The organism is Archangium sp. (genome assembly GCF_057119385.1).
Genome location: NZ_DBNGVP010000093.1, coordinates 1 through 56,970, shown reverse-complemented (window position 1 = coordinate 56,970; position 56,970 = coordinate 1). Strand labels below are relative to the sequence as shown.

Below are 56,970 nucleotides of genomic sequence, written 5' to 3'. Positions count from 1 at the left end.
GCAAGCGCAGATCCGGCGTCTGGGTAGCCTCGAGCGCCGCGATCAACTCCTCGAAGCGGAACAGGTACACATCCTCCGCCGCGCCGAGCGCCCCGCGTTGGACCAGGAGCGCCCCGGCCTCGCGCACCGTGTCGCGCACGAGCTCCAGCACGCGGACGAGCAGGTACTTGGGGTGCTCGCGCAGCCCCATGCCCGTGCGGGTCACCCTCACCCACCGGCGCGCCAGCCTCGAGCGCAGCCATCCGGTCAGCCCGCCGCGCGAGGCGGCGATCACGCGCTCACCCGCCGCATCCGCCCTGGCGGCCAGTGCCGCATGGTGGGCCCGGTGCTCGCCCGGGGCGCGGTTCGCGGAGGCCGGCCCGAGCCCTCCGACGATGGCCGCGATGAGCGGCGCGGGCGCGTCCTTGTAGCGGGGCCGGGACAGATCCACCTCGCCGGGCCCCCGCATGCCATAGCGCTCGAGGAAGGCCCGCCACGCATCGAGGAACGCGGGCCCCCCTTCCACGTCGCGCGCCGCGGCCAGGGCCTCGGTGGCGGGACGGCTTCGCAGCAGCTCGGCCAGGGCCGGATACGGACGGACCCGATCCGTCAGATCGCCCACGGCCAGATCCATCTCGGTGGTGATGTTGCCGGGCAGGCCCCGCTCCAGCGCGGACAGGTCCTCCGCCGTGCCGCCGATCAGACCCCACTGGTTCAGCCGGTGGAGGAGCCGGTTCCCGAGGATCCCCACGGCGATGTTCGGGGCCACGACGAGGATGACCTCGGAGAAGAGCTCCGAGAGTGCACGCCGTGCCTCGCGCAGCCGCGCCGCGCCCGGGGCCGCCGCCGCGAGCCGGGTGCGCACTCCGGCGACCCGCGACTCGATGAAGGACTCCACCCCGGGCTGGAGCCGGGCGGGATCCACGGCGAACAACCGGGCCAGCACCCGGGCCAGGATGGGCACGGCGAAGCGTCCCACGGACCTCAGCGAGGCCCTGTCACCATTCACGCCGCGCTGGAAGGCCGGCCGGCCCGCCAACGTCTCCAGGCCCTGGCCCACGTTCTCGTAGACGTGACCGAGAATGCCCACGAACACGCGCCGCAGGATGGGATGGCGCAACAGGGGCGTGATGTCCAGGAAGAGCCGGCTGCCCGCGACGGTGGCGATCCGTGCCTCGCCGGGTGCGTCCCCAGGGCCCGGCGCCCCCCTGTCGAACGGAAGCAGCAACCGCCACACCTGCAGGGCGAGCGGCGGCATCGCGTCCGTCATCATCTGCACGTGGCCGAAGCTGGCGTAGGCGTGCAGGCCCTCGTCGCGGGGCGCGGGATCGGGCAACGGGTACAGGCTCGTGATGGGCCGCGCCTGCACCACGTAGAGCCGCCCGCCCTCGATGCACCACTCGATGTCCTGCGGCTTGCCGTAGTGCGCTTCGATCCGCGCGCCCATCGCGACCAGTTCCCGCAGGGCCGCGTCGTCGAGCGCCCGGGCCTGACGGACGTTGTCGGGCAGCCGCTCCTCCCAGGTGCCGCCCTCGGGCCTGGGGCGGATGGCCAGGGCCTTGTCTCCCACCCGGACCTCCAGCAGCGCGCCCGTGGCCTTGTCCACCTTGTACAGGTCGGCGTTGATGAGCCCGCTGACCAGCGCCTCGCCCAGGCCGAAACCCGCGTCGATGGACACCGTCTGCCGCCGCCCGGTGATGGGATCCGCGGTGAACAGGATGCCGGACACCTCGGGCAACACCATGCGCTGCACCACCACGCTCAGCTTCACCGCCCGGTGGCCAAAGCCGCTCCGGGCCCGGTACAGCACCGCGCGATCGGTGAACAGCGACACCCAGCACCGCCGGACCGCGTCGAGCAGCGCCTCGGCCCCCCGGATGTTGAGATAGGTGTCCTGCTGGCCCGCGAAGCTGGCGTCCGGCAGATCCTCCGCCGTGGCGCTGGAGCGCACCGCCCACGAGGCCCCGGTGTCCAGCGCCCGCCAGGCATCGAGCACGGCGTCCGCCACGGCCGGGGGAACGGGCGCGCGGCCGAGCGCGTCGCGCGTGGCTCCGGCGGCGCGGCGGGCCCCCTCCACGTCCTGCCCATCCAGTGCCTCCAGCTCCGTGTACAGCGCCTGGAGCTCCCCGCAGCCGGCCAGGAACGCATCGAAGGCGGCCGTCGTGACACAGAAGCCGGGCGGCACCGGGAAGCCGGCGCGAGCCATCTCGCCCAGGTTGGCCCCCTTCCCTCCCACGCGGGGCAGATCCGCCGCGGAGATGTGCTCGAAGGGGAGGATCAGCGGTTGCGTCCCCACGGGCTGGGAAGCGGACAGGGGCACGGATTCAGCTGCGCTCATGGAGTTCTCCGAGCAGTGGATGCGAGACCATCAAGGAACACGTGGGTGATGAAACGGGCCGTCTCTTCCGGCTCCGGCGGGGGTCCGCCTTCCAGCACCGGGCTGATGACGAAGGCGAAGATCATCCCGGCGAAGGCCTGGGCCATGCGCTGGGGCTCGTGCGGTTCGAGCGCACCGCTGGCCGAGTAGGACTCCAGCAACCCGGTGAGGATCGTCCGGGCGCGCATCGGGGGCGTGTTGAGGAACTCGGCCCAGGGCCCACCACGCATCCGCTCCAGCATCGCCAGCTTGAGCAGATCGAGATCCTCCGTCGCGTAGCGGATGACGGTCGCGGCGACGCGCTCCAGGTCGGCCCGCAGATCTCCCGTGGGATGGAGCGCCACCTCCCGCATCGCGCGGCGCGGGCCGATGTGCCCGGCGAACGAGCTGATGAGGCCCTTCTTGTCTCCGAACTGGCGATAGACCGTCGCGGGGCCCACGCCAGCCTCGCGGGCGACGTCCTCGAGCGTGGCCGCCTCGAAGCCGGCCCGGGAGAACACCACGCGGCACGCCGCGAGGATCCGCTCGCGTACATCCGCCCGATGCCCCACCTCCACCCCCTGCTCCGAGAGCGCGGCGAGCACCGCCTCCCGGCTCCCCGCCTGCCGGTACAGCGTGGCGCGCGACAGCCCGGACTCGCGGGCCAGGTCATCCATGGTGAACCCGTCCGGCCCATGCAGGGCAACCAGGCGGGCAGCGGCGTCGGCGATGTTCTCGGGCAGGGACATGGGTTCGTTGAGTCAGTGCGAGAGATAGATATCTCTCTCGTCTCATCTCTGTCAAGACGGAGTGAGAGACAGTCCTCTCGTGACGTATCACCCTGTCGGAACAGCCCTTTACAGAGGGGGGTTGACGCCATACCCAATGGTGCAGGAGGCGTACGACACGCATCCAGCCATCCGCGCCACCTGTGACAAGCACCTCAGCGCGCATGCCTCGATGCTGGCGCGGGACATCGCCGAGGCGAAGGCGCGCTACGTGCCGGACGCGCCGTGGACGCCCGAGAGCCTCGGGCTGTTCATGCAGACGGTCATCCAGGGCGCGTTCATTCTCGCCAAGGCGAAGCAGGGCCCCGAGGTGGCGGCCGAGTCCCTGCGTCACCTGCGCCGGTATCTCGAAACGCAGTTCACCCCCAGCCGCGAAGGAGCATGACCATGGCAGCCATCGAGCAGAAGATCACCCCGTTCCTGTGGTTCAACACGGAGGCGGAGGAGGCGGCGAGCCTCTACGTTTCGCTCTTCAAGGACTCGAAGATCCTGACCGTGTCGCGCTATGGCGACGCGGGGCCGGGCCCCAAGGGGTCGGCCATGGTGGTGGAGTTCCAGCTGGCGGGTCAGCGGTTCCAGGCGTTGAACGGGGGCCCGATCTTCAAGTTCACCGAGGCCCTCTCCCTGATGGTGCACTGTGACTCGCAGGAAGAGGTGGACACGCTCTGGTCCAAGCTGACCGCGAACGGCGGACAGGAGAGCCAGTGCGGCTGGCTCAAGGACAAGTACGGCCTGTCCTGGCAGATCGTCCCGAAACGCTTCATGGAGCTGATGCAGGACAAGGATCCGCAGCGCACGCAGCGCGTGATGCAGGCCATGCTCAAGATGAAGAAGTTCGACATCGCCCGGCTCGAGCAGGCGTACGCGCAGGCGTAGACAGCTTGCAGTCCACGGGGCGCTCGATGCCGCCACTGCCGGCCGGCCACGCCCTCATTCCCCCAGATCTCCTCGGGCGTGGCGGGAGGATTTGGGAAGTGCTCGCGGGAGACTTCTTCGAGCAGGAGGCTCATGGGCGAGGGCATCGTCTCATTCGTTCAGCCAGTAGGCCTGGCCATCACGCAGGGCCCGCTCCAAGAAGTCCGAGAAGGAGCTGGCGATCTGGTCACAATACTTCGGGTCCGGCCACGCCTCGTGCCAGCCGTCGATGACGGGGTAGCGACCATTCTCCTGCTGGGCAACATCCACCAGCAGGTAGTTGCCATCTTGCACGTCGCAGATGGCCCACATCGAGGCAGGGCCGTGCGCGTCGTCATCGTTCTTCTTCCCGAAGATGGCGACCCTCGCCCGGACGATCTTCGACAGGGGAAGAATGCGATAGGGGGAATCCGGCAACCGTCTGATCAGCTCCGCCCCGTTGCAGTGCAGGTAGAAGGCCCGGAGGTCAGGGTCCAACCGCCAGCCCACCCGCTGCTCGAACTCTTCGATCTCCTCGGGTGTGGCGGGGGGATGGGGGAAGTGCGAACGGGAGACCTCTTCGAGCAATCTGTTCAGGGGCGTGGCCATCGTCAGTTGTCTGTGTAGGGCAGGTCGGGTCCCGCTGTATTCCAGGGCGACTGGCCCTCGTAACACATGGGGTACTGCTCGTTGAAAATCTCATGAACATCTGGCTCGGCGGGAATGATGTTGTTGGGGTCCACCGGATTCCCCCCGTGCTTGAGATCCCAGATGTGGTGCCCTGGCCAGGAGACGTCACCGTTCTCCGGCCACGTTCCGAACTTCTCGCTCCAACCCCGCCGGAAGGACTCCCTCTTCCCCTCCCACTTCTTGCGAGCGGCGCGCGTGTCCTCCTTCGACAGTTCGTTGTAGTTGCAGCAGCAGTGATAGATGCCGTAGCGGCTCCCGGCCTTCACAGGCACAGGCAAGACGACGAGGCTTCCCTCCCAGTCGAACTTGAGATCGGCCAACCACATGCAGCCCTTGAGCTTGTAGCCCGCGCCGCACTCCGTCTGGCACTGGTTCATGAACTCCCGGCGGCACTGCCAGGGGCCGTAGAAGAGGGTCGTCTTCATGCGCCCGCCCGGCACCTCCAACCAGGGCAGTTCCTTCTTCACGGCGGGCCTGGCCCCTGGTGAGGGCGAAGGGCCAGAGCCCCCCGTTCCTGGGCCATCCGCTCCCCAGGTCGTCGCGCATCCAGCGAGGCACACCAACAGCACCACCGCTCCGGCCAGCTTCATGGGAATTCCCCGTGGTGATGGCCACACCCCGATGGGTAGCCGATCCAAGGGAGTACCCAATGGGGCTGACAACTCCTGGGGTTCACCGTTCTCGGCGGCATCATCCCAGGGGGCCTGACCGGCGCCGCCTACGTTGGTGCCCGCTACACCCGTCTCCCTTCTCCGATGCCTCGGGTGGTGACTACCGTCACCAGGTGATGGCTGCAGTCACCAGACCAAGCCAGCTCCAGCACGAGCTAATCCCTTGAAAACTGGATGGTCCCCAGCGGCCCGGTCCTTCCGGGTCTGGCACGCCGGACGCAATGGCTCCCCGGCATGGCGAAGAAAAGGCTGGGAGAGCTGCTTCGGGATGACGGGCTCGTGGACGAGCTGCAGCTGCGCGCGGCGCTGGGCTTCCATAACAAGTGGGGCGTGCCGCTCGGGCAGGTGGTGGTGGACATGGGCTTCTGCTCCGCGCAGCAGGTGCTCGAGACGCTCGCCCGGCAGCTCCTCCTTCCCTCCGTGGACCTGGACGCGGAGGTGTTGGATCCCCGGCTCGCCGACGTGCTTCCGGCCCGGGTGGCGGAGGAGTGCCGCGTCGTCCCGCTGCGGCTGGAGGGGCACCGCGACTCGGTGCTGGTGGTGGCCACCACGGCCCCGGCGGACCCGCCCGCCCTGGACGAGGTGGCGCGCGTGAGCGGCAAGGCGCGCGTGGTGACCCTGCTGGCCACCGATGCCGCCATCTCCCGGGCCATCGATCGGCTCTACCATCCCCACCTGCTCGACGCGCGGCGCCCCGTGGAGCCCATTCCCCTCCCCGAGGCGGATGAGCACCTCCCCCTGGTGACCAATCGCGCCGAGTGCCTGATGATGGGGCTCGTGCAGGGCGGTGCCTCGGCGACCCTCACCCAGCGGAGCGCGAGCGGCCTGCCAGTGCTGGTGCCACTGACGGATGAGCTTCCGGCCCGCGCGCGCCCCACCCGGCCGGAGATTCCTCGGGTGGAGGTGGCGGGGCAGCTGGCGGTGGAGCCCGAGCCGCGGGTCTGGGTGTACGGCTGGGGCGTCCAGGCCACGCAGGGCCTGCTGAAGCTGCTGGAGGACGCGGGCTTCCGGGCCCGGGTGGCGCGCACGCAGGACGTCCGGGCCGCGAGCCCGCACACGGTGGTCCTGGCGCCGGTGCAATCCGTGGAGGGCGTGAAGCGGCGGGGCCTTCAGGCTCGGCTGCTGCTGGCGGGCCGGGCGCGAGAGGAGGCGCAGGCGTGGGCCCTGGGGGCACAGGGCTTCCTGCCCGGTCCCCTGCGCGCGGACCTGTTGACCCAGGCGGTCCGCGAGCAGCTGAACGCCCGCCCCGCGGCGTGGCGCAGGGCGGGCTGAGCGGCCGTGTCGCCTATCGCGAGGCCTTGTGCGTCGGGCCTTCGTCGATGATGTCGGATTGGACGTCCTGCCGTTCCAGGCTCCGCCAGATGTCCGACTGGGTTCTCGTCACGGTGTTGCCCGGAGCCACCTCGGGCGCCCAGAGCTGACCGTCACCCGTCGTCACCGTATAGCCCGCGCCTCCCGTGGCCTCGCCATTGTAGACGGTGGGGGCGTCCGCGCGGTCCCGCCGGGCGACTTCCGTCTCGTTCAGCAGAGCGTCCAGGGGCAACTCATCGCCCGTGCGATTGCCTGAGACGCTGGCGCAACCCCATAGGCTGAGCACACCGGTGGCAACCAAGGCAGGGAGCTTTTTCATGGGGGAACTCCTTGTAAGGGGTCACCCCAAAAGTGAGCCCGCTGCTGCGGGAGCAACAGGGTGACCGGTAGCGAGGATGAGCCCACTGCCCGCTCCCCTCCTCCGCGAGGGCCTTTGCCCCGCCCTCACCTGCCCGGAATGAAGCTCAACGCAGGCCCGCTCTTCCCTCCACGGCTTCGAAGTGGCTCAGGAGCGCCGCCCCGAGCCGCGGCACCACGGCGCGCGGAATCGCGTGTCCCATTCCCTCGATCGTCACCAGGGTCGAGCCCGGAATATTCTCCGCCAGGTGCCGCGAGTTGGACGCGGGACAGGTGGGATCCTCCGGGGTGGCGATGACGAGCGTGGGCACGGTGACGTGGGCCAGCTCCGCGCCTCGTGCCAGAGCGGAGTAATCGGCCCGCGCGTGAGCCCCGGGATTATCGTGACGGCCCGCGTGCGGATGATGCGCCGCTCGAGCGCACGGAACTCCTCCACCCGCCACTCGAACCGCCGGAGACGGGCGAGTCCCTTCAGTCCCGCATGTAGTGGCAGGTGTAGCCGTTGGGGTTCCTCACCAGGTAGTCCTGGTGATAGGCCTCGGCCGGGGTGAACTCGCCCGCGGGGGTGATGGTGGTGACGACCGGGCGCGGCCACTTGCCCGACTTGTCCACCCGGGCCTTCACCGCCTCGGCCACCCGGCGCTGCTCTTCCGAGACATAGAAGATGGCGGAGCGGTACTGCGTGCCCACGTCATTGCCCTGCCGGTTGAGCGTCGTCGGATCGTGCATGCGGAAGAACCACTTCTCCAGCAGCGTCTCGTACGTCAGCACCTTCGGATTGAAGACGACACGCACGGCCTCCGCGTGCCCCGTCTTCCCCGTGTGCACGTCGCCATAGGTGGGGTGGGAGAAGGTTCCGCCCGTGTAGCCCACCTCCGTCTCCACGACGCCCGGAATCTTGCGCAGCAGATCCTCCATTCCCCAGAAACACCCTCCGGCCAGATAGGCCGTCTCCGTCAGGGCTTCCTTGACGGTGGGGGTGGCGGGGGTGGGCGCCTTGGCCGGCGGAGCACCGAGGGCCTCGGTGAACGCGCTCGACACCACGAGCAGGGCCAGGGCCATGGGCAACAGGCGGAGAGCAACGGGGCGGGTGGATGACATGGTTCGGACTCCAGACGCCCGGAGTGGGCGCTCCTGTCGAGTACGCAGGACCCTCCCTCGAGGTTTCCGCACCGGGAGCGATCCATTTCCCCTGCATTTGTCCAATTCAGGGATAACGGATTTCATTCCCCAGGGGGGAGACCCATGAGGACCCTGGTGACCCCGCGCCCATCTCCGTCAAGGTGAACCGAGGCCTCGGGCGGGCGCGCGGCGGCCCTTGTTCGGGGGGGAACGGGGTGCGAACCTGACCCCTTGCCCACCCGCTTCGGAGACCCACCGTGATTGCTCCTGGACCGACCCTCGAGACCCCGCGCCTCATCCTGCGCCCCACGGCGACGGAGGACCTGGAAGGCTTCGTGTCGCTCATGGCCGATCCGGAGTCCGCGCGCTTCATCGGCGGCGTCCAGCCGCGCTCGATGGTCTGGCGGGGCATGCACACCATGGCGGGCTCGTGGGTGCTGCAGGGCTACGCCATGTTCTCCGTGCTCGAGAAGGCGACGGGCCGCTGGGTGGGACGCGTGGGTCCCTGGCAGCCCGCGGACTGGCCGGGGCCGGAGATCGGCTGGGGCCTGCTGCGCGAGTTCTGGGGGCGCGGTTACGCCACCGAGGCCTCGGCGGCGGCCATGGACTGGGCCTTCGAGCACCTCGGCTGGACGGAGATCATCCACTCCATCGCTCCGGACAACACGGCGTCCCAACAGGTCGCCCAGCGGCTGGGCTCGAGGCTGCTGGGCCCCGGCAAGCTGCCGCCGCCCCACGACACCATTCCGATGGAGCTCTGGGGACAGGATCGCGACACCTGGCGGGCCCGGCGCAAGCGGGCGCCGTGAGCAGTCCGGGAGTCACTTCTCCAGGTTGGCCACGCCGTCGAAGTGCGCGGGCGGGTGCTGCTCGTACTCGCGGCAGCGCGCGAGCAACACGGCCGTGGGGCCGTCCTCGGGATCCTCGGACAGCTGCGCCGCGAGGATGCCGGCCGCCTCCGCGAAGTGCTGCTCCCGGTAGAGCGCGAGCGCCTCGTGGTAGCGCTTGACCGTCCAGCGCTTCTCCGCCGGCAGCTCGCCCTTGAGCGCCAGCAGCTCGTACACCGTCACCGCCTCGGCCTTGCCGGCCACCCGCACCCGGTCCAGCTCGCGCACCTCGATGTGCTCGCGCGCCAGCTCATAGGTGCGCGGGCCGATCATGATCAGCGAGCCATAGGCCTTGTTCGCGCCCTCCAGCCGCGAGGCGAGGTTCATACCGTCGCCCATGGCGGTGTAGTCGAAGAGCTGCTCGCTGCCGAAGTTGCCCACGAAGAGCCGGGCGCTGTTGATGCCGATGCGCGTGTACACGTCCGGCAGGCCCTTCTTGCGGAACTCCTTGCGCAGCCGGGTCACCTCGGCCTGCGCGGCCAGGGCACCCCGGCAGGCACGCACCGCGTGGTCCTCGTGGTTGGCGGGCGCGCCGAAGAGACACACCACCGCGTCGCCGATGTACTTGTCCAGACAGCCGCCCTCCCGCAGCAGCGCCGAGCTCACCCGCGTCAGGTACTGGTTGAGCACGCGCACCAGCTCGCGGGGGTTGTGCTGGAAGGACTCGGAGAAGGAGGAGAAGCCGCGGATGTCGCTGAAGAAGGCGGTGAGCTCGCGCTCCTCGCCGTCCAGCCGGGGGAGCTGGTTCTCCTCGATCATCTGCTCGATGAGGCGGGGCTCCATGTAGCGGCTGAAGGCCTGGCGGATGAAGGCGGCCTCGCGGTTGGCGAAGAGGTGGTTGGAGGCCATGGCGCCCAGGCTGGACAGCAGGCCCGCCGTCACGGGCATCGCTCCGAGCAGGTGCACCCGCCCCAGCGCCAACGAGGCCCCCATGGCCAGGAAGACGAGGGGGACGACGGCCAGCAGCAGCCACGCCAGCTCCAGCGTGGGCGAGCGCACCGTCATCAGCAGCACCGCGGACAGCACGGCCAGGCCGAGCGCGAAGAGCAGGCTCACCCAGAAGGGAGCCTCGGTGATGAAGCGGCCGGAGAAGATGTTCTCCAGCACGGCGAGCCGCGAGCTCATCCCGGGTACGAACGCCGCGAACGGAGTGGACGCGGGTGTGCCGAGCCCCAACGCCGTGGGGCCGATGACCACGATCCGGTCGCGGAACAGGTTCTTGTCGAGCCCCGTCGGCTGGCCCTCCTGGCGCAGGGCCCAGGCGTCCAGCAGCGCCACGACGGGGACGATGCGGAAGCGCTCGTGCAGCGGGCCGCCGAAGTCGAGCGCCGCGCTGCCATCGGGGTTCACCGGAAGCTCGCGCTGGCCCAGCCGCAAGGTCCGGCCGGAGAACACGAGCTCCGTGGCCCCGAAGAAGTCCGCCGCCGCTGCCACGGGAAGCGTGACGTAGGCGTTGGTGCCATCCGTGTACGCGAAGCGGGTGCGCCGCGAGAGCCCATCGGAATCCACTTCCGGCTCCACCAGGCCGAACCCGTTCGCCTCGGCGAGCAGCGGCGTGACGGGAGGGATGAGGTTGTGGGACTGGCGCACGCCCGGCACGGACTCGGACTCCAGGCGCGGCAGCGCGCGTCCATCCGTGCGCACCGGGAAGGCCAGCACCCGGGCCACCGCCGTGGGATCGGCCCCCTCGCCGAAGTCCTGGGCCGCAGGAGGATGAACGGGCTCCACCTTGGGGAGCGGCGCGGCCCTGGGATGGGTGGCCACGCCCAGGTACACGGGCAGCCGGGTGTCCCGCAGCACGCGGGCGAGCTCGAGCTCCGCGCTCCCATCGGTGGAGGGCTCGTCCATCACCCCGTCGAACAGCACGGCCCGGGCACCCTGGTGGGCCAGCTCCTCCATCACCCGGGCCCACAGGAAGTGATTCCACGGATAGGGGCCGAAGTCGCGCGCGTACGTGGGGTTGTTCCGGACGCCATCGAGGGTCGACTGATCGATGGCCACCACGACGATGTCGGGGGACAGGCCGCGGCTCCGGGTGAAGGTGGTGAGCGCGCGATCGGAGAGGGCACGCTCCAGGGCCGGCAGCCCCAGCCCGCCCAGGAGCCAGCACCCCGCCGCCACGGCCGTGGACAGCACCGCCACGCCGAGCATCCGAGGCAGGCGGTTGCGCAGGCGCGGCGGCAGGAACTTCCAGATGTCACTCGCCATTCGTGGATTTCCCCTCGGCCGGCGACTCTACAGAGGACGAGCAAGGGAACGAAGCGCATGGCGCCCCGCGCATCCCCACCCTGATCGCGCACTCAGCGCCGGGTCTTCGCGGCCTGCCGGGCGAGGACCTTCTCGTAGGCGGCCTGGAGCTGCTCGGCGACGGTGGGGCCCTCGCGCTTCGCCGGCTCGCCGAGGTGGAGCTCGCGCAGCTCGGCCATGAACTGATCCCACAGGGCCGGGCCGCCCTCCTCCAGCAGCTGCGCGCGGATGCTGAGCTCCTCGCTCACCGGCAGGTACCTGCGTCCCCAGGCCCCCAGGTGCGCGAAGATGGGCACCAGCGCGATGGACTTCTCCGTCAGGCTGTAGACCGCCTTCTGCTTGTGGCTGGGATCATCCGTCTTCGTGATCATCCCCTCGTCCAGCAGCATCTTCAGGCGATCGGCCAGGATGTTGGACGAGATGCCCTCCTCCGACCGGGTCAGCAGCTCGCGGAAGTGCCTCCGGCCGCCGAACATCATGTCGCGCAGGATGATCAGGCTCCATCGGTCTCCGAAGACCTCGAGCGAGAGATTGATCGGACAACCCGACCGGTGTGCCGCGGTGCTCATCCTTCTGCTCCAGGAAAAACCGGTTGCATTCTCGCACCAGTGCCCCTACCCTACAACTGGTTGCAATTTGCAATCAGTCATGAGAAGGAGGAGCGGACCCTGGGATTGCTACCCCGGCACACTGGGAATGACCTGACGCTGATCGGGATTGCCGTGCGGAAAGGTGACGCCCAGCGCCGCGGGCACGGCGCCCTCGCGCTCCGATGAGACGGAGACTTCATCCGCGAGCGCCGCCTCGGAAGGAGCATCCAGCGGGGCACCGGCGTCCCGCATCCGCTGCGCGAATTCCCCCAGCCGCGGACGCTCCAGCTCCAGCTGGAAGCTCATGTAGAGCCCGGAGAAGGCGCGCGCCTCCACCAACCACCCGCAGCGGGAGATGGCCGCCTCGATGCGGGAGATCGCCGCCGCGCGATCTCCTCGCGCGATGGCCGAGAGCGTCAGGAGCCTGGGCACCACCATGGGGAAACACCTCCACGCCGGGCGGCGGAATCCGCCGCGGAGAGCCTACCGTGGATGTCAGGGGCGCTCAGTAATCGAGGGTGCCGGGCGGCGGATTGCTCCCACCGTTCGAGAGGCCGAAGAGCGACTCGACCAGGCGGAACTCGTTGTAGGCGGGCGAGCTGGCCATGATGCTCGCCGCCATGGCGGGATCGAGCGGATTGCCGTCGTAATCGGACAGCAGGCCCCCCAGGCCCATGTGGCTCATGGGCTGATCGCTGGCCCGCTCCTGCAGCTGCCGCATCTGATCCCGGGTGAGCGTCAGGGTCATGGGCTCATCACTGTCGCGCGCGGCCTGGGCCTTCGCCTCGTCCCCGGTGAAGGCGTACACCATGATCTCCCGCATGTTCGGATCATCCGTGTCGAACTTGTACGTGTAGCTCTCGCTGCCCGGGATGAGCTTGCCGTCCTGGTCGAAGCGCTGCGAGATGTTGAGGTCCGGGTGATCGCCCCCGTACACCAGGTCCAGCGAGCGCGTCGTCGTCCCGTCCGGGTGGTGGGTGATGAGCATGTCGCCGGTGTTCGCGGCGCCCTCGGCGCTCAGCTCGATGGGGCCGATCTCCAGCCCGAACTCGCTCTGCGACTCGTACGTCACGCGCTCCAGGTGCAGGGCGTTGCTCACGCCCGCCCCATCCCGCTCCGGCATGCGGCCGGTCTCGCGGAAGGCGTCGTAGGCCTCCTGGCCCTGGGGGTTGGACAGGTCGAACGTGGCCGTGCGCAGCTGGTAGTTGGTGAGGGTATCGGTGCGGCCGGCGGACACGGACACGGGGCCCACGCCCACGCTGATCTTCCCCTCGTTCTCGATGAACTCCTTGGGGCCCGCCGTCACCTGCACGCTGTCCCCGGTGCGGCTCATCTCGATCATCATCCCCTCCCCTTCGCGGATGTCGCTGGACATGCCCAGCTCGGCCGCGTGGTAGGCAATGCCCACCTCCATGGAGGTGCCGGTGAACTGCGACTGCTCGAGGCGCACCGAGCCGCCATCCGGCAGCGTGTTCGGATCCAGCGGATGGGGCGGAGGAATCTCGCCGCGCCGCATGCGCTCGAAGTCCTCCTCCTTCATCTTCACTTCGTACGTCATCTGATTGCCGGCGGAGACGCCCCCGCCCACGGTGACGGCCTTGAGCTCCAGCTCACCCGAGGCGGACACGGACGTCTCCGCGTTCATGGTGACGGTGACGTAGCCGTCCTCGCGCTTCACCTCGCTCTCGAGCGAGGAGCTGAACTCCACCTGCACGGGGCCGGGCTGATCCGGGTAGTTCACCGTGACGGGGCCCACCTGGGCGCTGCCGGTGGAGACGTTGTAGTCCTGGGGGTTGGCCGGGTTGGGCAGGTTGCTGGGGACGCTCGGCGGCTGATCGGCCACCATCATGCGCTGCAGCTCGGGAGACACGTTGGCCGAGGCCAGGGCCCTGGCGCGCTCGGGCGAGCCGGGCTCGGTGGAGAAGATCTTGGCGGCGGTGGTGCCGGGGAGCGTGCCCACCTCGCGGTACTGGGGCTGCTCGCGCAGGTACGCCTGCATGTCGTCGTAGCTCTTGCCGCTGCTCGGGTCGAGCACGCGCTCGCCCTGGCGCACCACCACGTGGCCGGTCTGCCCCTCCTGGCCGGCGCGCTGATCCTCCAGGAAGACCAGCTCCGAGCGGGCCTGGAGCTGGGGCGTGCTCTTGGAGATGAAGTCCGCGGCGCGGTCCAGGCAGTTGACGCTGCTGTCGCGGGAGTTCTCGGTGAGGAGCGAGGAGGCCGGGGGCGCGGCGTTGCCATCCAGCTTCAGGGTGTTGCGGGCCGCCTGGGGCTGGAAGCTCGACTGCTGAGACGCCGTGCGCGCCGCCTGGGCCGCGGCCTCGCGCGCAGCGGCCTCACGTGCCGCCGCGAGCGCCGCCTGACGAGCCGCTTCCGCCGCCGCCTTCTGGGCCGCCTCGCGGGCCTGCGCGGCCGCGTTGGAGGCGCCCCCACCGTCCATGCGCTTGATGCTCATCTCATCTCCTTGGAAAATCGCTTTGTCCCATTGTCGTCCGGGCGGCCTCACGGTTGCCGCGCGAAATGGTTTTTTCCGCGATATCCCTGAATGATTCCGCGTATGAGCCCTCCAGCACGAGCCTCTCCGTTACCTCCAGACCTGGAGCTTCAGCTCCTCCTCGCCCGGGCGGGAGATCACCAGCCCGTCCTGGAGCAGGGACTCTCGATGGAGTCCCTCCAGGAGGCACCGAGGCCCCCCGCTCTTCCGTGCCGCACCGAGGTGCCGAACTGGGAGAGCGCCGACGCGGGCCGGAACGACCTGGCGGCGCAGCGCTGGAGTGTGATCGCTCCCGAGGGAGACGTGGGGGACTCGCTCCTTCGCGCCATCGCGCCGCTCATCGAGCATCGCGAGAGGCGGCACGCCTGCCCGTGAAGCGCGTGGTTCCGTAGCCCGTGGGATCAGGGAGCGGCGGACTGCGTCTGGGGGGCCGCCGTGAAGAAGGGGGAACGCCCGTAGGAGCGTTCACACCGCTCATAGCGCTCCTGCGCCTGCGGCTCGCTTTCATCGAGGTACGTCTGGCGCGCTTGGGGAGAAAGACAGTCTGTGTTGACTTCACGCAGCAAGCGCTGAAGCTCTGAAATGGACCCAGGCCACACCCTCGCCGTGCTGTCCTCCGAGGCGGTGACGATGCGCTGGCCGTCCGGGCTGAACGCCGCCGACGAGACGCTGGCCTCATGGCCCCTGAGCACCACGGGCTCTCCACTCCCATCGGCCTTCCACACCCTCGCCGTTTTGTCCCAAGAGGCGGTGACGATGCGCTGGCCGTCCGGGCTGAACGCCGCCGACAAGACGCTGTCCTCATGGCCCCTGAGCACCACGGGCTCTCCACTCCCATCGGCCTTCCACACCCTCGCCGTGTTGTCCTCCGAGGCGGTGACGATGCGCTGGCCGTCCGGGCTGAACGCCGCCGACAAGACGCTGGCCTCATGGCCCCTGAGCACCACGGGCTCTCCACTCCCATCGGCCTTCCACACCCTCGCCGTTTTGTCCAAAGAGGCGGTGACGATGCGCTGGCCGTCCGGGCTGAACGCCGCCGACCAGACGCTGGCCTCATGGCCCCTGAGCACCACGGGCTCTCCACTCCCATCGGTCTTCCACACCCTCACGGTCCTGTCATTCCCACACATGACGGCGATGCGACTCCCATCTGGACTGAACAAAGCGTCGCGAGCGCCCTCGTGGCAGTGCAGGGTGAAGGTAGGAATAGGCACCTTCAGTAGATCGATTGCCACCTGCATCCACCCGCGCACCTGCTCCGGGTTCTTCACCTCCAGGAGCAGCCTGGAGGCAATGGCCGGACTGGAACGCCCCAGCTGCTCGCGCGCGCCCGCCATCAACGCATGATCGCGCGCACGTGCTGTCGCTACTTCAGCCGCACTCCGCTGCCGCAGCGCCCAGAACAACAGCAGGCCCATCAGCACGGCCACCATCACCGCTCCACCGGCGAGCAGTGCCAATCTCCGCCTCGCCGCGAGCTCTTCGCGCAGCTTCCGGGCGGCCTCCCGCGCCTGTTGCTCCTGCTCCTCCCGAAGCTTCCGCGTCTCCTCCTCCTGCCGGGTCCGCTCCTCTTGCAGCCTCCTGGCCTCCTGCTCCTGACGGACCCGCTCCTCTCTCCGTTCGAACACCTTGCGCGCCAGCCAGTCATGTCCCAGCTCGAAGTACCGGCTGCCCTGGTGCTCCTCCGCGTGCAGCACGGCAGCCGCCTCCAGGCGCGTCAGCACCGTGCTGGCTTCCGCCTCCGACAGCTCGGACAACACCGCGTGCGCCTGCTTCTCCGTCAGCAGGGTCCGGCTCTTGTCGCCAGCAACCAGATGATCCTCCAGCAGGCGCTGTGCGTGTCCCTTCAGCTCCCCCATCCCATCCAGCGTCGTCTCCAGGTACTGGTGGAGCATCAGCTCGGCCCGGGCCACCTCGGTGGCTCCCCCCTTCGCCCGCTCCTCCCAGAGCGCCCGGCAGACAATCTGCGCGAAAGCCGCCTGCACCTCCGCCTCTTCCGACCTGTCCTGCCCGACCATCCGCACCTGGAACATCAGCTCGGACAGCTCCTCCCCTGACCACTGCTGCGCCGGTGTGCCCGCCTCCGCGAGCTGGCACGCCACCTTCACCATCTCTCCGACCGTGAGGGGCCCCAGACGGAATCCCTGCGCCAACAGCTCCCGCCGTCCGCGCGCCTGGTCCCGGAAGCGTCCCAGGTAGTCCTCGCGCAGCGACAGCACGAGCTGAAGCCCTCGCAGGGGACTGCGCGCCAGCGCCTGGAGGCTCTCGAGGAACTCCTCCAGGTGCCTCGCGTCACGACCCTGCTGGAAGAGCTGCTCCAGCTGATCCAGGCAGATGAGGAGGGGGCGAGCCGATTGCTGCTCCGCCAGCTCCAGCGCCGCCTCGAGTCCCTGCGAGGGGCTCGGGTGCGCCGGAGACAGCCCCAGGTCGAGCTGCCGGAACATGGCCTGCACCAGCCGCTCCAGGGGTGCCTCGTCCTTGAGCCAGCCCTCGATGTGGACGACCCGGGTGTCGTGCGTGGCCTCCAGCAGTGGGAGCACGCCCGCCTGCATCAGCGAGGACTTGCCCGCTCCGGAAGGTCCGAAGAGGGTGACGCACGGGTGGGCGAGGATCCGGTTCGCCAGTTGCTGGGTGACCTCGTTCCGGCCGAAGAAGCGGTGCCGGTCCCCCGAGCGGTAGGGCTGGGGGCCCAGGAAGGGATTGCCGCTCATGAGGACTCCCCAGGCCTCAGCCCGGTGAGCAGCCCGGCCAGTCCCGAGGACGCGGCCTGGACGGTCTGGATGCCCACGCCCCTGGGCAGGCCGCGACCCTCGTACCAGGCGTTGCCCGTGGCGTCCTCCGGCTCCAGCAGCACGGTGCTCCTGCCCGGCAGCGCCCGGTGGAAGAGGCACTGGAGCAGGTGGCGGTGATCCCACGACAGCAGGGACATGCCCAGCAGCAGCGTGGGCTGGTTGGCCAGGGTGCTCAAGATCTTGTCGGCCAGGGTCTGGGGCAGCACGGATTCGAGCTCGCGCACATGGCGCAGGAAGTCGTCCTCGGTGAGCAGCGGAGGGGCGAACACCGGGTCGGGCATGTAGCCGCGGTAGAGCCGCACCAGCACCACATCCCGCTTCGTATCGAAGGAGGCCGGCGGCTCGGCCAGTGGCACCCAGCCCTTCCCGGCCACGTGTTGGCGGATGAGGGGCCGCTCCTTCAGCTTCGAGGGCTGGATGACATAGAGCGGCACATCGGGCCGCCGCGCGGCGAGCGCCAGCTCCAGCACGGGCTGCCGCAAGAGCGTGATGTGAAACCCGGGCCCGAGCCACGGGGCCAGGGCCTCCACGAGCGGCATCGACGGAAGCACGTCCCGGTTGACCGCCTCCTGGAAGCGCAGGCGCAGCTCGTCCTCCCCGGACTGCAACGCATACCGCTGGGCCAGCGCGCTCAGCGGCAGGTGCTCGGGCGCGGTCCAGGGGGCCTCCTGGAGCTGCTCGCGCAGCAGCTTGTGGAGGGTCTCGAAGGTGCCGCTCCAGTGGTCTCCCAGCAGCAGCGAGAAGGGTTGCTGGAGCAGCTCCAGCAGCGCCCCCACTCCGGGATCCGTCGAAGCCGCCGGCTTCACCTGGGTGGGCGGGCTCGGGGGGACGACCTTGCGGCGCTTGAAGTCGAACAGGGTGGACTCGTGCCCCCTCAGGTACAGCACCGGGGAGAAGGCCTCCGCGCTCTGGTCGTAATGCCCGAGGATGCTGCGCCGCGCGTCGTTCAGGCTGCGCGCCACATCTCCCCGTTGCGCCGCGGCCTGGGTGATCGAGCGGTAGAAGGCCGTCGAGCAGTGCCGGGCCACGTCTGTCTTCACGGGCCACAGGTGCGCCACCACCGCGGCGGCCCCGGAGCGGGCCAGCAGCTCCGCCGCGCTCACCAGCTCCCCGGGCTGCGCCCCTTCGCAGGACTCCAGGACGACCAGGCGCAGATCCGTGCGGAAGGCGGCCATCAGCTCCAGGGCCAGCAGCTCCACCTTCAACCCGGGCGACTCCCCCGCCCTGCTCACCATCTGCAGGCTGGGAGCCCCCTCCTCATCCAGTCCCCCGTGCCCGATGAAGTGGAGGATGTGCGGGACGGGCTGCAGCCGCAGTCGCTCCTGGAGGAAGGACTTGCTCGCACGCAGGCCGGTGAGCGGCTCCAGCCACTCGAGCTCTCCGGACTGGATGCTCTCGTGCAGCTTCGCGCGCAGCCGCGCGGGTGCGTCCTCGTCCGCGGGAGAGACGACGAGCAGCCGGACGGCCCCCTTCACCTCGCGTGGCTGCAAGAAGCGCGTCGACTCGACGCCGCGTGCGAGGAGCACTTCCTGCGAGGTGCCCAGGAAGTCGAGCGTCGAGCCCGGCCGGCAGAGGGCTTCCCAGGGAATGGCCTTCAGCTCGAGCTCCTGGGGGTTCAGCCGCAGCAACACCGGCTCGCTCCCCGCGGCGCCCTGGAGCTTGTGCAGGATCTCCAGCAGCCCCGGCTGGAAGAGCGCCTGGTAGAGTTCCTGCGCCTCGCGGAGTGCCTTGCCCTCTGGCTTGTCCTCTGGGGGGGAGTGCGTCAGGGAGGCGGTCTTCGCCGCGGCCCGTTTCACCCACTCACCGAACTGGCGCACGCGCTCCGACGAGAACCGTGCCCCCAGGGAGTGGGCGGGAAGCTGCACGTTCTGGCCTCCCCGGGCCGTGGTGCTGAGCTCCTCCCCCACCCGGTTGATGTCAATCTCCAGCCACAGCTCCGAAGCCACCGGTCCACCCCTGGTTGTATGGGCGGAGTTTACTTGCGTTCTGGTGTGAACGGGAGGAGCGCGCTACGAGGGGGACCGCGTCGGGAGCGGTGGAGCCCGGGAAAGAGGAGACGGATGAACTCGCGAGTGTCGTCGTGGGCAGGTGCGGCCGTGATGCTGTTCACCCTCGGGGGCTGCGCGTCGCAGCAGGGGGCACAGAAGACGTCCTCGGAGGAGCCCGCCAGGGCGGAAGCGCCGTCCTCCGGCGCGGCCGTGAAGGGGGTGCCCCAGTCCGAGGAGCTGAAGACGTTCTACGCGCTCGGCCTCACGATGGGCCGGCAGCTCCAGATCTTCGACATGTCGCCCGAGGAGCTGCAGGCCATGCAGGCGGGCCTCCGGGCACAGGTGTCGGGCGAGGAGCCCGCGGTGGACCTCGAGGTCTATGGGCCCAAGCTGTCGGAGCTGGCGCGCACCCGCTCCACCGCCCGCGCGGAGAAGGAGAAGTCCAAGGACCTCCTGGAGCAGGCCGCCAAGGCGCCGGGCGCGGTGCGCACCGAGTCCGGTCTCATCTACCAGTCGCTGAAGGAGGGCACCGGGGCGCAGCCGGGTCCGGACGACACCGTGGAGGTGCACTACCGGGGCACCCTGCCGGACGGCAAGGAGTTCGACAGCTCGTACAAGCGCAACGAGCCGGCGCAGTTCCCGCTCAGCGCCGTCATCAAGTGCTGGACCGAGGGCGTGCAGAGGATGAAGGTGGGCGGCAAGGCGAAGCTGGTGTGCCCGCCCGACCTGGCCTACGGCGACCGTGGCACGCCGGGCATCCCCGCTGGCTCGGCGCTGGTGTTCGAGGTGGAGCTGCTCGACGTGCAGAAGGACGCGCCGCCCACGGAGTAGAGACACATGAGCCCCGTCCCGCCAGTCACCGAAATAGGTCCTCGCGACACCGCGCTGCGCAACGCCTTCTGCGACTACGTGCCCCAGGTGTTCCGCACCGTGGACTTCCGGCGCTGGTGTGACTGGGGCGAGTGGACCGACGACTACCGCGCGTTCGTGGTGCTCGAGGACGGCCGCGTCGTGGCCAATGCCTCGGTGACGCGGATGCGGCTGCGGCTGGAGGGCCACGAGGTGCGGGCCTTCCAATTCGGTGCGGTGGGCTGCGTGCCCTCGCACCGGGGGCGGGGCCTGTCGCGCCGGGTGATGACGGCGGCGCTGGACGCGTGTGGCGACGCGCCGGTGCTGCTGTTCGCCAACCCGAAGGTGCGCCAGTTCTACCCGCGCTTCGGCTTCGAGCCCTGGCCGCAGACGCTCTTCGCCGCCAGGCACGAGGCCGTCCCCGAAGGCCCGCCAGCGCCGACGCTCGACCTGGAGGACGCACAGGTGCGCGCGGAGCTCGCCACGCTCTCGCGCGAGGGGCTCCCGGTGACGGAGCGCTTCGGCGCGCGGGACTACGCGGCGATCGCGAGCTGGTACGCGGCGGCCGGGTTCGCCCGGCCCCTGCGGAGACTCGGTGCCGACGCGTGGGTGTTCGCGGACGTCGAGGGCGACACGCTGTACCTCGACGACATCTTCGCCCGCGAGCCCTTCGATCTGCGCGCCCAGGTTCCGCGCCTGATTGATCGGCCCATCCGGAGCATCCGGTTTGGCTTCACGCCGGAGCGCTGGTGGCCCGGCGCGGAGGAGGCCGGCGAGGACCTCGAGGCGGACCTGTTCGTGCGCAAGCTGCCCCTGTCCCGCCAGCCCCACCGCTTCCCCGTGATGGCCCGGACGTGAGTCTGGCGCTAGGGGGCGGCTGAAGCGGACTTCGCCTTGGCGCACTCACTGAGCAGCCGCTTCTTCTCCACGGCCGAGGCCGCCCGGAACTCCGGTGTCTCCGAGCAGCCAGGCGGGGGGGCGCCCGGGGTGCCCCGGAAGAAGTCCCTCACCAGGTACTGCTGGGCCTGGGTGACCGCCTCGCCGAGGCTCTTGCTGACACCGGGGAAGTCGGGGGCCTGATTCCACTCCTTGATGGGCTTCGTCCCCTCCTCCTCCTCCATGCGTGCCCGCCACTCGACCCGGTTCGTCCTCAAGTCGATCAGCTCTCCGCTGGCCACGCACATCGCTTCCATCTCCCAGAACGGGAGCATCTTGGTTCCACACCGGTCCACCGAGAGCAGGACGAGCATGTCGATGCCCTCCTGTTGCGCGAGTGACCGCATGTCCTTCCGCGCGAACTCGCCGGACTCCTTCGCCTGGAACGGGGGCAGGCTCTCCATGTTCACCGGCCCGGAGAGCTTCCTGGCCGAGAAGCCGAGCGCCTGCAGCTTCTCCACGTAGTGGTCGGCAACCGCTCCGAACCTGCTCACGTCGACGAGCTGGAGGTGGGACTCCAGGGTTCCGGTCTTCTGATGGCGGATCTCCATGTAGACCGCCCCTTGGAGCGGGCCCATGGCGGCCGCTTCGGCCTCGGGGAGGGGGTAGACATGGAGGGGTGGCATCTGCCCCACCGCGACGCCGACCGTGTGTCGAGAGTCCTTCCAGAAGTCCTGCCTGAGGGAGACGCGCGCGGGGACGCATCCGAAGAAGAGCAGCGCGAAGGCCGCGATCATGATCCGGCCAGCGGAATGGGAGTTCATGGTCTTGTCCAAGGAGTCGTCGTGGGGTGGGGACTACACTTTGAAGGTGAGCTGGAGCACATAGAGCTTGCCGGGTGCGACGATGGGCTCGACCTGCCAGCCATCCCCCATCGAGCCGATCCATGCGCCGAGCCCGGCGCCGATCAGGGTCCCCGCGCCGAGGCCAATCGCGGTGCCGAGGATGGCGCCGTCATACGAGAAGAAGTGGGGGATGCTGAGCAGGGGCAGCGCGCACACTCCGGTGACGACCAGCCCGGTGACTCCACCCCACAAGGCCCCGGATCCGACCGGCGAGCCCTGGCTGGAGTACAGCGTCTTGATGTCCCCCACGGCCATGTCGACGGACTCACCGGAGAGCGTCTTGCCGGTGAGGCGATTCGCCTGCAGCACCCCCTCGCTGCCCTCGATGCGCTCGCCTCCCTGACGGATGATGAGGAACTTCTTGTAGGTCTTCCGAGGGGAAGCGCCGGCCTGCGCGAGGAGTGAGTGGTTGAAGGCCGGATGCGTGTCCCGGGGCTCGAGAAGCGACACGCCAGGTGTCGAGGGAAGGCTCGCGCTCGATGGAGCTCGCCCTTCACTCGGAATGCTCGACAGCAACATGGACAGCGCCATGACGACAGGAATCATCGGGTTCCCCCCTTGGGCTGGTCCTCATCGACCCGCCTCAATGCAGATGAGCCCGTGAGTTGGAAATTGATGCAGGAATTCGGCGGAGCCCGGCCGGGACGTGCGTGCGCCTACCCCACCGGTCCGGTGGGGGGCACGGCACCGCTCGAGTCACCCGGAGCGGTCACCTGGTAGGCGCGAGCCCTTCGAGCACCCTGGACCAGTGCTCGCGCTCGTGGGAAATCCCTACTCCCAGGAGACGTCGTACACGAAACGGGTGGCGCGCGAGCCGACGGGCCGCAGCTCCACCCGTCCCTTGCGATTGCAGCGGTGCAGGAACATCTCGAAGGCCCCCGCGAGCGCCTGCGCGAAGGTGCCCTCGATCAGCAGGATGGGCGGGACGTCCTCCAGCCGCATCTCCACCCGGCGGCCCTCATCCGACTCGCCGAGGGGCTGGAACACGAGCCGGCCGCAGTCGCGGAATGCCTGCTCCCACGCATAGGTGGACCACTTGAGCAGGGCCTGGGGCGTGAGGCCCAGCAGCCGCACGGCGCCGTCGAAGAAGGTCTGCAGCAGCGGATAGGCCGCGATGCGGTCCGCCTGGGTGGCGAGGAACTGACGGAAGCCGGGGGTGCCCAGCACGGCGTGGAGGGGCTCGGTGAGCTTCATGCTCTCTTCGATGGGAACCCACCCCATCCGGGGAGCGGACTCGAAGAGCGCGAGCGTCTGCGGAGGGACTCGCGACAGCACCCGTTGCTGTTTGTCGGCGGGCAGGGCCCGGGCACCGTCGAGGAGCACCCTGCAGGCGAAGCCACGGATGGCGGGCTGGGAGGGCATGGATCCCATTGTGGCACAGCACCGGGGACCCCGCCCCTTCGTGGCGCTCAGGCCTCCACGGGTGGAGGAACGCGCCGTGCGGTGAGTGCGGCTCCGGCGGACGCGGCGCTCACGAGAACCAGCGCGAGCCACTGTGTCACGGCGAGCCGCTCACGCAGGAACACCAGGCCCGCGAGGGCGGCGACCGCGGGCTCCAGGCTCATCAGGATGCCGAAGGTGCGGCTCGAGAGCTCCCGCAGCGCCAGCATCTCCAGGGTGTACGGAATCGCACTGGAGAGGAGCGCGACGGCCAGGCCCGCGGCGAACAACGGAGGCGTCACGCGGGCCGCGAGCCCTTCCGCGAGCGAGAAGGGCAGCACCGTCAGGGCGGCGAACACCATGCCCGTCGCGACGCTCCGCCCTCCGGGGAACACGCGGGACAGGCGCCCGCCGAGCACGATGTAGACGCCCCAGCAGGCCCCCGCGAAGAGCGCCAGCAGCACGCCGAGCGGATCCAGCGCACTGGCCTCACCTCGCCACGGGGCGATGAGGGCGATGCCGGCCGCCGCGAGCACGGCCCACAGGAAGTCCGAGGCACGCCGAGACCCGAGCACCGCGACGGCCAGGGGCCCCACGAATTCGAGCGTGACGGCCAGGCCCAGGGGAATCCGCTCGAGCGCCTTGTAGAAGCTCAGGTTCATCGAGCCGAGCACCACGCCATACGGGATGACGGCGGCCCACTGCGCGCGGGTGAGCCGGGTGAGCGGCGGACGGAACACGGCGCACAGCAGGAGCGCGGACAACCCGATGCGCAGGCCCGCGGTGCCCGCCGAGCCGAGCGCGGGGAACAGATCCTTGGCGAAGGCGGCGCCGCCCTGCACGCTCACGACGGCGAGGAGCACGGCGGGGATGGGGGGGAAGGTCCGGGCGGGACGGACCGGGGGTGCTTCACTCATGCGCGGCACCCTACCCGCTCTCCGGCGCCAATGCCCTCCCGGATTGGGCTAAGACACCCCTCATGCACCGAACCCACCTGTTTCCCCTGGTCCTGCTGCTTCTCGCCGCGCAACCGGTGGCGGCCGAGTCCTCGGCTCGATTCCGGATCGATCCCCTGGCCAAGGTGAAGATCCAGGGCTTGTCCGCGAAGGACATCGCCACCTTCTACGCGGGCGTGGATGCGATCACGAATCATCTGGCCTCCATCCCCGCCGTCAACACGCCGGCTCCGCCCGTGTGCATCGCGCTCCAACGCGAGGTCTTCCGCGTGCCGCTGACCCCCAACCAGGCCCAGGGCAAGGTGAACATCTCCTACCTGGCGCAGATGTCCGGTCAGACCTGCCGCGCGGCGAAGATCGTCAACAGCAGTGTCGAGATGAACCTGAACTACGCCCCCTTCCACAACCAGAACGCCGGCTACAGCCAGGACGACGCGGGCTGGATGCTCGCGCCGCAGACGTATACGAAGCTGGATGACGGCCTGTTCCTCATCCAGATCAGGAGCCGCCGCTACTACGTCATCACGCGCGACCGTGAGCCGGCACTGGTTCCCGTCACGATGGAGCGCTACCTGAAGTCCGCGGAGCGCAAGGCGCAGCAGCAGGTGGAGGAAGCGGAGCAGGCCGGGCAACGGCACGAGGAATGGGTCAACGACATGCACTCGCAGTACGGGCGCAACCTGGAGAAGGCCGACGCCAAGATGCGCTCCATGCTCGCAACCAACATCCAGCAGGCCGACAAACAGAACCAGGAGCTCCTCGCCAAGGCGAAAGCGCCCCGTGACGAGCTCCGCGGCCGGTTGGCCTCGCTGTCCCCGGAGCAGCGCGCCCAACCGGCCTGCCTGGAGTTCCTCAAAGGCGGCCTGGAGGAGAACGTGACGGGCGGAAGGTGTGTGGCTCCTGCCCTGGGCTTGTTCGCCCTCAACCCGGCGCTGTCGAAGCCCGGGGCGGACAAGGGGACGCTCCGCTACCTGGTGATCGAGGTCCTCGACGGCCGTCACTCCACCGAGGCGGAACACAACCACAACCACCGGACGCAGTTGATGGAGCACTTCGACTTCGCCGCCCTCGCCCGCGTCCTCCGGTCGACCGGGAAGTAGCGCGCCGGGCTACGCCGGTGGCGGTGTCAGAGATCGAACTTGATGCCCTGGGCCAGCGGCAGCGCGTCGGAGTAGTTGATGGTGTTGGTCTGCCGGCGCATGTAGGCCTTCCACGAGTCGGAGCCGGACTCGCGGCCACCGCCGGTCTCCTTCTCGCCACCGAAGGCGCCGCCAATCTCCGCACCCGAGGTGCCGATGTTCACGTTGGCGATGCCGCAGTCGGAGCCGGCCGCGGACAGGAACTGCTCGGCCACCTTGAGATCCTGCGTGAACACGGCCGAGGAGAGCCCCTGCGGCACACCGTTCTGGATGGCGATGGCCTCCTCCAGCGTCCGGTAGGGCATGACGTAGAGGATGGGCGCGAAGGTCTCGGTCCGCACCACCTCGTCGGTGGGCTGGACGCCGGTGATGAGGGTGGGCAGCACGAAGTGGCCCGGGCCGCTCCGCGCCTTGCCTCCGCTCACCACGGTGCCGCCGGACGCCCGGGCCTTCTCCACCGCGGCCTCGAAGCGCCGCACGGCCTCCGCGTCGATGAGCGGCCCCATGAGGGTGCCGGGCTGGAGCGGATCGCCGATGCGGGCCTCGACCTGCGCGTAGGCGGCCTTCAGCCTGGCCACGACGTCATCCACGATGGACTCGTGCACGATGAGCCGGCGCGTGGTGGTGCAGCGCTGGCCGGCGGTGCCCACCGCGCCGAACACGATGGCCGGAATCGCCAGCTTCAGGTCGGCGGTGCGGTCCACGATGATGGCGTTGTTGCCACCGAGCTCCAGCAGGCTCTTGCCCATCCGCTGGGCCACGCGCGCACCGACCTGACGGCCCACGGCGGTGGAGCCGGTGAAGCTCACCAGCGCGATGCGCGGATCATCCACCAACCGCTGTGCCAGCGCGTTGCCGCCGTCGTTGAGGAGGAAGAACACCTCGGGGAAGCCGCCCGCCTTCAGCGCCTCGTTGCAGATGCGCGTGGCGGCGATGGCCGTCAGCGGCGTCTTGGGCGAGGGCTTCCACAGGGAGATGTTGCCGCAGACGGCGGCGATGAACGCGTTCCAGGCCCACACGGCGACCGGGAAGTTGAAGGCGCTGATGATGCCCACCATGCCCAGCGGATGCCACTGCTCGTACATGCGGTGGCCGGGGCGCTCGGAGTGCATGGACAGGCCGTAGAGCATGCGCGACTGGCCCACCGCGAAGTCGGCGATGTCGATCATCTCCTGCACTTCGCCGTCACCCTCGGCCTTGATCTTCCCCATCTCCAGGGAGACCAGCGAGCCGAGCGCGTCCTTGTGCCGGCGCAGCGCCTCGCCGCACAGGCGGATGGCCTCGCCGCGCCGGGGCGCGGGCATCGAGCGCCAGGTGGCGAAGGTCTGCGCCGCCCTGCGCACGAGGGTCTCGTAATCCTCCGCGCTGGCCGAGGACACGCGGGCCAGGGGCTGGCCGTTGCTCGGATTGACGACCTGGATGTCGGCGTCCGGGGAGGTGCCGGACCACTCACCGTTGCCGAGGTAGGTACCGGGGTTGCGCTCGGACAGGCCGAGCACGTCGAGGATGGCGTGGGTCATGGGGGTCTCTAGATATCAGCCGATCACGTTGGATTCGAGCACCCGGCGGCCCTCGGCGATCCGCCCGACGGAGAGCGGGGACAGGTCGAGCGTGCGGAACGCGCCGTACAGCAGGAGCTCGGCGATCCCGCGGCCGGCGGCCGGGGCCTGCTGCATGCCGTGCCCGGAGAAGCCGGTGGCGCACCACAGGTTCGCGAAGCCGGGATGGAGGCCCAGCAGCGCGTTGTGGTCGAACTGGTTCATCTCGTAGTAGCCGGCCCAGGCGCGCTCGACGCGCAGCGACTCGAAGGCCGGGACACGGTGGGCGAGCGCCGCCCACGCCTCCTCGTCGAACTCGGTCAGGTTGGGCTCGAGCGGCAGATCATCGGCATCGGGGTCCGGGGTGGTGCCGAAGATGAAGTGCTTGCCCTCGGGCCGGAACCAGAATCCCTCCGGGTCGATGACCAGCGGGCATCCGGGCAGCGAGGCCGGACAGGACAGCACGAAGACCGTCCGCCGGCGGGCATGCACCGGCAGCTCGATGCCGGCCGCCGCCGCCAGGCGCCTCGACCAGGCCCCCGCCGCGTTGATGGCCTGACCGCAGACGACCCTGCGGCCGTCCGCCAGGCGCAACGCGGCGACCCGCCTCGAGTCCGGCGAGGCACCGGGCGCGCTGGGCGCGAACTCGAAGTCCGACACCTCGGCCCGCACCAGCCGGGCGCCCTGGGCGCGCGCCGAGCGCAGCAGCGCCGAGTGCAGCGCCGGGCCGTCGAACCATCCCTCGACATCGACACCGTGCGAGCCCAGCGCGAGATCGGCGGTGTTCAGCCAGGGGAAACGCGCGGCGAGCGCATCCGGCCCGAGCAGCTCGATGCGGGCGCCATGAGCGCGCTGGATCACGTTCTGGGCGCGCAGCACCTCGGCCTGCGTTGGCGAGGCGAGGAACAGGTAACCGGGCAGGGTCAGGCCGATCTCCACCGCCTCGCCCTCGACGGCGAGCAGGGAGGGAACGCCGCGCAGGAACTCCAGACCGAACTGCGACATCTGGATGTTGACCGGCGTGCTGAACTGCTGGCGGATCGAGCTGGCCGAGAGTTGCGAGGAGGAAGACCCGAAGCCGGTATCCCGCTCGAGCAGCACGACCGAGAGCTTGGGGTCCAGGCGGGTCAACCACCAGGCGATCGAGGCACCAGCGATGCCGGCCCCGACGATGGCGACGTCCGCGCGCAGATCCTCGGTTCCCACGTCAACCCTCCCCCGTGTGGGCGGCGTTCCGTTCGGCCAGGGCCGCGCTGTAGACCAGGTGCGCCGCGACCGCATCCTCGACGGCCTGACCCAGCGCCTTGAAGATCACCGTGCGGCCCGCGGCCGGGGCCGGTGCCCTCCCCCCGAGGATCTCACCGATCTCGGCGTGGATCGGAGCGCCGGTGTGGATGACGTCGCCCGCCTCGTGCTGGGCGGCGTGGCGGCTGTCCGCGACCACCACGTTGCGCATGGCCTCGTCATCGAGCTCCCGCCAGTTGGGGCGAGGCGCGCCGATCGCCGCCACGAAGGCACCCGGCTCGAGCCAGGCGCCGCGCAGCACGGGTTCGGTCGCGTTGGTGACGGTGCAGACGATGTCGGCGCCTCGCACGGCCTCCTCGGCGGTGGCGCAGGCACGGCCAGCGATCTCGGCGGCGCAGCGCGCGACGTTGGCCGGATCGCGGCTCCAGACGCGGATCTCCGAGACCGGCCGCACCGCGCGCAGCGCGAGCGCGTGGCTGCGTGCCAGCGCTCCACTGCCCAGCATCGCCACCACCTTGGGGCCTGGCGTGGTCAGCGCGTCGACGGCCACCGCGGAGACGGCGGCGGTCCGCAGCTCGGTGATCCACGTGCCGTCCATGACGGCCAGGGTCCGGCCGGTCCGTGGATCCATCAGGACGATGGTGGCGAGCAGGGTCGGAAGACCCCGCGCCGGGTTGCCCGGATACAGCGTGATCAGCTTGGTGGCGAGCGCCTCGCCCGTCATCGCCGGCTTGAGGAAGAGCATGCCCTCGACCTGCGGCAACTCCATCACGCTGCGAAGCGGCTGCACGACACGGCCTTCGGACAGATCGATCAGCGCGCGGCGCATCCCCTCGAGCAGCTTGCCCAGGGGCAGCAGCCGACGCACCGCGGCATCATCCAGGTACAGCGTGGGGGTGTGGGGCGTCATGCCGCGCAGGCTATCGCATCCAGGCTCGCGTGGCCCGCACCACACCCGTTCGGAGGGCTACTTGAGGAAGGCGAGGACCTTGGCGGCGTCCTCCTCACCTTCCTGGCCGACGATGATGCTCTTGCCCCGGGCGACCTGGACCATCACCCGATCGCCCAGGGCGAAGGCGGCCTTGAGCTCGGGCCGGGCGTTGAGCAGCTCGAAGTAGGCCTTGGAGAGGAACTTCACCTTGAGCTGCTTGCCCGGGTTGGAGAGCGCCTCGGAGTCGATCCAGCCGCCATCCCGGTAGAGGAACGTGCGGCCGGCGGCCACGCGCACGGGATCGCTGGCGGACGGCCCGCGCTCCTGCTCCTTCATCTTCCGGGTCGCGCGGGAGACGGCCACGCCGCCCTTGCCCTCGGCCACGGACAGGGACTCGGCGGGCGCCGCGGGCGCCGCGGAAGCCATGGCGCCACCCGAACCCGCCCCGCTCGCGGGCCCACCGGAGAACACGCCATCGACGTCCTCCTCGGACCGCGCGGACTTGCGCGGAGCGGACCGGGACTCCTCCTGGCTCCGGTCATCCCGCCAGGGGCGCGTGACGGGCTGCGGCGGCCGGTTGGCCACCATCGGCTCGTCCTCCACCACGAGGTAGCTGGTGTAGGGCGTCACGATGCCGAACTTCTTGCCCAGGGTGACGACCTCGTCGCGCAGCTCGGGGCGCTCACCGCGCAGACGGATCTCCTCCAGCAGGAAGCCCACCTTCCGGATGGCCCACAGCCGGGGGATGAAGTCGTCGCGCGTGGCTTCGCGGGGCGCGGTGGTGCCGTACTCGAAGGTGCGCTTCGACTCGTTCACATGGCCGGTGAGCACCACCTTGGCGTCCCCGGGCTTGCGGTAGCGGCCCATCACCACCACCTGCGAGCCCTTGAAGAGATCCGGCAGCTTGCGCGGGTACAGATCGTACGCGTCGATGGAGGACAGATCGATGGACAGGTCGGCCAGCACCGGGTTGCTGACCGCGTCGTAGAAGCTGGAGACCTTGGTCTCGAATTCCTTGCCGTCGCGGACGAAGTCCGAGGTGCCATTGCCGTCCGCGGAGAGCCTGTCCAGCAGGCGCGCGTTCAGCTCGTCGCCCACGCCGAAGGTGAACAGACGCGTCCTGTTCTTCCGGCCGCTCCTGGCGTGCTGGGCGATCACCGCCTCGTCCGTCTCTCCGATGGTGGGCTGTCCGTCGGTGATGAACAGCAGCAGGTGCGGCGTGGGAGACTGCCCGTCATTGTCCTGGAGGCCGCGCACCAGCGCGTCGTCGATGGCCGTGCCGCCGATGGCCTCCAGCTGCTCCACGAAGGACACGGCCTTCTGGATGTTCTCCTCGTTGGCGGGCTTCAGCCCCGGGAAGAGGGGCTCCACGTCCGTGGAGAAGCGCACCACGTTGAAGGTGTCCTGGGGGTTGAGCCGGGTGACGCAGTACTTGAGCGCGTCCCGGGCGATCTTCATCCGCTCGCCCTGCATGGAGCCCGAGGTGTCGATGACGAAGGTGACGCGCTTGGAGCCGATCTCGTCGGGCTTCACCTCCGCCTTCGGGGCGAGCAGGGCGAGGAAGTAGCCGGGCTCGTCCTTCTCCTTGTAGGTGAGCAGCGAGAACCCCACCGCCTTGTCGGAGACGGAGAAATAGAGATCCAGGTCCTTGGAGAGATCGGCCCCGCCCCCCTGCTCCAGGCCCACCACGGCGCTGGACTCACCCCGGCGGGACACGTCCATGCGGTGGGTGGGCGAGTAGATGCTGCGCAGCGGCGTCTTCGTGGACACGCGAGCGCTGAAGGTGAAGTCCTGGGTGGCCTTGGCCTCCACCACGCGCCAGTCCGCGGGCTGGCCCTTGGCGGTGGCACCCAGCGGGTAGTGGTAGTGGTACAGGCCGGCGGAGTAGTCCAGCACCTGGCTGAAGGTCAGCTCCACGCGCTGCTCGCCGCGTGCGGGCACGGGGAACACGCGCATGCGGAACACGTCCGAGTCCACGTACTCCAGGAGCCCGGGGTCCGCCAGCCTCCGGACGATGCCCTCGTAGATGGTGGTGGCCTTCTCTTTTTCCAGCACCTCGCCCCGGGTCTTCTTGCCGTTGACCCAGAGGTAGAAGCCGGAGAGCGCGGCCCCCTTGGGGAGGGGGAAGATGTAGTGCGCCTCCAGTTGCGAGGGGCCGTCGTTCTGGAAGACCTGCTCCACGCGGGTGATGGCGGTGCCGTCCTGGAGCTCCACGCTCACGCGCTGGCTCTTGATGGCCAGCGGCCGGGTGTTGGGTGTGGTGGGCAGCAGCATGCCCTGGGCCGAGGCGAGAACAGGCACCAGGAGGGTGGCGAGCAGCAGCAGGCGTAGGGGGGCGTACACGGTGATTCTTCTCCTCTGGGAGTCCCAGGATCGCTTCAACGCAGGAGATGCCGGAACGGTCTACCGCATCCCCCCCGCCCTGCTCTACCAGATGCGCACGCGCTGCTCGGGCGTGAGGTAGAGCGTCTGTCCGGGCGTGGCCCCGAAGGCCTGGTACCAGGCGTCGATGTTGCGCACCGTCGCGACGCGGTACTCGCCCGGCGAGTGCCCGTCCGTCATCAGGATGCGGCGCAGGAAGGGCTCGCGGTACTTGTTGCGCCACATCTGCCCGAAGCCGAGGAAGAAGCGCTGCTCACCGGAGAAGCCCTCGAGCACCGGCGCCGGCTTGCCGCCCAGCGACATCCGGTAGCCATCCAGGGCGATCGCCACCCCGGCGATATCCGCGATGTTCTCTCCCAGGGTCAGCTCGCCATTCACCGCCAGGTCCGGCAACGGGCGGTACGTGTTGTACTGCGCGACGAGCGCCTCACCGGCGGCCTTGAACTTCTCCGCGTCCTCCTTCGTCCACCAGTTGGCCAGCTTGCCCCGGGCGTCGAACTGCGCGCCCACGTCGTCGAAGCTGTGCACGATCTCATGCCCGATGACGGTGCCGATGGCGCCGTAGTTCACCGCCGGCTCCGCGTTCGGATCGAAGAACGGCGGCTGCAGGATGGCCGCGGGGAAGATGATGGAGTTCTGCTGCGGCGAGTTCAGCGCGTTCACCAACTGCGGCGGCATGAACCACTCGGACCGGTCCACCGGCTTGCCCAGCCTGGCCAGGTTGCGCTGGTACTCGAAGCGCGAGGCGCGCTCGGCATTGCCGTAGGCATCCCCCCGGACGATCTCCAGCCCCGAGTAGTCCCGCCACTTCGCCGGGTGGCCGATGCCCACCTGCAGGGTACCCAGCTTCTCCTTCGCGCGCGCCTTCGTCTCCGGGGACATCCACGCCAGCGCGTCGATGCGCTGGCCGAACGCCTTGACGATGTTGCGCACCATCTTGTCAGCCTCCGCCTTGGCCTCCGGCGGGAAGTACTTCTCCACGTACAGCCTGCCGATCGCCTCGCTCATCGCGGCGCCGGTGACGTCCACGCCGCGCTTCCAGCGCTCGCGCAACTGCTGCGTGCCGGTGAGGACACGGCCGGTGAACGCGAAGTTCTCGTCCACGAAGGCCTTGGTCAGGAAGGGCGCGCCACGCTCGAGGGCGTGGAAGGCCAGGTAGTCCTTCCAGGTCTCCACCGGCTCGCTGCCCACGAGCTTCGAGATGCCCGTCAGCGCGCTCGGCTGCCAGATGATGAGCTCCTGCTGCTTCCCGAGCCCCGCGGCCTCCAGGTACGCATCCCAGTCGAGACCCGGGGCGCGCTTCGCGAGCTCGCTCCGGGGCCAGGGGTTGTTGACCTTGGCCACGTCCTGCGTGTCCACCTGGTTCCAGTGCACCCGGGCGATCTCCCGCTCGAGCTCGAAGATGCGCTTCGCCCGGGCCTCCGCGTCGGGGATGCCCGCCAGGCTCAACATGGCGGCGATGTGCTGCTGGTACTTCTGGCGCACCTCGGTGAACCGGGCGTTGTCCACGAGGTAGTAGTCGCGATCCGGCAGGCCCAGGCCCCCCTGCAGCAGGTAGGCGGCGTAGCGCGAGGGATCATTCATGTCCTCGGTCACCCAGAGGCCGAAGAGCCGGTCCGTGGTGACATCGCCCGTGTTGAGCGCGTCCACGTCGGCGCGCAGCGTGTCCCCGAGCGCCGCGGACAGCTCCTTCCGGGTGGTGATGGCGGCGATGCGCCCGAGCTCGGGCTGAATGGGCGCCAGCCCCTTCGCCTCGATGCCCGCCTCGTCCATGTAGCTGGCGAAGAGATCTCCCAGCTTGCGGACCTCACTGCCCGCGGGGGCGTTGGTGCTCGCGGCCTCCTCGATCAGGGCGCGGGTGCGGCGGCTCGCTTCCTCCGCCACCTTCGTGAACATGCCGTAGCTGGAGCGGTCCGCGGGGATCTCCGTCTGCTCGAGCCACGTGCCGTTGACGTAGCGGTAGAAGTTGTCGCCGGGCGCCACGGCCGTGTTCATGCCGGCGGTGTCGACACCGAAGCCGCCATGGGCGGGAGGCGCGGCGGCCTTCTTGTCCATGGGTGCGGAGGTGACACACGCGGCGAGCAGAGCGGATGCACTGGCCGTGAGCACCACGCGTCGCGCGGCACCCGGGAAACGTCGGTTCTGGGAGGTCATACGAGCCCTTGGAAAAAAGTCCGCGCCCCAACAGCGAAGCTCCGAACTTAATCCCGGACTTCGGCCTCCACGGGCGCCTGGGCCAGCTCGCGGAGGATCCGGAGCAGCTGGCCGGGATCGATGGGCTTGACCAGGTGGAGATCGAACCCCGCCGCATGCGCCCGGTGGCGGTCGGAGTCCTGTCCGTACCCCGTGATGGCCACCAGCTTGATGCCCTTCAAGGAAGGCTCCTGGCGCAGCTTCGACGCGAGCTCGTAGCCATCCATCACCGGGAGGCCCACGTCCAGCAGCGCGATGTGGGGCTGGAACGCGCTGGCCGCCTCGAGCCCGCTGGGGCCATCCAGGGCCATCCGCGTCACGTACCCCTTCGAGCCCAGGAACTCGGTGAGCAGCTCGACGGCGTCGCGGTTGTCATCCACCAGGAGCAGCCGCAAGGAGCCGGGGTCTCCCTGGATGGTGGGGACCTCGGGCGGCGGGCTCCGATCCTCCCCCCCGGCACCGGCATGCTGCGGTGCGGCGAGCGGCAGGCGCACCACGAACTCACTCCCACGGCCCAGGCCCTCGCTGTGGACCGAGACGGTGCCCCCATGCAGCTCGACCAGACTGCGGACGATGGCCAGCCCGAGGCCGAGCCCTCCCTGGGACCGATCGATGGACCGGCCCTCCTGGACGAACATGTCGAAGACGCGCGGGAGGATGCCAGGCGCGATGCCCGCGCCATTGTCCCGGACCCGCACCACGGCCTGCTCGCCCTCCCCCACCGCGGTGACGACGATGCGCCCGCCGGGATCCGTGTATTTCGCCGCGTTGTTGAGCAGGTTCGCCAGCACCTGCGCGAGCCGGGCGGGATCCCCGTCCACCATGAGCGGTCCGGCCGGCGGGGGCAGCTCCAGGAAGTGCGCGCGCTGCTCCAACAGGGGGCTCGCCATCTCGGCGGCCTCGAGCAGCACGGCCATGAGATCGATGCGCGCCCGCTTGAGCTGCACCTTTCCCCGGGTGATGCGCGACACGTCGAGCAGATCATCCACGAGCCGGGTGAGGTGCTCCACCTGGCGCTCGATGATGGTCCGCTCCCGCTCGGAGGTGGAGCCGTCCTTCATCCGCATCAACTGGAGGGCGGTGACCATGGGCGAGAGCGGATTGCGCAGCTCATGGCCGAGCATCGCGAGGAACTCGTCCTTGCGGCGATCCGCCTCGCGCGCCTCCTGGTAGAGGCGGGCATTGTCGAGCGCCACGCCCGCGCGCAGCCCCAGCTCCTCGACGAGCTCCAGGGCCTCGGTGTCGTAGCGGCCCACCTCCTCGGCGCCCAGGACGATGGCCCCGAGCACCCGGCCCCGTGCCGCGATCGGAGCCAGCACCGAGTTGTTGGTGATGCAGGAGCGCGGCTCGCTCCACGTGGACAGCAGCGACAGGCCCTGCTCCCGCGCGAGCCCGGCCTTCACCGGCTCGCGGTGGACGGCCAGCGTCTTCGTCTCGTCGGCCCCCGAGGGGGTGCGCTCCACCATCTGGATGACGACCCAGTCGGCGAAGCCGGGCACCAGGAGGTTGGCCACCCAGGTGAGGGCCGCCTCCAGATCCAACGACGAGCCGAGCATCGCGCTGGCTTCCGACAGGAGATCCGCGCGCTGCTGCCGGGCCTCCGCCATGAGCCGGGCCCGCCGCTCGGCCTCCAGCAACCGGGCGCGATCACACGCCTGGGCCGCTTGATGGGCCAGGGCCTGGATGAAGGCGCGCTCGTCGTCCTCGAAGGGCCGGGGCTCGGGGAAGTTGAAGCCGAGCGCGCCCAGACACCGGTCATCCACCAGCAGGGGCACGGCGGCGTAGCAGCGCGGTTTGCCCCGGTAGTCATTGCTGAAGAGGCCCCGCTTCTGCCGGAAGGCCTCGGCGAGCGGCAGCTCCGCATCCACCGGAATGTACTCGTAGTCGCGCAGCATCGACTCGGGGTAGCCCACGGCGCGGATCATCCGCAGCCCGCTCCCGGTCTCGTCCGCCAGGAACATGCCCCCCGCGTGGGCGCCCATGGCGTCCAATCCCCAGGAGAGGATGACGTCCGCCACCTGGGCGAAGGTGTGCGTCCGCGACAGCCCATCCGAGACGGAGTGGAGCATCGACAGCACGGAGTTCACGCGCTGGAGGCGGCCCCGCTCCTCGGCGAGCTTCTGCCGCGCCCGTGCCTCCCGGCTCGACTGCAGCGCGAGCGCGGCCTGGTTGGCGATCAACCGCAGCAGATGCTGCTCGTGCGGCGTGGGAAAGTTCTCCCGCCAGGAGCCGGCGACGATCGTCCCGGGCTCTCCCAGGGGCGAGGCCGTGGCCAGGCGGACCGTGGTGCGGCCGAGGACGTTCGGCCGGGGCAGCTCGAAGGTGGGCGGCGGGCCCGGGTTCGCCTCACCGCCCGCGGCCAGGAGCGCCTCGCGGTCCAGGTCCGGAGGAAAGCAGCAGTCGAGGGGCCCCTCCGGCCCCTGGAGCTTCAGGAGCGCGACATCCAGACGCAGCCGGGACACGAGCAGCTCGAGGGTGCTCCGAGCGAGCTCCTCGGGCTCCCGCCCCTGCCAGGCGGAGGGCAGCTCGAACAGGGCGTGCAGGTCATTGAGCTGCCTGCGAAGCGCGAGCGCTTCCTGTTCGACGAGCTCCGACAGGCGGGAGTTGATGCGCTCCATGGCCAATGGCAGGCCTTCCTCGCTCAGGACCGCGGCGGGACGTAGAACGGATTCTCGGTGACGTCACCCATGGCCGTCCTCCTGTTGGATCAGCGCAGCCGTCACATGGAAAATACTATTTCCCGGATGCTTCGTTCCGAGGCATCCGGCGGGCCCGTCCGTTAGCGGACAGCTCCTCGCGAGGAGGACGTCCCTAGCTCACACTCTCGGCGCTGTAGCGGGCGATGAGGCCGGTGCGCACGGCGTAGCGGTAGACGCGGGTGAAGAACCAGCTCGCCAGCAGGATGTAGAGCACGGCGAGCCCCACGCCCCACAGCAGCGAGGTGCCCGAGAAGGGGCCGCCCGCGACGATCGTCCGCATGCCCTCGAAGACGTAGGAGGGTGGCAGCAGGTGCGAGATGGCCCGCATCCACTCGGGGAGCGTGGAGAGCGGATAGAAGACGCCCGCGAAGGGCGAGACCACGGCGGGAATGGGCCAGACGAACCACTCCGCGGACGGCCCGAGCCGGAGCACCACGGCGGCCCCGAAGATGCCCAGCGCGATGCCGAACAGGAAGAGCACCAGCAGGAACGGCACGAGCAGCAGACCGTAGGTGAGCAGGGACAGGCCGAACGCCGCGCCCGAGACCAGGACCATCACGATGAGCCCGATGGAGCTCGTCGCGATGCTGGAGAGCACGAGCCCGCCCACGTACTCGGTGATGGAGAGCGGCGTGGCGAAGACGTTGAGGAAGTTGCGCGACCACACGTCCTCGAAGAACGCCATGGTGACGCCCTGCATGACGCGGGTGAGGAAGTCCCAGAGGAGCACCGCGCCCAGCAGCGCGGGGACGAAGTCGAGCCCGGGCGCGGTGACGCTGTTGAGGTAGCGGGACATGAAGCCCCACAGCACCATGTCGATGGCCACCCACACGAAGAGCGGGAAGATGCGCGAGGGGCTCCCGCGGATGAGATAGAACTGGCGCAGGACGATGGCGGCGGCGCGGTTGAAGGCCATGGGGCTCAGACTCGCTCCAGCGCGAGCGGTTCCCGCGCCACGGTGATGAACAGCTCCTCCAGGGTCGCCTTGCCGTGCTCGCGCGGCAGGGCCTTGGGGTCCCCCTCGAGCAACACCTTCCCGCGCGACACGAAGAGGACGCGGTCGCACACCTCCTCCACCTCGTACATGTTGTGCGAGGTCCACAGCACGCCGCCCGTCCCCTGGGTGGTGAAGTCGCGGATGCGTGCGCGGATGTCCTGCGCCGTGGCGGGATCCAACGAGGCGGTGGGCTCGTCGAGCAGCAGCAGCTGCGGCCGGTTGAGCATGGCCTTGGCGAGGGCCACGCGCGTCTGCTCGCCCGAGGAGAGCACGCCGGATTTGGTGTGGCGGAAGCGGACGAGATCGAACTGGACGAGCAGCTCCTCGATGCGGGCGGAGAGCCCCTTCACGCCGTAGATGAGGCCGGAGACGCGCAGGTTCTGCTGCACGGTGAGGTTGCCGGGCAGGGGCGAGTAGACGGCGGCGAAGTTGGTGCGCTCGAGCGCCTGGGAGCGGCGCTTCGCCAGGTCCACGCCCTCGATGAGGATGGTCCCCGCGGTGGGCTCGAGGACGCCGAGGATCATGTTGATGGTGGTGGTCTTCCCGGCGCCATTGGGGCCGAGCAGCCCGACGATCTCCTTGCGGCCCACGTCGAACGAGATGCCGTCCACCGCGACGGTGGCGCCGTACTGCTTGCGCAGCGCCTGCACCGAGAGGACCCGTTCATGCGTCGTGGGCATGCGGCCTTCTACGCCACCTCCAGCACCCCAGGTGGGACATTTCGACAAAAATGGACATTTGAGACCAGACTGTATTTCTGGCACACAGGAGGACGTCGCTGGCGCCTCGTACGCCGCGTCATTTCACCCCTGACCCCCTGAGTGCCCGTGATTCGATCCAACACCTGGTACCTCCTGATGCCGCTGTGCGTGGGCATCACCGCCTGCACCGAGAGCCGGACCCCCGTGGATGCATCGTCCGTGGCCCCCGCGAAGAGCGCGGCGGCGCTGGCGATGGACACCGAACCGACCTTCGAGTCCTTCCCGGCTCCGAGCGAGCTCATGGAGCGGTTGCGCGCGAGCCTGCGCGATCCGGTGGACACGCCCGAGGAGACCCAGGCCCTCCAGGAGGTGGAGGCGGAGCTGGGCACGTTCACCTACGCGCGGCCCAGCACGCTGGTGGCGGTGGATCCCAGCGTGGAGGCGCCCATGGGGAACTCCTTCATCGAGGACGGTGAGTGGGCGGCCGCGCGCGTCAAGGCGCTCTACGGCGCGGACATGACGGTGAGCTGCCTCACCCGGCCCTGCATCCAGTACGGCGACTTCGACGCGGACGGCCGGCGCGACCTGGTGGTGCAGGTGGCCGACGACGCGAGCGACAAGTCGGGCGTCGCCTTCCTCATGGCGGATCAGACGCACGCCGTGCTCGGGGCGGGCCGGGCGAGCCCGCTCGGCGATGATCTGATCTGGATGGACAACTGGCAGGTGGTGTCGCGCTCGGATGGCAAGGGCGCCGCGGTGGTGCTGGGCGCGGCCTCGCAGTCGGCGCGGGCCGAGCTGTCGCTCACCCCCGGGCCCGGCGGCTCGCGCACGGTGACGTCCGCCTGGAGCTGCACGGCCTCCAGCCAGGTGCCGGTGATGACGGGCCCCAACACGCCGCGCGGCATCGTGACCCGCTCGGGCATCTACACCTCGACGGACGAGGCGTGGCAGGCCTTCGACTCCAACCCCAACGGCACGCAGTGGATCTCCGAGACGTGGACGAGCAACCCCGTGTGGATCGGCTACGAGTTCAGCGATGGGCCGCGGCAGATCACCCGGTACTCGCTGCGCTTCATCAACGGCACGCTCACGTCGCGCGCCCCGCGTGACTTCCAGCTGCAGGGCTCGAACGGCGGCGACACCTGGGTGACGGTGGACAGCCGCACCAACGAGATCAACTGGGGTGGCAACGAGGAGCGCCACTACACCGTGAGCACGCCGGGCTCCTACGGCAAGTACCGCCTGTACGTCACCGAGGACAACGACGCGCGCGCCCCCATCGTCGCCGTCTCCATGGGGAACATCACGCTCACCGGCGCCAACTGCGACGGCAGCGGCGGCCCGCTCCCGTAAGGCCCCACTCCCCTTCCCTCTTCTTCCTTCAGAGATCTCTCCATGAAGACTTCATTCTCTACCGCTGCCCGGGCGCGGCTCGCGGCCTGCATCATCCTGTCCGTGCTCTGCGTCTCGCTTCCGGCATGGGCGTGGAAGCCCATCACCCACGTCTACCTCGCGGAGAAGGCCCGCGCGGAGCTCATGGCGCAGAACGGCTCCATCTCGCTGAACCAGGTGGACTTCTACAACCGCCAGCAGGCGGGCCTCATCGGCACCTACGCGGTGTCCAGCAGCATCTACCAGGCGCTGCGTGACTACCCGGCGTACTACCGCGCGGGCGTGCTGGGTCCGGATGCCTACCCGGACCTGCTCTTCGGCCAGAGCGTCATCCACCCGGCCCGCGAGGACAGCGGCAGCGACTCGGATCCCTGGATGCGCCACCTCTACACCCGGGCGAGCACCCCGCAGCAGCGCGCCTTCGTGATGGGCTTCCTCTCGCACGCGGCCGGCGACATGTTCGGCCACACCTTCATCAACCACTACGCGCGCGGGCCCTTCAACTTCGCGGACGGCAACGCCAAGAGGCACGTCGTCGCCGAGGGCCACGTGGGCCGCCGCACCCCCGCCCTGAGCGACTACTCCATCGACACCTCGGCGGTGAACACCTTCATCTACGACAACATGATCGACGCCCGGCGCTCGCGGGATGGCAGCTGGAGCAACGACGTCTGGAAGCTCACCCGGAACACCCAGTCCGCCAGCCTGCCGCGCCTCTTCACGGAGCTGCGCGCCGGCCTCGAGGACAAGATCGACGGCTACTACGAGCACGTCCGCTGGCTGAAGCAGAAGTACAAGGAGAACGCGGACCGGTGCACCTGGTACCGCCCCGGCGCCTGCCTCAAGGCCGCCTATTACAAGGCGCTCCTCATCGCCTACAACGTCATCGCCGGTCTGCCCGTCTATTACATGGAGGCCTGGGTCCGGGACATCAACCGCGGCCTGAAGGCCTGGCCGGCCGCCAGCACCGACGTGGCGCGCGCCTTGTTCATGCAGACCAACCACAAGGCCGACATCGATACGGCCAAGGCCGTCGTGGGCACCTACAAGCAGCGCTACCTCTGCTCGATGATGGGTGCGCCGGATGCCATCTGCACCCTCTCCGCCATCATCGAGAACATCATCTCCGCCATCACCTTCAAGATCGATCTGTTCAAGGCCCTCAAGGAGGCCATCCTCAACTACGTGGTGAAGAAGGCCACGGGTGAAGAGCTCGACTACTGGAAGACGCTCATGGATCCGGAGCCCTACCAGGTGGACCAGGAGGTACCCGCCAATCCCGCGAACACGCCCTACTCCAGCCAGCAGTTGGATCAGCTGATGTGGGTCAACGGTGCCGGGCACTTCGACATGTTCCGGTTCGCCCCGGCCTACAACACGTACGCCGCCATCAAGATGTCCTTCCTCGACACGCGGCCCCAGTGGCAGTCGGTGCTCGGCGCGGTGGGCTCGAGCCCCTCGGACGCGATGATGAACGGCTATGACGCGCCCAACGGCTTCAACGGCCAGTTCCTGCTCGGCTTCATCCGCTCCATGGACTGGGACAACCAGTTCGCGGTGCCCAAGAAGATGTTCATCGCGCAGGACTGCATGCTGTACACGCGCTTCTTCATGCAGCAGACGGGTGACCTCTACGACAACAACACGGGCGACGCGGTGGAGGATGCCCTGCGGCTCAACCAGCTCAAGGCGTGGTGCGGCGTGGGCGGCAACAAGCTCACCTACAACGCGAGCGCCACGGGCAGCAGCACCGCCAACTTCGTCACCCGGAACATCCCCCTGATGGCCGGCGAGACGATCACGCTGGGCACCTGCGGCGTGGCGGGCGCCTCGGGCACCGGAGACACCTACCTGCGGCTGTTCTCGCCCTGGGGCACGGAGGTGGTGGCCAACGACGACGCGTGCGGCGGGGCCCTGTCCAACTTCGCCTATACCGTCCCGGCGGGGGCCAGCGGCACGTACCAGCTGCGCGCCGGTTGCTGGTCCAGCACCAGCTGCGGCGGCACGGCGGTGTGGAACATCCGCGGCTCGTTCTCCTACAGCGCGAGCAACACCAGCAGCGCCACCGTCAACACCAGCAACCGCGATCTCTCCCTGGTGGAGGGCCAGCGCCTCAAGGTGGGCACCTGCGACGTGACGGGGGCCTCGGGCACCGGAGACACCTACCTGCGGCTGTTCACCGCGGCGGGCGCGCAGGTGACCTACAACGACGACGCGTGCGGTGGGCTCCTCTCCACCTTCGAGTACGTCGTCCCGTGGGGCACCAACGGCACGCACCAGCTGCGCGCCGGCTGCTGGTCGAGCAACAGCTGCAACGGCACGGTGAGCTACCTCCTCACCGACGCGTCCCTCTGAGTCTCGTCAGCGCGCCGCCGGGATGGCGGTTCAGGCCGTCCCGGCCCGGCTCCGCTCCACCCAGGCGTCCACCCGCCGCTCGAGGATGTCCAGGGGGAGCGAGCCGTCGAGCCACTCGCGCTCCATCAACGCGTGGAGCTCCGGCTCGGGTCCCTTCATGGGTTCTACTTTCTCTTGGCGGGAAGCTCGTTGAGCACGAGCCAGTACATGCCCAGCTGCCGCACGGACTCGAAGAAGTCGGTGACGTCCACGGGCTTGTGGACGAAGCTGTTGACGCCGAGCTGGTAGCCCTCCACCAGATCCCGCTCCTCCTTGGACGAGGTGAGGATGACCACGGGCAGGGTCCGCGTCCGCTCGTCGGAGCGGATGCGCCGCAGCACCTCCAGGCCGTCGATGCGCGGCAGGTGCAGATCCAGCAGGACGATCTGGGGCTGGATCTCCGGATCCCTGTTCGCGTGCCGGCCCTGGATGAAGAGGTAGTCCAGCGCCTCCGCTCCATCCCGGACGACGATCACGGGGTTGTGGATGTTGCTCTTGCGGAACGCCCGGAGGGTGATCAGCTCGTCATCTTCGTTGTCCTCGACGAGCAGGATGACGCGCTGGTTCGGATGAGTCATGAGACGCTCTCCTCGTGGAGGGTGAAGTAGAAGGTGGCACCCTCCCCGACCCGGCCCTCGCCCCAGACCCGGCCCGCATGGCGGCGGATGATGCGTTGCACGGTGGCCAGTCCCACCCCATGGCCTTCGAACTCCTGTTGCGTGTGCAGCCGCTGGAAGACGCCGAAGAGCTTCTTCTGGTACTCCATATCGAACCCCGCGCCGTTGTCCCGGACGAAGTAGATGTGTCCCTTCCCCGTCCGCGGCAACGTGCCGAACTCGATCTCCGCCACCGGCGTGTCACGGGTGAACTTCCAGGCGTTGCCCATCAGGTTCTCCAGCACCAGGAGCAGCAGCTGCGCGTCCCCGCGGGCCACCAGGCCCTCCTGGATGCGGAAGTTCACGGTGCGCCCGGGCTTCCAGCGTTGGATCTGCTCGGAGATGGAGCGCGCCATGTCGGACAGGGGGACGTCCTTCACCACGAGCTCGGCGCGGTTGACCCGGGAGAGCGCGAGGATGCCGTCGATGAGCTCGGCCATGCGATGGGCCGAGGCGCGGATGCGCTGCAGGTATTGCTGGCCGGTGGCGTCGAGCTGCCCGGCACAGTCCTCGGTCAGGGCGAGGCTGAAGCTGGAGATGCTGCGCAGGGGCGCGCGCAGATCATGCGCGACGGAATAGGCGAAGGCCTCCAGCTCGCGGTTGGAGAACTCGAGCTGGGCGGTGCGCTCGGCGATGCGGCGCTCCAGCTCCGCGTTGAGCCGGCGCACCTGCTCCTCGGCCTCGCGGCGCCGGGTGATGTCCACGACGATGGCCAGCGAGCCCGTGTACTGGCCATTGCTGTCGTCATGGACGGGACATGCCGAGACCTTGGTCCAGAGGAACGTCCCGTCCTTGCGCACGAACTTGAAGTCATCCAGGAGGGAGTTCAGGCCCTGGCGCTGTTGCCGCTCGATCGCCTGGAGGGCCTGGCCGTGGTCCGCCGGATCGACGAACTCGAGGACGTGCCTTCCCACCATCTCCTCGGGTGAGTAGCCGAGCATGCCGGCCGCGTGGCGGTTGACGTAGGTGGTGCGGCTCTGCGCGTCGAGCGTCCAGAGGCCCTCCTGGGCGGCCTCCACGATGCGCTGGAAGCGCTGCTCGGTGCGGCGCCGCTCGGCCTCGGCCCGGCGTTCGATCTCGGTATCGCGCAGGATGAGGATGGCGCCCAGGAGCTGGCCCTCGCCGTCGCGCACGGGCCAGGCGCGCGCGAGGAAGTGCCGGCCCTCCGGAATGATGGCGTTGCGGACGAAGATCTCCTGATCAGCCGCCTGTTCCCCCTGGAGGGCGCGGTAGAGCGGGAGCTTCTCGGAGGGGAACAGCGTCTCGGAGTCCGGGTAGAAGACGCCGTACCGCTCGCTCCATTCCTCCGGGCGGGCGTCCGCCAACCCGATGCCGAGGATCTGCTGGACCCGCACGTTCATGTAGAGCGGGTGGCCCTTCGGATCGACGATGCCCAGCCCCTCGGAGGAGTTGTCGAGGAAGGCGCGCAGCAGGGGCTGGTGCTGCACCTGGAAGATGCTGTCAGCGAGCGCCTGGAGGGGGGGATTCTGCGGAGACGGAGCGGTCATGGGGAGGGGCCAGGAGCCTCCCCCATGTAGGGCTCGGCGGGGTCGTCATGAGGGGGGGCGGGCGTGTGAAAGCGTACAGACTTTCACGATCCCGAGCCATCCTCTGAACGGACGCCGGACTCACTGGCAGGTGGCGGTTTCCAGCTTCACCCGGACCGTCTCCGTCCACCACGGAGAGAGCAGACCCGACCGGCACTTCCAGTAGGGACCATTCTCCACGCAGGACAGGTCGCACGGCCCCAGCGTGACCAGGCCGCACAGGGGCGCATCGTCGCAGATGCGCTTCTCGAGCAGGGGCAGCCCCAGCAGGCCACAGGATTGGGGCAGCAAGGACTCCCAGCACACGTACACGTTGAACGCGGGCAGGAGTCCCAACAGGGGCGCGGTGGACGAGAACAGATCGCCGAAGACGGTGGACTCCTCGATGGCGTACTGCGCGTCATAGGACGTGTTGCGCGTGATGGCGGAGTGAGGGCCCTCGAGGAGGATGGGGACGGAGGCCCCGTAGTAGTTCAGCCGCTGGACCATGCACGCCGTCACATACCGGCGGCCCGCGGTGTCCAGGACCCCGCTGGACCACGAGGGGGCCAGCCCCCACCACCCGGTGTAGAGCTCGTCCGTCACGGGATCCCTCACGGACTGCTCGGGCGTGAGGGCACACTCGACGGCCGAGCGGAGCACGTGCCGGCATGACGCGGAGACCTGGCTCAGCGGGATGCCTGGCAGCAACCCCGCGCCCTGATCGAGGGCGGCGGCGCCCAGGGTCCTGAGCGCCTGTTGGGAGCCCGGAGCCCAGAAGCAGGATGGGGTCGTGCCATTCAGTCCCTTGGGCGGATCGCGCTCGTCGCCCAACAGTGTCTGGCCGGCGGCCGGGAGTGGATGACCCTGCTCGAGGCCCTCCTCGGTGCTGCCACAGCCAGCGAGGCCGGCCATGAGGACGAGCAGGGACAGAAGGTGGGTGCGTTTCATCTGCATGGGGTTCTCCGGGTTCGACAACGTGTATGTCTTTGTTTCAACGGAGGGAGGCCTTGGCCTCGCGCAGGAGGCGCTGGCACTCCCTGGACAAGGGCGGACTCATCTGGCCCGCCGCCTTGCAGGTCAGGTCGGCGCGCGTCGTGCTCACCGCACTCACCCTGCGCATCGCGGCCCGTGCCTTCCGCAGCGCCAGCTCCGGCTCCCGTCCCTGGCGCCGCTCGTTCTCGGCTTCGAGGAGGCGATCCAGGACCAACTCCCTCAGCAGCCGGGAGTCCTCCGGCGATTCTCCGGCGGCGGCATGGATCACCTCGACGGCGGCCACCAATGAGGAATGAGCATCCCGGCCGAGCACGAGAGCGTGGTGGGCACGAAGCCGGTGCGCGCGCGCCTTCCAGAGCGCCACGACCGAGGCGCTGGAGCCCGTCCGCTCGAGCAGGGCCACCGCATGGGAGAGCGCCTGGAACGCCTCGGGCGCCTCGCGCTCCCGGGAGATCTCCGCTTCGAGCCGGACCCTCGCGGCCTCCAGCAGGCCGCCCACGGGCAGCGCGAATGCCGGATCGATCGCCAGGGCCCGTTCGTACTGGCGCACCGCCGTGTCCAGCAGCGGTGCCGCCTCCCCTCCCCGCGCGAGCACCCTCCTGGCATCCTCGAGATACGCCTCCCCCAACTCGTTGTGCGCCCAGGTGAAACCCGGCTCCAGGGCGATGACCGCCTGGTAGGCCGCGATGGCCTGCTCCATGGAGGCCTCGCGGCCCAGCTTGTAGAGCAGGGAGGTTCGAAGGAAGTGGGCCTGGGCCACCGCGTAATGGGCCATGACCTCCTGGGGGAGCACCCGCCGTCCCGCCTCGGCGGCCTCGAGTGCCTCCTCCACCCGGCGGATCCCCTCCTCCGAGGCGTCGTCACTCCGCACATGCACCCGCGCCAGCAGCACCAGGGCCCGCCGCACCAGGGCCTCGCCATTCCTCGAGCTCGCGCTCACCGCGCGGTCGCACGCCGCCTGGGCGGCATCGAAAGCCGGGTCGGGCGGCAGGTCCTTCGAGGCATCCGCCCACCCCCGCTTCTCCCACAGCTCGCACTGGGCCAGGTGGATGGCCGGCTCGCTGCGGCCCACCTCCGCCGCTTCCCGGTAGGCCTCCGCCGCCCGCTCGAAGTAGCCCTTCATCTTCTCGTGGTCGAACGCCGCGTCATGCCGGTACCTGCTGCCCTCGGCGAACAGCGCGTCCCCCTCGAGCTTCTTCGGCTCGTACATCCACGGGGCCTGGGTGAAGGCCGCCCTCGCCTTCGCGATCGCCTCCTCGTGGCGGCCCTCGTACAGGGCGATCAACCCCTCCACGTACTCGGGCACCTCGAGCCTCGCCCCCATCGCCGCCCGCAGGTGCTGGAGCGCGGGCTCGCGCAGCTCCTGGTCGAGCTGCGCCACCTTCTTCTGGCGCTCGCCCGGGTGGGTGATGCGCCGGGTGTCCTCCAGGGCGCGCCGGTAGAGCTCGCCGAGCGCCCGCCCCAGTGCGTACCCGAGGCTCGCCGGCGAGTACCCGGCCGCGCGCGCCTGCTCCAGGTGCTCCCGGGCCCGCGCGGGCTCGCCGAGCGCGAGGTACCCCTGCCCGAGCGCGTAGTGTCCGGGTCCCCTTCCCGCCTCGCCCAGGGCGTCCATGTGCCGGGAGATCTCCTCGAGCCGGGCGCGCACCACGTCCCGCTCCCGCTCCACGTCATGCAGGGGCAGCCCGTACGCCGCGCGGAGGAACCACTCCATCTCCTTCACGCTCTCGCCCAGCTCCCGCGCCAGCCGGGCCTGCTCCGCCGCGTGCCGCTGGCTCCCCACCCAGACGGCGCCCAGCGCGAGCGCGCCCAGCACGAGCGCTCCCAGGCTCACCGTGAGCAGCTTGTGCCGCAGCGCCTTCTTCCACAGCCGGTATCCCCAGGAGGCCCGCTTCGCGTGGATCCGCTCTCCGTCCAGGACGCGCCGCAGCTCCTCCGCGAGCGCCCGCGCCGAGTCATAGCGGCGCCCCGGCTCCCGCTCGAGGCACTTCATGACGATGAGCTCGAGATCCTTCGGGACGCCCGGCTTCACCTGCCCCAGGGGCGGCGGATCCTCCAGCGCCGACATCAGGAGCAACTTCCACGGGTGCTCCGAGACGAAGGGCGGCCGCCCGGCGATCACGTCGTACAGCGTCGCGCCCAGGGAGTACACGTCCGAGCGGCGATCCAACTGGTGCACGTCCCCATTGGCCTGCTCCGGTGACATGTAGGCCGGCGTCCCGAGCACCTCGCCCGTCTGGGTCTGCCCCCGCTGCGCGACCTCGCGCGCCAGCCCGAAGTCCACGACGTACGGCTTCCACGTGCCGTTCTCGCACCGCTCCACGAGGATGTTCCCCGGCTTGAGATCCCTGTGGATCATCCCCTCCCGGTGCGCCTCGTGCACCGCCAGGGCGACCTGCTCCAGCAGCTTCACCTTCTGCTCGAGCGTCAGGTGCTCGCTCACGCGCGACAGCGGCTCACCGTTGATGTACTGCATCACGATGTACGGCTCGCCATCCGCCAGCCCGGCCTCGTAGACACAGCACACGTGCTCGTGCTGGATGCGTGCCTGGGCCCGGGCCTCCGCGATGAACCTCCGGTACAGCGACGGCTCCCCGCTCTTGAGCAGCTTGAGCGCGATGGGCCGGCCGAGCTGGGGATCCACGGCCCGGTAGACGGTCCCCATCGCGCCTTCGCCAGCGAACCGCAGGTCCGGGTACCGCGCCGCCAGGGACGGAGGGATCCTCCTGCGCTCGATGGACGGCTCCCTCCCGTCCTTCATCAAGGTCGGGGCAAGTCCGGGCTCGCTCTGGAGATCCTTCGTCCACATGGGGATCCCCAGAGTTAGGCCATCGCCTCACGGGATGCCCATGAGATCTATGTTGAATTGACAGGAACTCTGGAATTTTACTAAATTGGAAGATCTTTGGCGTTGGCCGCCGGAGAGCGATCCAGGCGCTCCAGCAGCCGCACCAGCTCCGCCACCGAGTCCACGGCCAGCTTGTCCATGACGCGGCCGCGCTGCAGGCGCACCGTCTGCTCGGCGGTGCCCAGCTCGGCGGCGATCTGCTTGTTGAGCAGCCCGCGGGCCACCATCCGGCACACCTGCCACTCGCGGGGAGACAGGGAGGCGAAGCGGGCCCGCAGCGCCTCGAGCTCCTGCTCGGCGGCGGCCGCCGCGCGATCCTGCGCCAGCGCCCGCTCCACCGCGGCCAGCAGCTCCCCGGTGCTGAAGGGCTTGGGCAGGAAGTCCACGGCGCCGGCCTTCATCGCCTTCACCGCCGCCGGCACGTCCCCATGCCCGCTGATGAAGATGATGGGGTGCAGCCACCCCACGCGCCGCAGCTCCTCCTGCAGCTCCAACCCGTTGAGCTCCGGCATGCGCAGGTCCATCACCACGCACCCCGGGCGCCTGCCGGGTCCGTGCGCCAGCATCTGCCGCGGATGGGCGAAGCCCTCCACCGCGTACCCCTCCACCTGGAACATGCGCGTGAGGCTGCGCAGCACCGAGGGATCATCATCCACGACGAACACCGTGGGAGGCGATGGAATCGACGTGCCGTCCAAGGTGGCCCCCTATCCAGCCAGTGGCTCCACGGTAGCATGGCGCTCGGGGACGAGCGGAAGCGTGCAGCGGAAGAGCGCGCCACGGCCCGGCCCTCGCTCGGCCTGGAGGCGGCCCTGGTGCACCTCGAGCAGGGAGCGGCTGATGGACAGCCCCATGCCCAGGCCCTTGGCCTTGGTGGTGAAGAAGGGCTCGAAGAGACGCGCGAGCACCTCGTCACTCAGGCCCGGGCCCGTGTCCTCCACGACGAGCTCCGCCCGATCCTCCAGCGGGCGCGTGCGCACCCAGATCCGCCGCTCGCCGGGAGGGCAGGCGCCCACCGCGTCCAGGGCGTTCATGACGAGGTTGAGCACCACCTGCTGCAGTTGCACGCCGTCCGCCCTGACGGGCAGGGGCGACTCGGCCAGGTGCAGCGTGAGCGTGGCCCCACGCAGCTGCGCGTCGTTGCTCACCAGGCGCATCACCCGTTGGATCAGCTCGTTGAGATCGTACTCGCCGAAGCAGACCTCGCCCTTCTTCAGCAGCGCCCGCATGTGGCGGATGACCTCCCCTGCCCGCTTGTTGTCGGAGACGATGTCCTGGAGCATCTCCCGCAGCAGGGGGAGATCCGTGGGTGAGCGCGTCAACAGGCGCTGGGCCATCTCCGCGTTGGTGAGGATGGCGGCCAGGGGCTGGTTCAGCTCGTGGGCGATGGAGACGCCCAGCTCGCCCACGGCGGCCACGCGCTCCAGGTGGGCCCGCTCGTCCCGGGCCCGGCGAGCCTCCAGCTCGGCGCGCCGGCGGGGGGTGACGTCCACCAGGGAGACGACGGCGCCGCCCTCGGGCAGCTCCAGGTGCCGGGCGCGCAGCTCGAACCAGGTGTCCTCCGCGAAGCCGCGGAACTCCACCACGCCTTCGTGGGCGTGGCCGCGGAGCACGTCCAGCAGCAGCGCGGCCACCGGCGCCATGTCCGGGTTGCCGGTGCGCGCCGCCTCGCGGAAGTGCTCCAGGTAGGCGATGCCCGGCGCGAAGAGCGCCTCGGCGGTCCATCCTTCCAGCACCTGGAGCCCGGCCGGAACCGGGTTGGCCCGCAGCACCACCCCGTGATTGTCGAGGATGGCCACCGCACCCGGCAGCGAGTCCAGCACCGCCAGCTGCAACCGCTGGGCGCCCATGCGCCGCCGGCGCTCCACCAACAGCACGACGATGAGCGCCGCCTGCAGCGCACCGGCCACCAGCACGCCCGTCACCAACCCGCGGTAGCGCTCCCAGAGGCCCGGCTGGCGGAAGTGCACCACACTGCCGGGGGGAAGCCTGCTCTCGGGGATGTTCCAGCGCTGCAGCTCCCGGGCGTCGAAGGCCAGCTGGTTGACCTCGAAGGGACCGGGGGGGAGGCTCGAGGCCCGCTCGCCCTCGAGCAGCCGGAAGGTCCGCCGCGCCACCTGCCGGCCGAGCTCCTGGTAATCCAGCAGCATGCCTCCGACGATGCCACTGCCCAGCATCGTCCTGTGGACGCTGAAGATGGGGGGACTGCCACCATCGGCGTGCAGTATCCGCAGCACGTCGTACGCGCTGAGGTTGCGGCCCTGCGCATCCCGCATGAAGCCGATCAGGAAGACCACGCTGTCCGCGGGCAGCTCGCGCATCCACCGCCGCAGCTCCTCCAGCGTCAGCCCGGGGAGCCCGATGAACCCGCGGTCCGGCGCGGCGGAGCGGATCTCCTGCTCCACGAAGTCCCAGGCCTCCAGCTCCCGCTGGCTGGAGCCGAGCACGAGGACGACATGGCGCGTGTCCGGCAGGAGCCGCAGCGCCGTGCGCACGGTGGCCGGGACGTCGAAGTCCGCCCAGTTGCCCCGCACGTAGGGGCTCGCGGGCAGGGCCTCCGCCAGGAAGTCGTCGTTTTGGACGGAGAGCAGCGGCACCTGGGGCCACAGCTCCTGCTGGAGCTCGAGCGCGAAGGGGGTGGCATCCGCGAAGACGACGAGCGCATCGGGCCGGCGGTCGCGGTACTTGGCGACATAGAAGTCACGCAGCGCCCGCTTGTACCCGGCGCTGCCGAACCAGGCCATCTCCAGGTGCTCCACGTTGACGGTGACGGACTCCCGCCACTCGCTCTGCATCACCTGCCGGAAGTTGCGGGTGAAGTCCGCGGTGGCCGGGACCGTCACGTCCTCCGGCACGAAGAGCAGCACCGTCTTCGCCCGCTCCTCCGCCACCGAAGGAGCCGCCCACAGCAGGAGCAGCAAGGCCAGCACACGCATCACGGACCGCATGATACCCGGCGCGAAGGAGGCACCCCACGGAGGAATAGTGGCCACAGTGGAATATTCTGGAATCAGGCGTTACCCTGGATTTCCCACCTGCTGAGAGGAACCCAGACCATGACGTCGCCCCCGACCCGCTGCCTCCTCCGTGCGCTGCTGTCCGGCCTGCTGCTCACCGGTTGTGGAGGTGTTCCCGATGAAGACGGACCGGTGCCCGCCGGTGCGGAGCCCGTGGGCACCCGGGAGTCCGCCATGTGCTCCCTCATGAGCGTCACCGACCTGACGGTGAGTGGCATGGACTCGTACGATGGCGTCATCGCCGGGGCCGGAACCTGGACGGTCTCTCCCAACGCCAACTCCGTGTACATGGAGTACTTCCTCGACAACAATCCGACCCCCACCCGGCAGTGGCTTCCCGGCACGTATGATCCATCCACGGGAAAAACCTCCGGCACCTGGTCCTACAGCATCGGCAACGTCAGCTGCGGTGGACACACGGTGGTGATCAATGCCTACCCCCGGCACATCAGCAGCAACGGGGCGGAGGAGATCTGCCCGACTCCGAAGACGCTCACCCGGACCGTCATCCAGGACGGGGCCTGCCGGCCCACCACGTCCGTGTCCTGCCAGCGCATCTCGCGCTCGACCATCCGCTGCACGGGGACGGCCAGCGGCGGCTCCGGCACCTATACGCCCTACTGGCAGGAGTCCTGGGACTCGGAGATCTACCAGGAGCAGTACCTCTTCGACTGGTACCAGCGCCCGTGGACCGCGGACTTCCAATGCGTCGAGACCACCTCGACCACCTGGTACGATCAGAACCAGTACCACTTCCGGGTGATCGACAGCACGGGCATGCCGTCGACCGTCAGCTCCAGCCCGGTCTTCAAGTGCATGCCGGTGGCATGACGTCCCTCGTGGACGAGGGAGCCGCCGGATCCTCCGGGGCTCCCTCCCCGCGGCCTCAGGGCGGGCCGCTCCAGGTGGGCGTGCGAACGGACGGCACCAGGGGGAACCGGGAGAGGGAGACCGCCCCCGCGTTGGCGGCCGGCGCATCCACTCCGGGAGCCCCGCCCACCAGGAGGCCCGTCCCGGACAACGCGACCTGATAGCCGAACTCTTCCTCGGCCGAGGCTCCCTCGCGGTAGAGCTTCGTCCCCTCGTTCCACGCGCCCCCGGCCCGCTGGAAGACATACAGGGCCCCGGCGTTCCGGCCCTTGTCCGCATCCTGGTACGCCCCCGCCACGAGGGTGTCCCCCACGAGCGCCACGGATATGCCGAAGGCGCCTGCCGAAGGCTCACCACCGGGAACGAGCCGGGCCTGCTCGAGCCAGCGCTCGCCACTTCTGGAATAGACGTACACGGCTCCCGGGGACCGGGTGCCTGCCTTGTCCTCATCCAGCTGGGCGCCCACCACCGCCGTCTCCTGGTGCAGCGCCACGGAAGAGCCGAAGAAGTCGAACTCGTCCCCCTGACTGGCCAGCAGCTTGGCCTGCTCGGACCACCGCCCGTCCTTGAACACGAAGACGTAGGCGGCACCCGCGGCGTCGCCCTGGGTGCCATCCGCATCCGCGCCGATCAGGAGGGTGTCTCCAGACAGGGCCACCGAGATGCCGAAGTGCGCAGAGGCCACGCGATCGCTCGCGAAGAGCGTGGCCTCCAGGGTCCAGGTGCCCTCCTGCTTCGAGTACACATACACGGCCCCCTCCTTGCGGCTGCCCGTCTCGAAGGCGCCCACCGCCACCCGGATCCCATCCGTCGCCACGGCGGTGCCGAAGAGCCCGACCCCCGCCTCCCCAGGCGTGAGCCTGGCGCGCTCCACCCAGTCACAGCCCGGGCCCCGCCGCTCGAAGATGGAGGCGGCTCCGGTGGTGGTGCTCCCCTCCGATTTGCCGAAAGGCGCGCCAATGACAATCACCTCGCCCGCCATGGCCACCGCTTGACCGAAGGTGGCGTTGGCGCTCACCTGGCTGTCAATCAGCGGGCAACCCGCCCCCCATCCCCCCTCCGGCCCGCGCTCGAACACATAGGCCGCACCCGAGGACAGGCGCTCGGACGTCGCGCTGCCCGGAGCACCGATGAGCACGCGCTCGCCATGGACCGCCACGGCGGCCCCGAACTTCTCCACCTGCGCCGGCCTCGGGGACACCAGCGTCGCGGTCTGCCCCACGTCGCCCCCGTCGGGCAACTCCCCCCCATCGGGCAGCTCCCCCCCGTCGGGCAACTCGCCACTGTCGGGCAGCTCGCCGCCATCGGGCAACTCGCCGCCATCGGGCAACTCGCCGCCATCGGGCGGATCTTGCTTGGGTGGAGGGATGCGGCAGCCCAGGGCGAAGAGCAGCGTCATGCCACAGAAGAGCGCGCCCCATCGGGAGGCACGGGCGGTCCGCTTCCTTCCGCTCACCTGAAAGACCATGAGGCTTCCTCTTTCCGGTTGACCCTTCCACCAAAGCACGAAGGACCCCTCGGCGTCCCACCCTGTCCACCGGGCGGATACGCGAGGAGTCCTCGTGGACTACGGTATGGCTGGCATTACTCCGCGCAGGCCAGCGACCGGGCGGCGCGGCGGCTCACCTTGCACGGGCTCAGGCGGTGGACGTTGCCCGAGTCGAGCCGCACGGCCATCGAGCCACGATCCTCGCCATTGGGGCCATTGATGCGGAACTCGTAGTAGGGCCGCATGGGCGAGCGGGAGACGGCGCCCTCCGTCGTGGGATCCCACGTGAGGATGCCCTCGTCCAGGGTCTCCTCCGCCTTCAGACCGGCATGCACCTGGGCGAGGCCCCGCGCCTGGACGAGATCAATCCCGGTGAAGCGGCGCGCCTGCGGCAGCACCCACGCCTGCTGGTACGCGGCGGTCTCCATGTCCAGCATGGCCATGCCCACCAGCATCCGCCGGGTGTCGAGGAAGGGCACCAGGTAGTAGTTCCACTCGCGCCCATCCGGGTACACGCCCTTCACCTCGTAGGGGTGCCAGGGGGTGGCCTTGGACAGCACGTTCCACATCTCGGAATCCGTCACATCCAGGCCGCCGAGGCGCAGCGACTCGATGGCGTTCTGCTGGGCGAGGCGGGCCGTCGAGCGCTGGCCCTGCGCCAGCGGGCTCGCGGGCTCCTTGGCGCGGAAGGGCTGCATCGCCGCGGGAGGCGCATCCGGGGGCGGATCCCAGAGGACCACGTACTTGTTGTAGTACGTATCCGAGGGGCCGATGCTGGTGAGCACCCGGTAGTACGTGGCGCTCCAGGTCGAGCCGGACGCGCTCCGCTGGCCATCGTCGTAGGAGTTGAAGCTGGAATCCCAGTCACCCCCGGGCCCGCCATCCCGGAAGATGACGCCGAGGATGTTGCCCGACACATCGTCCACCACCATCTTGTGGACCATCACCCAGTGGTCGCCCTGGCCATAGATGGGGACGATGTTGGGCGAGCGGTAGTTGCGCAGGGTGCTGATCTGCTGGCTCAGCGCGGCGGACTGCTGCGTATCCGTATACAGCGAGCTGATCCAGTTGCCCCATCCGCCCTGGATGAGCGAGGTCTTCATCCCGTCCGGATTGCACTGCTCCGGCCAGTAGTTCATGGGCGAGTTGGCCCGACAGGAATTGAGGATGGAGTTCTCATCCGGCGGAGTCACGTTCCGGAAGGCCTGGATGGACATCCGCGAGGCGCCCATGAAGCTTCTCGCCGTGCCGGCGCCCAGGCTGCCATTGATATCCGCGGTCGTCAGTGTCGGCGGAAAGTTGACCTCGTAGGTCACCGTGCCCGCGACACTGGTACCAGACATCAGAGTCGCGGCCAGGCCCACAACCAGCTTGTTGCATTTCCTCATTGCAGAGCTCCTGCTCGGCTTCGCGGTTTTGGAGACGCCTCTTCCCCAGAAGATTATTTTTCAAGGTAAACCACGTTTTCACGCTCCGTCAACGACATACTTTGACGCCGCTTGAGATTTTGAGATTCGCCCCGTTCACCCCCTCCTGGATTCCTCGCGAATCCCCGAGAAACATCATGGCTCCAATGTAAAAGCCCCCCGGAACCAGCCCCCGCCAGACCAGGACGAGGAGTGAAACAAGTAGGAGCCATTTCTCTCGTTTTACTATATATTCATTATTCTCCCCATTGACTCGTTGGAGGATACTTGATGCGGCCTGATTGGATTCGACCCACCTTGTTTGCCTTGCTGGGCGTGACGTTGGTGGACTGTGGACCCGCCCCGGAACCCACGCACAATTCCTCCGAGGACCCCATTGGCTCGAGCACGGCGCAGCTGTGCAGTGGCCTGAGCATCACCAACCTCGTCATCCAGGGCGTCAGCTCGTACCAGAACGAGATTGGTGGCGGAGGCACCTTCGAGGTCTCCACGGGCGCCACGGGGGCGCGCCTGGAGTACCTCGTCAATGGAGAGCTGCTCACCAGCGAGGAGCGCCCCAACAACCCTGGCTCCTCCGCCGACAACGACTGGCGTTTCAGCGAGCAGAAGGCGACGTGCGGGGCGAGCCTCTTCCAGGTGAAGGCCTACCCGATGGTGGTGGACAGCCAGGGTGTGCGCACCACCTGCTTCCTCAACCCCAGGGTGACGACCCGGCTCTTCGTTCAGGGCTGCCCCAGCGTGGCCGCTGGCGGCGTGCACTCGGTGGAGCTGAAGGCGGACGGCACCCTGTGGACCTGGGGCGGCAACTCCTTCGGCCAGCTGGGCGACGGGACGGCCACCGGCCGCTCCACGCCGGCGCAGGTCTCGGGCTTCGGCGGCATCGTCGCCATCGCCGCGGGCTACTACCACACGCTGGCCCTGGAGGAGACGGGCACCGTGCTGGCCTGGGGCCAGAACGTCCAGGGACAGCTCGGAAACGGGACGACCACCAGCCTCGCCAGGCCGATGCGGATCGCCGGGCTCACGGACGTGGTGGCCGTCGCCGCCAACGGCTACCACTCGGTGGCGCTGAAGGCGGACGGCACCGTCTGGACCTGGGGCTCCAATGCCTACGGTGAGACGGGAGATGGAACGACCACGCCCCGCTTCACGCCGGTGCAGTCGCGCGCCGGCAACGCCATGGCCATCGCGGCCGGCGCCAACCACACGGTGGCGCTGCTGCAGGATCGCACCGTCTCGGCCTGGGGCTACAACGGCTATGGCCAGCTCGGGGATGGGACGACGACGGTCCGCTACGCGCCGACGCCGGTCGCGGGGCTCAGTGGCGTGGTCGCCATCGCCGCGGGCGCCCAGCACACCGCGGCCGTGAGGCAGGACGGCGGCCTCTGGACGTGGGGCAGCAACACCCACGGCCAGCTCGGAGACGAGAGCTTCACCAACCGCACCAGCCCGGGGCCGGTGGCGCGCCTCTACGGCATCACCTCCGTCGCCGGTGGCGTCACCCACACGCTGGCCCGGACGCAGGACGGCTTCGCCTGGGCCTGGGGCAACAACTCCCAGGGGCAGCTCGGAAACGGGACGACCACGTCCAGCCCCGCGCCCGTGCTGGTGTCGGGACTCTCCGGAGTCAGCATCCTCTCCGCGGGCGCCAACCACTCGCTGGTGAAGACGCAGGACGGGAACGCGCTCGCCTGGGGCAACAACGCCCAGGGGCAGCTCGGTGATGGGACGACCCGGACCGCTCCCGCGCCCGTGCAGGTGTTGCGCTGACGGGCCCGCTGCGTGCGGCCACGCGTCTGGCGCGGCCGCACGCGGTACCTGGCCTGCTTACTGGCAGAGCCGGGTGTACGTGCGAACGGGCGACTCCATGCCGCTCGCGTCCATCACCTTGTAATAGATGTACTGCCGGTAGAAGTTGTCACGGGTGGTGGCCGGCATGCAGTAGACGCCGAAGGAATTGGAGCCCTGCTCCCAGTCGGAGTAGCTCGAGCCCCAGTCGGCCTGGATGCCTTCCCGCCAGTACGAGACGTAGGGGCCGCCCTCGCCCCCGCTGCCGCTTCCGGTGCAGTTGATCGTCGTACCGGACTGCGAGCACGTCAGGGTGGCGGTGGGGCAGCCCTGGGTGAAGCTGGCGGTCTTGATCATGGAGCCGGTGGTGCACCGGCCGGGCGCGGGCGTGGCGCTGTCGAAGACGGCCGGGTAGCCCCTCACCTCGAAGGTGTGCGTGCCGCAGGCAATGGGGCTGTCATTGAAGGTCCACGTGCCCGAGCGGTTGGTGTCGCCCAGGATGGGCTGGGTGCCGCGCAGGACACCATCCACGTAGTACTCGAGGATGATGCCGTTGGCGGGATAGACCACCGACCACGTCCCGCTGCCGGTGGACAGCGTGCCGCCCCACGAGCTG

At 69.4% G+C, this 56,970-nt stretch carries 47 protein-coding genes (1 of these 47 only partly in view); 12 read left to right on the top strand and 35 right to left on the bottom strand.

Annotated features, from left to right (window positions below):
* Together AC16DP_RS22545 and AC16DP_RS22540 are read right to left on the bottom strand one after the other, a co-directional pair.
* Positions 1–2,317, bottom strand: the 5' portion of a protein-coding gene (locus tag AC16DP_RS22545) for a phosphoenolpyruvate synthase (RefSeq protein ID WP_329725544.1). The gene continues 443 nt to the left of window position 1, outside the view; 2,317 of the gene's 2,760 nt are visible here — the first part of the coding sequence; the start codon lies at positions 2,315–2,317; its stop codon lies beyond the left edge, outside the window.
* Entirely contained in the window at positions 2,314–3,084 is a 771-nt protein-coding gene (locus tag AC16DP_RS22540) for a TetR/AcrR family transcriptional regulator (protein WP_329725543.1), read from the bottom strand. Before AC16DP_RS22540 ends, AC16DP_RS22545 begins: the two co-directional genes overlap by 4 nt.
* Before the next feature lie 121 nt (positions 3,085–3,205).
* Here AC16DP_RS22540 and AC16DP_RS22535 point away from each other — a divergent pair, with 121 nt between their 5' ends.
* Together AC16DP_RS22535 and AC16DP_RS22530 are read left to right on the top strand one after the other, a co-directional pair.
* Positions 3,206–3,508, top strand: coding sequence for a hypothetical protein (locus tag AC16DP_RS22535; RefSeq protein WP_329725542.1), 303 nt, complete (start codon positions 3,206–3,208; stop codon positions 3,506–3,508).
* A 2-nt stretch (positions 3,509–3,510) separates the two neighbouring features.
* Positions 3,511–3,999: a VOC family protein gene (locus AC16DP_RS22530; RefSeq protein WP_329725541.1), complete on the top strand. Its 489-nt coding sequence runs from the start codon at positions 3,511–3,513 to the stop codon at positions 3,997–3,999.
* 150 nt (positions 4,000–4,149) lie between these two features.
* Here the strand turns inward: AC16DP_RS22530 and AC16DP_RS22525 are convergent, their stop codons facing one another.
* Positions 4,150–4,626, bottom strand: a complete 477-nt coding sequence (locus tag AC16DP_RS22525) for an SMI1/KNR4 family protein (protein ID WP_329725540.1) — start codon at positions 4,624–4,626, stop codon at positions 4,150–4,152.
* 2 nt (positions 4,627–4,628) lie between these two features.
* Positions 4,629–5,174, bottom strand: coding sequence for a hypothetical protein (locus AC16DP_RS22520; RefSeq protein WP_329725539.1), 546 nt, complete (start codon positions 5,172–5,174; stop codon positions 4,629–4,631).
* Positions 5,175–5,612: 438 nt separating this feature from the next.
* Between AC16DP_RS22520 and AC16DP_RS22515 the strand changes: the two genes are divergently transcribed.
* Complete coding sequence (locus AC16DP_RS22515; RefSeq protein ID WP_329725538.1) at positions 5,613–6,650, top strand: GspE/PulE/PilB domain-containing protein; 1,038 nt, start codon at positions 5,613–5,615, stop codon at positions 6,648–6,650.
* Positions 6,651–6,663: 13 nt separating this feature from the next.
* Here the strand turns inward: AC16DP_RS22515 and AC16DP_RS22510 are convergent, their stop codons facing one another.
* From AC16DP_RS22510 to msrA, 3 genes are all read right to left on the bottom strand, one after another.
* Positions 6,664–7,008: a hypothetical protein gene (locus tag AC16DP_RS22510; protein WP_329725537.1), complete on the bottom strand. Its 345-nt coding sequence runs from the start codon at positions 7,006–7,008 to the stop codon at positions 6,664–6,666.
* A 145-nt stretch (positions 7,009–7,153) separates the two neighbouring features.
* On the bottom strand, positions 7,154–7,357 hold the full coding sequence (locus AC16DP_RS22505) for an alpha/beta fold hydrolase (RefSeq protein WP_329725536.1): 204 nt from the start codon (positions 7,355–7,357) through the stop codon (positions 7,154–7,156).
* A 160-nt stretch (positions 7,358–7,517) separates the two neighbouring features.
* A complete protein-coding gene (msrA, locus tag AC16DP_RS22500) occupies positions 7,518–8,147 on the bottom strand; it encodes a peptide-methionine (S)-S-oxide reductase MsrA (RefSeq protein ID WP_329725535.1) in 630 nt (209 codons plus the stop codon).
* Between the two features lie 278 nt (positions 8,148–8,425).
* On the opposite strand from msrA, the gene AC16DP_RS22495 reads away from it, so the two are divergent.
* Positions 8,426–8,977 carry a GNAT family N-acetyltransferase gene (locus AC16DP_RS22495; RefSeq protein ID WP_329725534.1) on the top strand — a complete coding sequence of 184 codons (552 nt, stop codon included), beginning with the start codon at positions 8,426–8,428 and terminating at the stop codon, positions 8,975–8,977.
* Between the two features lie 12 nt (positions 8,978–8,989).
* Here AC16DP_RS22495 and AC16DP_RS22490 read toward each other — a convergent pair whose 3' ends face one another.
* The 4 genes from AC16DP_RS22490 to AC16DP_RS22475 all read right to left on the bottom strand — a co-directional run bounded on the left by AC16DP_RS22490 (position 8,990) and on the right by AC16DP_RS22475 (position 14,344).
* Positions 8,990–11,263, bottom strand: coding sequence for an adenylate/guanylate cyclase domain-containing protein (locus AC16DP_RS22490; protein ID WP_329725533.1), 2,274 nt, complete (start codon positions 11,261–11,263; stop codon positions 8,990–8,992).
* Between the two features lie 92 nt (positions 11,264–11,355).
* On the bottom strand, positions 11,356–11,871 hold the full coding sequence (locus tag AC16DP_RS22485; RefSeq protein WP_329725532.1) for a winged helix-turn-helix transcriptional regulator: 516 nt from the start codon (positions 11,869–11,871) through the stop codon (positions 11,356–11,358).
* A 108-nt stretch (positions 11,872–11,979) separates the two neighbouring features.
* Positions 11,980–12,330, bottom strand: coding sequence for a hypothetical protein (locus AC16DP_RS22480; protein ID WP_329725531.1), 351 nt, complete (start codon positions 12,328–12,330; stop codon positions 11,980–11,982).
* Between the two features lie 67 nt (positions 12,331–12,397).
* Positions 12,398–14,344 carry a hypothetical protein gene (locus AC16DP_RS22475; protein ID WP_329725530.1) on the bottom strand — a complete coding sequence of 649 codons (1,947 nt, stop codon included), beginning with the start codon at positions 14,342–14,344 and terminating at the stop codon, positions 12,398–12,400.
* 102 nt (positions 14,345–14,446) lie between these two features.
* On the opposite strand from AC16DP_RS22475, the gene AC16DP_RS22470 reads away from it, so the two are divergent.
* Positions 14,447–14,758, top strand: a complete 312-nt coding sequence (locus AC16DP_RS22470) for a hypothetical protein (protein WP_329725529.1) — start codon at positions 14,447–14,449, stop codon at positions 14,756–14,758.
* A 26-nt stretch (positions 14,759–14,784) separates the two neighbouring features.
* On the opposite strand, the gene AC16DP_RS22465 is transcribed toward AC16DP_RS22470, so the two are convergent.
* Together AC16DP_RS22465 and AC16DP_RS22460 are read right to left on the bottom strand one after the other, a co-directional pair.
* Entirely contained in the window at positions 14,785–17,094 is a 2,310-nt protein-coding gene (locus tag AC16DP_RS22465) for an nSTAND1 domain-containing NTPase (protein WP_483956855.1), read from the bottom strand.
* Entirely contained in the window at positions 17,091–19,121 is a 2,031-nt protein-coding gene (locus AC16DP_RS22460; protein WP_329725527.1) for a CHAT domain-containing protein, read from the bottom strand. Before AC16DP_RS22460 ends, AC16DP_RS22465 begins: the two co-directional genes overlap by 4 nt.
* A 114-nt stretch (positions 19,122–19,235) precedes the next feature.
* Here AC16DP_RS22460 and AC16DP_RS22455 point away from each other — a divergent pair, with 114 nt between their 5' ends.
* A complete protein-coding gene (locus tag AC16DP_RS22455) occupies positions 19,236–19,994 on the top strand; it encodes an FKBP-type peptidyl-prolyl cis-trans isomerase (RefSeq protein ID WP_329725526.1) in 759 nt (252 codons plus the stop codon).
* Between the two features lie 6 nt (positions 19,995–20,000).
* Complete coding sequence (locus tag AC16DP_RS22450; protein ID WP_329725525.1) at positions 20,001–20,870, top strand: GNAT family N-acetyltransferase; 870 nt, start codon at positions 20,001–20,003, stop codon at positions 20,868–20,870.
* Positions 20,871–20,878: 8 nt separating this feature from the next.
* Here the strand turns inward: AC16DP_RS22450 and AC16DP_RS22445 are convergent, their stop codons facing one another.
* The 4 genes from AC16DP_RS22445 to AC16DP_RS22430 form a co-directional block, all read right to left on the bottom strand.
* Complete coding sequence (locus AC16DP_RS22445; protein ID WP_329725524.1) at positions 20,879–21,712, bottom strand: hypothetical protein; 834 nt, start codon at positions 21,710–21,712, stop codon at positions 20,879–20,881.
* 33 nt (positions 21,713–21,745) lie between these two features.
* Entirely contained in the window at positions 21,746–22,339 is a 594-nt protein-coding gene (locus tag AC16DP_RS22440) for a hypothetical protein (protein WP_329725523.1), read from the bottom strand.
* A gap of 225 nt (positions 22,340–22,564) precedes the next feature.
* Positions 22,565–23,155 carry a hypothetical protein gene (locus AC16DP_RS22435; RefSeq protein WP_329725522.1) on the bottom strand — a complete coding sequence of 197 codons (591 nt, stop codon included), beginning with the start codon at positions 23,153–23,155 and terminating at the stop codon, positions 22,565–22,567.
* Between the two features lie 47 nt (positions 23,156–23,202).
* Positions 23,203–24,090 carry an EamA family transporter gene (locus AC16DP_RS22430; RefSeq protein WP_329725521.1) on the bottom strand — a complete coding sequence of 296 codons (888 nt, stop codon included), beginning with the start codon at positions 24,088–24,090 and terminating at the stop codon, positions 23,203–23,205.
* A 62-nt stretch (positions 24,091–24,152) separates the two neighbouring features.
* On the opposite strand from AC16DP_RS22430, the gene AC16DP_RS22425 reads away from it, so the two are divergent.
* Positions 24,153–25,229 (top strand): hypothetical protein, encoded by a 1,077-nt coding sequence (locus AC16DP_RS22425; RefSeq protein WP_329725520.1) that lies wholly within the window; start codon positions 24,153–24,155, stop codon positions 25,227–25,229.
* A 26-nt stretch (positions 25,230–25,255) separates the two neighbouring features.
* Here AC16DP_RS22425 and amaB read toward each other — a convergent pair whose 3' ends face one another.
* The 8 genes from amaB to AC16DP_RS22385 all read right to left on the bottom strand — a co-directional run bounded on the left by amaB (position 25,256) and on the right by AC16DP_RS22385 (position 37,933).
* Positions 25,256–26,788 (bottom strand): L-piperidine-6-carboxylate dehydrogenase, encoded by a 1,533-nt coding sequence (gene amaB / locus AC16DP_RS22420; protein WP_329725519.1) that lies wholly within the window; start codon positions 26,786–26,788, stop codon positions 25,256–25,258.
* A gap of 15 nt (positions 26,789–26,803) precedes the next feature.
* Positions 26,804–28,012 (bottom strand): NAD(P)/FAD-dependent oxidoreductase, encoded by a 1,209-nt coding sequence (locus AC16DP_RS22415; RefSeq protein WP_329725518.1) that lies wholly within the window; start codon positions 28,010–28,012, stop codon positions 26,804–26,806.
* Position 28,013: 1 nt separating this feature from the next.
* The gene (locus AC16DP_RS22410; RefSeq protein ID WP_329725517.1) at positions 28,014–28,961 is read right to left on the bottom strand and encodes an ornithine cyclodeaminase family protein; all 948 of its coding nucleotides are present in this window, start codon (positions 28,959–28,961) and stop codon (positions 28,014–28,016) included.
* 57 nt (positions 28,962–29,018) lie between these two features.
* On the bottom strand, positions 29,019–31,325 hold the full coding sequence (locus AC16DP_RS22405) for a VIT and vWA domain-containing protein (protein WP_329725516.1): 2,307 nt from the start codon (positions 31,323–31,325) through the stop codon (positions 29,019–29,021).
* A gap of 84 nt (positions 31,326–31,409) precedes the next feature.
* The gene (locus AC16DP_RS22400) at positions 31,410–33,518 is read right to left on the bottom strand and encodes a M13 family metallopeptidase (protein ID WP_329725515.1); all 2,109 of its coding nucleotides are present in this window, start codon (positions 33,516–33,518) and stop codon (positions 31,410–31,412) included.
* 47 nt (positions 33,519–33,565) lie between these two features.
* Complete coding sequence (locus AC16DP_RS22395) at positions 33,566–36,175, bottom strand: hybrid sensor histidine kinase/response regulator (RefSeq protein WP_329725514.1); 2,610 nt, start codon at positions 36,173–36,175, stop codon at positions 33,566–33,568.
* A gap of 193 nt (positions 36,176–36,368) precedes the next feature.
* Positions 36,369–37,172: an ABC transporter permease gene (locus AC16DP_RS22390; protein ID WP_329725513.1), complete on the bottom strand. Its 804-nt coding sequence runs from the start codon at positions 37,170–37,172 to the stop codon at positions 36,369–36,371.
* 5 nt (positions 37,173–37,177) lie between these two features.
* Positions 37,178–37,933, bottom strand: coding sequence for an ABC transporter ATP-binding protein (locus AC16DP_RS22385; protein ID WP_329725512.1), 756 nt, complete (start codon positions 37,931–37,933; stop codon positions 37,178–37,180).
* A gap of 147 nt (positions 37,934–38,080) precedes the next feature.
* On the opposite strand from AC16DP_RS22385, the gene AC16DP_RS22380 reads away from it, so the two are divergent.
* Positions 38,081–39,307, top strand: coding sequence for a discoidin domain-containing protein (locus AC16DP_RS22380; RefSeq protein ID WP_329725511.1), 1,227 nt, complete (start codon positions 38,081–38,083; stop codon positions 39,305–39,307).
* Positions 39,308–39,349: 42 nt separating this feature from the next.
* Positions 39,350–41,701, top strand: a complete 2,352-nt coding sequence (locus AC16DP_RS22375; protein WP_329725510.1) for a hypothetical protein — start codon at positions 39,350–39,352, stop codon at positions 41,699–41,701.
* 30 nt (positions 41,702–41,731) lie between these two features.
* Here AC16DP_RS22375 and AC16DP_RS22370 read toward each other — a convergent pair whose 3' ends face one another.
* From AC16DP_RS22370 to AC16DP_RS22340, 7 genes are all read right to left on the bottom strand, one after another.
* Positions 41,732–41,860: a hypothetical protein gene (locus AC16DP_RS22370; protein WP_329725509.1), complete on the bottom strand. Its 129-nt coding sequence runs from the start codon at positions 41,858–41,860 to the stop codon at positions 41,732–41,734.
* 5 nt (positions 41,861–41,865) lie between these two features.
* Positions 41,866–42,318 carry a response regulator gene (locus AC16DP_RS22365; protein ID WP_329725508.1) on the bottom strand — a complete coding sequence of 151 codons (453 nt, stop codon included), beginning with the start codon at positions 42,316–42,318 and terminating at the stop codon, positions 41,866–41,868.
* On the bottom strand, positions 42,315–43,904 hold the full coding sequence (locus AC16DP_RS22360) for a sensor histidine kinase (RefSeq protein ID WP_329725507.1): 1,590 nt from the start codon (positions 43,902–43,904) through the stop codon (positions 42,315–42,317). The genes AC16DP_RS22365 and AC16DP_RS22360 overlap by 4 nt, the downstream gene beginning before the upstream one ends.
* A gap of 120 nt (positions 43,905–44,024) precedes the next feature.
* Positions 44,025–44,879: a hypothetical protein gene (locus tag AC16DP_RS22355; protein ID WP_329725506.1), complete on the bottom strand. Its 855-nt coding sequence runs from the start codon at positions 44,877–44,879 to the stop codon at positions 44,025–44,027.
* 37 nt (positions 44,880–44,916) lie between these two features.
* Positions 44,917–47,724: a protein kinase domain-containing protein gene (locus AC16DP_RS22350; protein ID WP_329725505.1), complete on the bottom strand. Its 2,808-nt coding sequence runs from the start codon at positions 47,722–47,724 to the stop codon at positions 44,917–44,919.
* 80 nt (positions 47,725–47,804) lie between these two features.
* The gene (locus AC16DP_RS22345) at positions 47,805–48,461 is read right to left on the bottom strand and encodes a response regulator transcription factor (RefSeq protein WP_329725504.1); all 657 of its coding nucleotides are present in this window, start codon (positions 48,459–48,461) and stop codon (positions 47,805–47,807) included.
* A gap of 9 nt (positions 48,462–48,470) precedes the next feature.
* The gene (locus AC16DP_RS22340; RefSeq protein WP_329725503.1) at positions 48,471–50,699 is read right to left on the bottom strand and encodes a sensor histidine kinase; all 2,229 of its coding nucleotides are present in this window, start codon (positions 50,697–50,699) and stop codon (positions 48,471–48,473) included.
* Positions 50,700–50,819: 120 nt separating this feature from the next.
* Here AC16DP_RS22340 and AC16DP_RS22335 point away from each other — a divergent pair, with 120 nt between their 5' ends.
* Complete coding sequence (locus tag AC16DP_RS22335; RefSeq protein WP_329725502.1) at positions 50,820–51,611, top strand: hypothetical protein; 792 nt, start codon at positions 50,820–50,822, stop codon at positions 51,609–51,611.
* 55 nt (positions 51,612–51,666) lie between these two features.
* Here the strand turns inward: AC16DP_RS22335 and AC16DP_RS22330 are convergent, their stop codons facing one another.
* Positions 51,667–53,118: a hypothetical protein gene (locus AC16DP_RS22330; protein WP_329725501.1), complete on the bottom strand. Its 1,452-nt coding sequence runs from the start codon at positions 53,116–53,118 to the stop codon at positions 51,667–51,669.
* A 116-nt stretch (positions 53,119–53,234) separates the two neighbouring features.
* The gene (locus AC16DP_RS22325; RefSeq protein WP_329725500.1) at positions 53,235–54,527 is read right to left on the bottom strand and encodes a hypothetical protein; all 1,293 of its coding nucleotides are present in this window, start codon (positions 54,525–54,527) and stop codon (positions 53,235–53,237) included.
* A gap of 336 nt (positions 54,528–54,863) precedes the next feature.
* Between AC16DP_RS22325 and AC16DP_RS22320 the strand changes: the two genes are divergently transcribed.
* Positions 54,864–56,336, top strand: a complete 1,473-nt coding sequence (locus tag AC16DP_RS22320) for an RCC1 domain-containing protein (protein WP_329725499.1) — start codon at positions 54,864–54,866, stop codon at positions 56,334–56,336.
* 57 nt (positions 56,337–56,393) lie between these two features.
* Here the strand turns inward: AC16DP_RS22320 and AC16DP_RS22315 are convergent.
* Positions 56,394–56,970 (bottom strand): hypothetical protein (locus tag AC16DP_RS22315; protein ID WP_483956854.1); only part of this gene is annotated, 577 nt, incomplete at its 5' end.

Excerpts from the sequence above, each read along its gene's own strand:
- AC16DP_RS22540 (WP_329725543.1), bottom strand. The coding sequence starts at position 3,084 with ATGTCCCTGCCCGAGAACATCGCCGACGCCGCTGCCCGCCTGGTTGCC.
- AC16DP_RS22530 (WP_329725541.1), top strand. The coding sequence starts at position 3,511 with ATGGCAGCCATCGAGCAGAAGATCACCCCGTTCCTGTGGTTCAACACG.
- AC16DP_RS22525 (WP_329725540.1), bottom strand. The coding sequence starts at position 4,626 with ATGGCCACGCCCCTGAACAGATTGCTCGAAGAGGTCTCCCGTTCGCAC.
- AC16DP_RS22515 (WP_329725538.1), top strand. The coding sequence starts at position 5,613 with ATGGCGAAGAAAAGGCTGGGAGAGCTGCTTCGGGATGACGGGCTCGTG.
- AC16DP_RS22510 (WP_329725537.1), bottom strand. The coding sequence starts at position 7,008 with ATGAAAAAGCTCCCTGCCTTGGTTGCCACCGGTGTGCTCAGCCTATGG.
- msrA (WP_329725535.1), bottom strand. The coding sequence starts at position 8,147 with ATGTCATCCACCCGCCCCGTTGCTCTCCGCCTGTTGCCCATGGCCCTG.
- AC16DP_RS22490 (WP_329725533.1), bottom strand. The coding sequence starts at position 11,263 with ATGGCGAGTGACATCTGGAAGTTCCTGCCGCCGCGCCTGCGCAACCGC.
- AC16DP_RS22485 (WP_329725532.1), bottom strand. The coding sequence starts at position 11,871 with ATGAGCACCGCGGCACACCGGTCGGGTTGTCCGATCAATCTCTCGCTC.
- AC16DP_RS22480 (WP_329725531.1), bottom strand. The coding sequence starts at position 12,330 with ATGGTGGTGCCCAGGCTCCTGACGCTCTCGGCCATCGCGCGAGGAGAT.
- AC16DP_RS22475 (WP_329725530.1), bottom strand. The coding sequence starts at position 14,344 with ATGAGCATCAAGCGCATGGACGGTGGGGGCGCCTCCAACGCGGCCGCG.
- AC16DP_RS22470 (WP_329725529.1), top strand. The coding sequence starts at position 14,447 with ATGAGCCCTCCAGCACGAGCCTCTCCGTTACCTCCAGACCTGGAGCTT.
- AC16DP_RS22465 (WP_483956855.1), bottom strand. The coding sequence starts at position 17,094 with ATGAGCGGCAATCCCTTCCTGGGCCCCCAGCCCTACCGCTCGGGGGAC.
- AC16DP_RS22455 (WP_329725526.1), top strand. The coding sequence starts at position 19,236 with ATGAACTCGCGAGTGTCGTCGTGGGCAGGTGCGGCCGTGATGCTGTTC.
- AC16DP_RS22450 (WP_329725525.1), top strand. The coding sequence starts at position 20,001 with ATGAGCCCCGTCCCGCCAGTCACCGAAATAGGTCCTCGCGACACCGCG.
- AC16DP_RS22445 (WP_329725524.1), bottom strand. The coding sequence starts at position 21,712 with ATGAACTCCCATTCCGCTGGCCGGATCATGATCGCGGCCTTCGCGCTG.
- AC16DP_RS22440 (WP_329725523.1), bottom strand. The coding sequence starts at position 22,339 with ATGATTCCTGTCGTCATGGCGCTGTCCATGTTGCTGTCGAGCATTCCG.
- AC16DP_RS22435 (WP_329725522.1), bottom strand. The coding sequence starts at position 23,155 with ATGCCCTCCCAGCCCGCCATCCGTGGCTTCGCCTGCAGGGTGCTCCTC.
- AC16DP_RS22430 (WP_329725521.1), bottom strand. The coding sequence starts at position 24,090 with ATGAGTGAAGCACCCCCGGTCCGTCCCGCCCGGACCTTCCCCCCCATC.
- AC16DP_RS22425 (WP_329725520.1), top strand. The coding sequence starts at position 24,153 with ATGCACCGAACCCACCTGTTTCCCCTGGTCCTGCTGCTTCTCGCCGCG.
- amaB (WP_329725519.1), bottom strand. The coding sequence starts at position 26,788 with ATGACCCACGCCATCCTCGACGTGCTCGGCCTGTCCGAGCGCAACCCC.
- AC16DP_RS22410 (WP_329725517.1), bottom strand. The coding sequence starts at position 28,961 with ATGACGCCCCACACCCCCACGCTGTACCTGGATGATGCCGCGGTGCGT.
- AC16DP_RS22400 (WP_329725515.1), bottom strand. The coding sequence starts at position 33,518 with ATGACCTCCCAGAACCGACGTTTCCCGGGTGCCGCGCGACGCGTGGTG.
- AC16DP_RS22395 (WP_329725514.1), bottom strand. The coding sequence starts at position 36,175 with ATGGAGCGCATCAACTCCCGCCTGTCGGAGCTCGTCGAACAGGAAGCG.
- AC16DP_RS22390 (WP_329725513.1), bottom strand. The coding sequence starts at position 37,172 with ATGGCCTTCAACCGCGCCGCCGCCATCGTCCTGCGCCAGTTCTATCTC.
- AC16DP_RS22385 (WP_329725512.1), bottom strand. The coding sequence starts at position 37,933 with ATGCCCACGACGCATGAACGGGTCCTCTCGGTGCAGGCGCTGCGCAAG.
- AC16DP_RS22375 (WP_329725510.1), top strand. The coding sequence starts at position 39,350 with ATGAAGACTTCATTCTCTACCGCTGCCCGGGCGCGGCTCGCGGCCTGC.
- AC16DP_RS22370 (WP_329725509.1), bottom strand. The coding sequence starts at position 41,860 with ATGAAGGGACCCGAGCCGGAGCTCCACGCGTTGATGGAGCGCGAGTGG.
- AC16DP_RS22365 (WP_329725508.1), bottom strand. The coding sequence starts at position 42,318 with ATGACTCATCCGAACCAGCGCGTCATCCTGCTCGTCGAGGACAACGAA.
- AC16DP_RS22360 (WP_329725507.1), bottom strand. The coding sequence starts at position 43,904 with ATGACCGCTCCGTCTCCGCAGAATCCCCCCCTCCAGGCGCTCGCTGAC.
- AC16DP_RS22355 (WP_329725506.1), bottom strand. The coding sequence starts at position 44,879 with ATGCAGATGAAACGCACCCACCTTCTGTCCCTGCTCGTCCTCATGGCC.
- AC16DP_RS22350 (WP_329725505.1), bottom strand. The coding sequence starts at position 47,724 with ATGTGGACGAAGGATCTCCAGAGCGAGCCCGGACTTGCCCCGACCTTG.
- AC16DP_RS22340 (WP_329725503.1), bottom strand. The coding sequence starts at position 50,699 with ATGCGTGTGCTGGCCTTGCTGCTCCTGCTGTGGGCGGCTCCTTCGGTG.
- AC16DP_RS22335 (WP_329725502.1), top strand. The coding sequence starts at position 50,820 with ATGACGTCGCCCCCGACCCGCTGCCTCCTCCGTGCGCTGCTGTCCGGC.
- AC16DP_RS22330 (WP_329725501.1), bottom strand. The coding sequence starts at position 53,118 with ATGGTCTTTCAGGTGAGCGGAAGGAAGCGGACCGCCCGTGCCTCCCGA.
- AC16DP_RS22325 (WP_329725500.1), bottom strand. The coding sequence starts at position 54,527 with ATGAGGAAATGCAACAAGCTGGTTGTGGGCCTGGCCGCGACTCTGATG.